This is a genomic window from Stenotrophomonas maltophilia (assembly GCF_001676385.1).
Lineage (GTDB): Bacteria > Pseudomonadota > Gammaproteobacteria > Xanthomonadales > Xanthomonadaceae > Stenotrophomonas > Stenotrophomonas maltophilia_J.
The window spans coordinates 171,572-229,099 of sequence record NZ_LYVJ01000006.1; the positions used below are offsets into that span (position 1 = coordinate 171,572).

The 57,528-nt window shown below is 65.2% G+C and carries 50 protein-coding genes, 1 other RNA gene and 1 pseudogene (2 of these 52 only partly in view); 18 read left to right on the forward strand and 34 right to left on the reverse strand.

Annotated features, from left to right (window positions below):
- Positions 1–42, forward strand: partial view of a hypothetical protein gene (locus A9K58_RS09550; protein WP_065199159.1) — the 3' end only. Its footprint begins 153 nt before the window's first position; 42 of the gene's 195 nt are visible here — the last part of the coding sequence; its start codon lies off the left edge, out of view; it ends in the stop codon at positions 40–42.
- A gap of 222 nt (positions 43–264) precedes the next feature.
- On the opposite strand, the gene A9K58_RS09555 is transcribed toward A9K58_RS09550, so the two are convergent.
- The 3 genes from A9K58_RS09555 to A9K58_RS09565 form a co-directional block, all read right to left on the reverse strand.
- Complete coding sequence (locus A9K58_RS09555; RefSeq protein ID WP_065199160.1) at positions 265–1,389, reverse strand: prephenate dehydrogenase; 1,125 nt, start codon at positions 1,387–1,389, stop codon at positions 265–267.
- On the reverse strand, positions 1,386–2,294 hold the full coding sequence (gene pdxY, locus A9K58_RS09560; RefSeq protein ID WP_065199161.1) for a pyridoxal kinase: 909 nt from the start codon (positions 2,292–2,294) through the stop codon (positions 1,386–1,388). Before pdxY ends, A9K58_RS09555 begins: the two co-directional genes overlap by 4 nt.
- A gap of 504 nt (positions 2,295–2,798) precedes the next feature.
- Positions 2,799–3,998 (reverse strand): MFS transporter, encoded by a 1,200-nt coding sequence (locus A9K58_RS09565; RefSeq protein WP_065199162.1) that lies wholly within the window; start codon positions 3,996–3,998, stop codon positions 2,799–2,801.
- Between the two features lie 72 nt (positions 3,999–4,070).
- Here A9K58_RS09565 and A9K58_RS09570 point away from each other — a divergent pair, with 72 nt between their 5' ends.
- Entirely contained in the window at positions 4,071–4,868 is a 798-nt protein-coding gene (locus tag A9K58_RS09570) for an AraC family transcriptional regulator (protein ID WP_065199163.1), read from the forward strand.
- A gap of 151 nt (positions 4,869–5,019) precedes the next feature.
- Here the strand turns inward: A9K58_RS09570 and dnaJ are convergent, their stop codons facing one another.
- The 4 genes from dnaJ to hrcA all read right to left on the reverse strand — a co-directional run bounded on the left by dnaJ (position 5,020) and on the right by hrcA (position 10,045).
- A complete protein-coding gene (gene dnaJ / locus A9K58_RS09575) occupies positions 5,020–6,144 on the reverse strand; it encodes a molecular chaperone DnaJ (protein WP_065199164.1) in 1,125 nt (374 codons plus the stop codon).
- 154 nt (positions 6,145–6,298) lie between these two features.
- Entirely contained in the window at positions 6,299–8,221 is a 1,923-nt protein-coding gene (gene dnaK / locus A9K58_RS09580) for a molecular chaperone DnaK (protein ID WP_065199165.1), read from the reverse strand.
- Between the two features lie 180 nt (positions 8,222–8,401).
- On the reverse strand, positions 8,402–8,917 hold the full coding sequence (grpE, locus tag A9K58_RS09585; RefSeq protein WP_065199166.1) for a nucleotide exchange factor GrpE: 516 nt from the start codon (positions 8,915–8,917) through the stop codon (positions 8,402–8,404).
- 63 nt (positions 8,918–8,980) lie between these two features.
- A complete protein-coding gene (gene hrcA, locus A9K58_RS09590; RefSeq protein ID WP_065199167.1) occupies positions 8,981–10,045 on the reverse strand; it encodes a heat-inducible transcriptional repressor HrcA in 1,065 nt (354 codons plus the stop codon).
- A 115-nt stretch (positions 10,046–10,160) separates the two neighbouring features.
- On the opposite strand from hrcA, the gene recN reads away from it, so the two are divergent.
- Positions 10,161–11,822: a DNA repair protein RecN gene (gene recN, locus A9K58_RS09595; RefSeq protein ID WP_065199168.1), complete on the forward strand. Its 1,662-nt coding sequence runs from the start codon at positions 10,161–10,163 to the stop codon at positions 11,820–11,822.
- 105 nt (positions 11,823–11,927) lie between these two features.
- On the opposite strand, the gene A9K58_RS09600 is transcribed toward recN, so the two are convergent.
- Positions 11,928–12,845, reverse strand: a complete 918-nt coding sequence (locus A9K58_RS09600; protein ID WP_065199169.1) for a LysR family transcriptional regulator — start codon at positions 12,843–12,845, stop codon at positions 11,928–11,930.
- A gap of 97 nt (positions 12,846–12,942) precedes the next feature.
- Here A9K58_RS09600 and A9K58_RS09605 point away from each other — a divergent pair, with 97 nt between their 5' ends.
- Positions 12,943–14,250 (forward strand): SGNH/GDSL hydrolase family protein, encoded by a 1,308-nt coding sequence (locus A9K58_RS09605; protein WP_065199170.1) that lies wholly within the window; start codon positions 12,943–12,945, stop codon positions 14,248–14,250.
- Between the two features lie 65 nt (positions 14,251–14,315).
- Here A9K58_RS09605 and fur read toward each other — a convergent pair whose 3' ends face one another.
- Entirely contained in the window at positions 14,316–14,723 is a 408-nt protein-coding gene (gene fur, locus A9K58_RS09610) for a ferric iron uptake transcriptional regulator (protein ID WP_065199171.1), read from the reverse strand.
- A 103-nt stretch (positions 14,724–14,826) separates the two neighbouring features.
- Between fur and A9K58_RS09615 the strand changes: the two genes are divergently transcribed.
- The gene (locus tag A9K58_RS09615; RefSeq protein WP_065199172.1) at positions 14,827–15,219 is read left to right on the forward strand and encodes an outer membrane protein assembly factor BamE; all 393 of its coding nucleotides are present in this window, start codon (positions 14,827–14,829) and stop codon (positions 15,217–15,219) included.
- Positions 15,220–15,253: 34 nt separating this feature from the next.
- Here the strand turns inward: A9K58_RS09615 and A9K58_RS09620 are convergent, their stop codons facing one another.
- Positions 15,254–15,511 carry an RnfH family protein gene (locus A9K58_RS09620; protein WP_065199173.1) on the reverse strand — a complete coding sequence of 86 codons (258 nt, stop codon included), beginning with the start codon at positions 15,509–15,511 and terminating at the stop codon, positions 15,254–15,256.
- 3 nt (positions 15,512–15,514) lie between these two features.
- Positions 15,515–15,940 (reverse strand): type II toxin-antitoxin system RatA family toxin, encoded by a 426-nt coding sequence (locus A9K58_RS09625; protein WP_065199174.1) that lies wholly within the window; start codon positions 15,938–15,940, stop codon positions 15,515–15,517.
- Positions 15,941–15,997: 57 nt separating this feature from the next.
- On the opposite strand from A9K58_RS09625, the gene smpB reads away from it, so the two are divergent.
- A complete protein-coding gene (gene smpB / locus A9K58_RS09630; protein ID WP_019661238.1) occupies positions 15,998–16,501 on the forward strand; it encodes an SsrA-binding protein SmpB in 504 nt (167 codons plus the stop codon).
- 121 nt (positions 16,502–16,622) lie between these two features.
- Here the strand turns inward: smpB and A9K58_RS09635 are convergent, their stop codons facing one another.
- The gene (locus A9K58_RS09635; protein ID WP_065199175.1) at positions 16,623–17,195 is read right to left on the reverse strand and encodes a hypothetical protein; all 573 of its coding nucleotides are present in this window, start codon (positions 17,193–17,195) and stop codon (positions 16,623–16,625) included.
- 81 nt (positions 17,196–17,276) lie between these two features.
- Positions 17,277–17,750 carry a GNAT family N-acetyltransferase gene (locus tag A9K58_RS09640; protein WP_065199176.1) on the reverse strand — a complete coding sequence of 158 codons (474 nt, stop codon included), beginning with the start codon at positions 17,748–17,750 and terminating at the stop codon, positions 17,277–17,279.
- Between the two features lie 1,070 nt (positions 17,751–18,820).
- On the opposite strand from A9K58_RS09640, the gene A9K58_RS19480 reads away from it, so the two are divergent.
- Positions 18,821–19,708, forward strand: a complete 888-nt coding sequence (locus A9K58_RS19480) for a hypothetical protein (RefSeq protein WP_155760467.1) — start codon at positions 18,821–18,823, stop codon at positions 19,706–19,708.
- A 426-nt stretch (positions 19,709–20,134) separates the two neighbouring features.
- Here the strand turns inward: A9K58_RS19480 and A9K58_RS09645 are convergent.
- The 5 genes and pseudogenes from A9K58_RS09645 to A9K58_RS09660 all read right to left on the reverse strand — a co-directional run.
- Positions 20,135–20,527 (reverse strand): annotated as a pseudogene (locus tag A9K58_RS09645) (SOS response-associated peptidase family protein); the annotation flags it as partial.
- A 45-nt stretch (positions 20,528–20,572) separates the two neighbouring features.
- Positions 20,573–21,070, reverse strand: a complete 498-nt coding sequence (locus A9K58_RS09650) for a hypothetical protein (RefSeq protein ID WP_196769184.1) — start codon at positions 21,068–21,070, stop codon at positions 20,573–20,575.
- A gap of 129 nt (positions 21,071–21,199) precedes the next feature.
- On the reverse strand, positions 21,200–21,553 hold the full coding sequence (locus A9K58_RS19485; RefSeq protein ID WP_155760469.1) for a hypothetical protein: 354 nt from the start codon (positions 21,551–21,553) through the stop codon (positions 21,200–21,202).
- A 105-nt stretch (positions 21,554–21,658) separates the two neighbouring features.
- Positions 21,659–21,934, reverse strand: coding sequence for a hypothetical protein (locus A9K58_RS19860; RefSeq protein ID WP_231109280.1), 276 nt, complete (start codon positions 21,932–21,934; stop codon positions 21,659–21,661).
- Complete coding sequence (locus A9K58_RS09660) at positions 21,935–22,162, reverse strand: hypothetical protein (protein ID WP_231109281.1); 228 nt, start codon at positions 22,160–22,162, stop codon at positions 21,935–21,937.
- A 755-nt stretch (positions 22,163–22,917) separates the two neighbouring features.
- Here A9K58_RS09660 and ssrA point away from each other — a divergent pair.
- The 5 genes from ssrA to A9K58_RS09685 all read left to right on the forward strand — a co-directional run bounded on the left by ssrA (position 22,918) and on the right by A9K58_RS09685 (position 27,858).
- Positions 22,918–23,271: a transfer-messenger RNA gene (ssrA, locus tag A9K58_RS09670) on the forward strand.
- A gap of 162 nt (positions 23,272–23,433) precedes the next feature.
- Entirely contained in the window at positions 23,434–24,675 is a 1,242-nt protein-coding gene (locus A9K58_RS09675; RefSeq protein ID WP_065199180.1) for a tyrosine-type recombinase/integrase, read from the forward strand.
- A 574-nt stretch (positions 24,676–25,249) separates the two neighbouring features.
- Entirely contained in the window at positions 25,250–25,384 is a 135-nt protein-coding gene (locus A9K58_RS20060) for a hypothetical protein (RefSeq protein WP_269194768.1), read from the forward strand.
- Positions 25,385–25,838: 454 nt separating this feature from the next.
- Positions 25,839–26,747, forward strand: a complete 909-nt coding sequence (locus A9K58_RS19490) for a TIR domain-containing protein (protein WP_005409129.1) — start codon at positions 25,839–25,841, stop codon at positions 26,745–26,747.
- Between the two features lie 691 nt (positions 26,748–27,438).
- Entirely contained in the window at positions 27,439–27,858 is a 420-nt protein-coding gene (locus A9K58_RS09685) for a hypothetical protein (protein ID WP_065199181.1), read from the forward strand.
- 144 nt (positions 27,859–28,002) lie between these two features.
- On the opposite strand, the gene A9K58_RS09690 is transcribed toward A9K58_RS09685, so the two are convergent.
- On the reverse strand, positions 28,003–28,368 hold the full coding sequence (locus tag A9K58_RS09690; RefSeq protein ID WP_155760470.1) for a response regulator: 366 nt from the start codon (positions 28,366–28,368) through the stop codon (positions 28,003–28,005).
- Positions 28,369–28,910: 542 nt separating this feature from the next.
- On the opposite strand from A9K58_RS09690, the gene A9K58_RS09695 reads away from it, so the two are divergent.
- Positions 28,911–32,087 (forward strand): hypothetical protein, encoded by a 3,177-nt coding sequence (locus tag A9K58_RS09695; protein ID WP_065199183.1) that lies wholly within the window; start codon positions 28,911–28,913, stop codon positions 32,085–32,087.
- A gap of 272 nt (positions 32,088–32,359) precedes the next feature.
- Entirely contained in the window at positions 32,360–32,572 is a 213-nt protein-coding gene (locus tag A9K58_RS09700; protein WP_065199184.1) for a helix-turn-helix transcriptional regulator, read from the forward strand.
- Between the two features lie 352 nt (positions 32,573–32,924).
- On the opposite strand, the gene A9K58_RS09705 is transcribed toward A9K58_RS09700, so the two are convergent.
- Together A9K58_RS09705 and A9K58_RS19495 are read right to left on the reverse strand one after the other, a co-directional pair.
- Positions 32,925–33,242, reverse strand: coding sequence for a hypothetical protein (locus A9K58_RS09705; protein WP_065199185.1), 318 nt, complete (start codon positions 33,240–33,242; stop codon positions 32,925–32,927).
- Positions 33,243–34,311: 1,069 nt separating this feature from the next.
- On the reverse strand, positions 34,312–35,619 hold the full coding sequence (locus A9K58_RS19495; protein WP_155760471.1) for a S1 family peptidase: 1,308 nt from the start codon (positions 35,617–35,619) through the stop codon (positions 34,312–34,314).
- A 361-nt stretch (positions 35,620–35,980) separates the two neighbouring features.
- Here A9K58_RS19495 and A9K58_RS09715 point away from each other — a divergent pair, with 361 nt between their 5' ends.
- From A9K58_RS09715 to A9K58_RS09725, 3 genes are all read left to right on the forward strand, one after another.
- Positions 35,981–38,011, forward strand: coding sequence for an esterase/lipase family protein (locus A9K58_RS09715; RefSeq protein WP_065199187.1), 2,031 nt, complete (start codon positions 35,981–35,983; stop codon positions 38,009–38,011).
- A gap of 66 nt (positions 38,012–38,077) precedes the next feature.
- Entirely contained in the window at positions 38,078–38,950 is an 873-nt protein-coding gene (gene hchA, locus A9K58_RS09720) for a glyoxalase III HchA (RefSeq protein WP_065199188.1), read from the forward strand.
- A 172-nt stretch (positions 38,951–39,122) separates the two neighbouring features.
- Positions 39,123–39,977 carry an endonuclease/exonuclease/phosphatase family protein gene (locus A9K58_RS09725; RefSeq protein ID WP_065199189.1) on the forward strand — a complete coding sequence of 285 codons (855 nt, stop codon included), beginning with the start codon at positions 39,123–39,125 and terminating at the stop codon, positions 39,975–39,977.
- A gap of 19 nt (positions 39,978–39,996) precedes the next feature.
- On the opposite strand, the gene A9K58_RS09730 is transcribed toward A9K58_RS09725, so the two are convergent.
- The 7 genes from A9K58_RS09730 to A9K58_RS19095 form a co-directional block, all read right to left on the reverse strand.
- Entirely contained in the window at positions 39,997–40,260 is a 264-nt protein-coding gene (locus tag A9K58_RS09730; protein ID WP_065199190.1) for a hypothetical protein, read from the reverse strand.
- A gap of 248 nt (positions 40,261–40,508) precedes the next feature.
- The gene (locus tag A9K58_RS09735; protein WP_065199191.1) at positions 40,509–41,930 is read right to left on the reverse strand and encodes an efflux transporter outer membrane subunit; all 1,422 of its coding nucleotides are present in this window, start codon (positions 41,928–41,930) and stop codon (positions 40,509–40,511) included.
- Entirely contained in the window at positions 41,924–42,661 is a 738-nt protein-coding gene (locus A9K58_RS09740) for an SDR family oxidoreductase (protein WP_065199192.1), read from the reverse strand. Before A9K58_RS09740 ends, A9K58_RS09735 begins: the two co-directional genes overlap by 7 nt.
- Before the next feature lie 63 nt (positions 42,662–42,724).
- On the reverse strand, positions 42,725–45,895 hold the full coding sequence (locus A9K58_RS09745) for an efflux RND transporter permease subunit (protein WP_065199193.1): 3,171 nt from the start codon (positions 45,893–45,895) through the stop codon (positions 42,725–42,727).
- A gap of 112 nt (positions 45,896–46,007) precedes the next feature.
- Positions 46,008–47,231: an efflux RND transporter periplasmic adaptor subunit gene (locus A9K58_RS09750; protein WP_065199194.1), complete on the reverse strand. Its 1,224-nt coding sequence runs from the start codon at positions 47,229–47,231 to the stop codon at positions 46,008–46,010.
- A gap of 91 nt (positions 47,232–47,322) precedes the next feature.
- Positions 47,323–48,093: an SDR family NAD(P)-dependent oxidoreductase gene (locus A9K58_RS09755; protein WP_065199195.1), complete on the reverse strand. Its 771-nt coding sequence runs from the start codon at positions 48,091–48,093 to the stop codon at positions 47,323–47,325.
- The gene (locus A9K58_RS19095; RefSeq protein ID WP_081284017.1) at positions 48,090–48,317 is read right to left on the reverse strand and encodes a hypothetical protein; all 228 of its coding nucleotides are present in this window, start codon (positions 48,315–48,317) and stop codon (positions 48,090–48,092) included. The genes A9K58_RS09755 and A9K58_RS19095 overlap by 4 nt, the downstream gene beginning before the upstream one ends.
- A gap of 146 nt (positions 48,318–48,463) precedes the next feature.
- On the opposite strand from A9K58_RS19095, the gene A9K58_RS09760 reads away from it, so the two are divergent.
- Entirely contained in the window at positions 48,464–49,495 is a 1,032-nt protein-coding gene (locus tag A9K58_RS09760) for a LysR family transcriptional regulator (protein WP_065199196.1), read from the forward strand.
- Between the two features lie 202 nt (positions 49,496–49,697).
- Here the strand turns inward: A9K58_RS09760 and A9K58_RS09765 are convergent, their stop codons facing one another.
- The 6 genes from A9K58_RS09765 to A9K58_RS09790 form a co-directional block, all read right to left on the reverse strand.
- On the reverse strand, positions 49,698–50,393 hold the full coding sequence (locus A9K58_RS09765) for a YiaD family glycine zipper/OmpA-like lipoprotein (protein ID WP_065199197.1): 696 nt from the start codon (positions 50,391–50,393) through the stop codon (positions 49,698–49,700).
- 139 nt (positions 50,394–50,532) lie between these two features.
- Complete coding sequence (locus tag A9K58_RS09770) at positions 50,533–51,948, reverse strand: cryptochrome/photolyase family protein (protein WP_065199246.1); 1,416 nt, start codon at positions 51,946–51,948, stop codon at positions 50,533–50,535.
- An 87-nt stretch (positions 51,949–52,035) separates the two neighbouring features.
- Positions 52,036–52,650, reverse strand: a complete 615-nt coding sequence (locus A9K58_RS09775; RefSeq protein WP_065199198.1) for an inorganic diphosphatase — start codon at positions 52,648–52,650, stop codon at positions 52,036–52,038.
- Between the two features lie 10 nt (positions 52,651–52,660).
- Positions 52,661–54,010 carry a purple acid phosphatase family protein gene (locus A9K58_RS09780; protein WP_231109286.1) on the reverse strand — a complete coding sequence of 450 codons (1,350 nt, stop codon included), beginning with the start codon at positions 54,008–54,010 and terminating at the stop codon, positions 52,661–52,663.
- A 14-nt stretch (positions 54,011–54,024) separates the two neighbouring features.
- On the reverse strand, positions 54,025–55,140 hold the full coding sequence (locus A9K58_RS09785; protein WP_065199200.1) for an NHL repeat-containing protein: 1,116 nt from the start codon (positions 55,138–55,140) through the stop codon (positions 54,025–54,027).
- A protein-coding gene (locus tag A9K58_RS09790) for a TonB-dependent receptor (RefSeq protein ID WP_407070826.1) crosses the window boundary here: on the reverse strand, positions 55,140–57,528 show its 3' portion. 125 nt of this gene lie beyond the right edge of the window; 2,389 of the gene's 2,514 nt are visible here — the last part of the coding sequence; its start codon lies off the right edge, out of view; the stop codon is at positions 55,140–55,142. The genes A9K58_RS09785 and A9K58_RS09790 overlap by 1 nt, the downstream gene beginning before the upstream one ends.

The window sequence follows — 57,528 nt, forward strand, 5'->3', positions numbered from 1 at the left end:
GAGTTCACCACCAGCGGCGGCGAACTGCGGCTGACGATCTAGCGCTCCCGCGCTGCCTGGTGGGCGCCCACCTTGGTGGGCACTGGCTTTCTCGCTGCGCCTGACGGGCGCGCCTGCGAAGAGCAGTCGAGCGTGGCTCGACTCGACAGAAAGGCGTGATCAAATTTTGATCAATCATCTTGACAGCCTTGCCTGCCAAGGGCCCCGCACGGTTATCCACACGTTTGCCCAGAAGCCATCCACATCGCCTGTGGATGACTGCACCTAGCCCAGGATCCGCCCGATGCCACTGGCGTCAACCTCGGCGGCGGCCAGGGCGATCGCCGCCGGATCACTGCCCGCCACGAACCCGATGCGGAAATGCACTTCGCCGCCCGGGGTGCGCGAGGAATGGATCGAGGCCAGGCTGATGCGGTGCTGCTCGAACACGTTCAGCAGTTCTCGCAGCGAGCCGGGCCGATCCTCCGGCAGATGCACCGAGAGTGCATTGCGCTCGGTCAGATCAGCCAACAGGTAACCCACTCTTTCGAAGGTGTAATTGCCATCGGTCAGCGCCTGCTCGCCGAAAGCGCTGCGGTTGGCTGCCAACAGCTGGGCACGGAATGCCGCACGCGCGGCATCGTCGCCCTGCCCGACCTGCGCCTGCAACGCCTGCAGCTGCTCCACCAACCGCGCAAGCATCGGTGCCACGTAGGGGTTGCCGAACTGGATGTCCTCGTAGATCGCCGGGTTCAGCGAGAGGATCCGCGAGATGATCGCAGTATCCAGTTCAAACGAGGCCGAACGATACGGCATCATCGCCGCGAGGCTGCCCAACTGCGGCTGGTACTGGCGCAGCACGCCGGCCTGGGCCAGGTGGGTGGCATGTACCATGGCCTGCACCAGCGCCATCATCTGGTCGTGGTGCTGCGGGGTGGCGCGCACGCACTCGGCCTGCAGGGCGGCACACAGCGAATCGATCCACGGTTGCCAGTGCTGCAGCCTCGCCTCGCAGACCACCATCACCCGCCCTTTCAGCGTGGGTGCCTTCGGCGGTGCTGTCATCGGGTGCAGGCCGGCCACTTCAGCCTGCGAGGCCAGCATGGCCCGCACCGGCGCGTCCTTCACCGAGGTCACGTCCAGCCACAGGCGGCCCTGCTCGCGGCCGGCCGACTGCTGTACGTAGCTGTCGATCAATGCCGGCGTGCTCCGGATCGGTGCCGAGAACACCAGCACGTCCGCCAGCTCCAGCAGCTGCTCCGGCGCATGCGATCCGGGATCGGCCGGATCATGGCCGATCACCTGCAGCTGCATGTGCTGCTGGAAGAAGCGGCTCAACCAACGCCCGTAGGCGCCGGCACTGCCAACGATGCCGACCGTGCGCGGCGTACGCGGGGCCAGGCCGCTCATGCCACGCGTTCGGCGCGGAAGCGCGCCTGCCCGGCCAGCGCAGCGGGTGCGGCAGCAATCACGTCGAACTCCTCGAAGCCGTTGGCCAAGGTAGCTTCCAACGCAGCGTGAGTACCGGCAATCGCGCGCGAGATCGCCTGCTGCATTGATTCACCGCGCAGCAGGAACGACACCACCAGCGACATCAGCACATCGCCGGTGCCTGCGACATCCACCGGCAGCAGCGGCGACGTCCAGCGCCAGGTTTCCTCGCGACCGACCGCCAGGGTCACCAGTTCATCCGGCTTGCCACCGACGCTGTGCGCGATCACCCAGTGCGGGCCGCGATCCAGCAGCACGCGCGCCGCAGCGCTGGCATCGGCCTCGGCCAGCGCCGGCATGCCGGTCAGGCGGTTGAGCTCGAAGGCGTTCGGCGTCACCAGCCAGGCGTGTGGTAGCAGGCGTTCGGCAAAGATCGCCTCCAGGCCGGGTTCCACGTAGGGCCCGGTGTGGGTGTCTCCGATCACCGGGTCCAGGCAGTAGCGCAACTGCGGGCAGGCCGGCAGGATGCCATCCAGCCAGTCGGCGAACGCGGCGCCGTTGGCGGTACTGCCGAAGTAGCCCGAGACCAGCATCTTCGCCCTCTGCGGCAAGCCACGCTCATGGGTGCCGAGGAGCAGGTCGGCGAACCAGTCGGCGGGCAGCACGCGACCACGGGTGGTTTCATAGAACGGCGCATTGCTCAGCAGCACCGTCGGAATGTTGGCCACGCGAACGCCCAGCGCACGCATCGGCGGGATCGCCGCGCTGTTGCCGGCATGGCCATAGACGAGTTGCGACTGGACCGAGATGACATCGATCGGCGACGGCCCATCCGGCCGCTGGCGGCGGCCGTGGACCAAGTGGTTATCAAGGGATTCGCTCATGGCCGCATTCTACGCCCAAGGGGGTTTTCGGCAGGGCTGCGCCCTGCACCTGCTCACAAGCCAGATCAACGTCAAAGGCAACAGCCGGCTCTGGGTTGTCTCTGTGCTTGGCGGGGCGGTATGGGATGGCAGGACACGCCGTAAACCCATCCGTGGGGGCTCGATGGCGCCATCCATGGCGCCAACGGTCCTGCCATCCCACACCACCCCACCCCTGACAGACTTCCGATGACGGTTGGTAGATCCACGCCATGCGTGGATGAAATCTGTCAGGTATCGAAATAAATCGGGGTCAGATCCGTTTTCCTTCGGAAAACGGATCTGACCCCACGAGCTGTTCCGACAGATCGCGGAAAACTGTCGAAGGCAGGGTGGGTCCGGTTGCGGGGGCGTGTGATCTGGCCCCCCGTAACCGTACCCACCCCGCCAACCCACGGATAGCCAGCTTCTGCTGTTGACGTTGCTTCGGCAGGTGCAGGGCTGCAAGCCCTGCAACCCGCCCCCTCAGTGAGCAGCAGGCCGCGACGGCGGCAGCCACGCCGCCACGATGCCGAGCAATGGCAGGAACGCGGTCAGCTGGTAGACGTATTCGATGCTGGTCCTGTCCGCCAACAGGCCCAGCACGGCTGCGCCCAGTCCGCCCATGCCGAACGCGAACCCGAAGAACAGGCCGGACACCATGCCGATGCGGTGCGGCATCATCTCCTGCGCATAGACCACGATCGCCGAGAACGCCGAAGACAGCACGAAGCCGATCAGCACCGCCAGCACCGTGGTCCACAGCAGATCGGCATGCGGCAGCATCAAGGCGAACGGGGCCACGCCCAAGATCGATGCCCAGATGATCGGCTTGCGGCCAATACGGTCACCCAGCGGGCCACCGAGGAAGCCGCCAGCGGCGGACGCCACCAGGAACGCAAACAGATGCAACTGCGCCTGCGCCACCGGAATGCCGAAATGGTGGATCAGGTAGAAGGTGAAATAGCTGCCGATGCTGGCCATGTAGAAGTACTTGCTGAAGATCAGCACCAGCAGGATCGCCAGCACCCTCGCCACGGTACGCGGCGGGTGCCGCGGTGCCAGCGCAGCCGTGCTGGCCGGGCGTGGCGTGCCCAGGTGCAATGCGTACCAGCGACCGACGTAGGTCAGCAGGCCGATGCCGATCAGGGCGGCACCGGCAAACCACGATGCGGCGTGCTGGCCATACGGCACGATCACTGCGGCGGCGATCAGCGGGCCCAGCGCCGTGCCGAAATTGCCACCGACCTGGAACACCGACTGTGCGAAACCATGACGGCCGCCGGATGCCAGCCGCGCGATGCGCGAAGCCTCCGGGTGGAAGATCGCCGAGCCGATGCCGACCATTGCCGCAGCCATCAGCACCATCGCGTAGTTCGGCGCGAAACCGAGCAGCAGCATGCCGCACAGGGTCGAGGCCATGCCGATCGGCAGCGAGTACGGTGCCGGGCGGCGATCGGTGGCCATGCCGATCAACGGCTGGAAGATCGAGGCGGTGAGCTGATAGGTCAGCGTGATCAGGCCGATCTGGGTGAAGCTGAGGTTGAAGCCCCCCTTGATCACCGGATAGATGGCCAGGATCAGGGACTGCATCATGTCGTTGACGACATGCGAGGTGGAGATGGCGGCCAGCACGCCCGGGGCTACCGGGCGCGAGGTCGTTGCGGGAGAAGCCAGGGTCGACATGGACGCAGTCAGGTTGGGGGCGAGCCACGCATGCTACGGTGGCCCTCTGCTCCCTTCTACCGCGTTCTGGTCATGACCTATCGCAAAAAGGACATCTCCTGCCCGATCCGCGAAACGGCGCCGTGGAAGGAGGTGCCCATGCAGCGCCCGGTGACGGGCCGCGCTCGCCACTATCGCGCCGGCACCCACATCGCGCCGCATCGGCATCGGCGTCATCAGCTGGTCTATGCCCTGTCCGGCTCGATGGTGGTGCGCTCGGAAGCTGGCCGGTGGGTGGTGCCATCCACCCGTGCGATCTGGGTGCCTGCCGGCATGGCGCATGCGGTGGACTGCATCGCCGAGGTGCACATGCGCAGCCTGTACGTGGAGCCGGACTTCGCACCGCACCTGCCTGCCGAGGCGTTCGCGGTGCAGGTGGCACCACTGCTGCGTGAACTGCTGCAGGCGGCCAGCCTGATCGAGGGCACGCACGAGGACGACAGCCGCGATGGCCGCGTGGTGCGCCTGCTGCTGGACGAACTGCACCGCATGGACGTGCTGCCGCTGCATCTGCCCTCGCCCACCGACCCACGCCTGCAGCGGATCTGCCACCACATCCAGAAACACCCCGGCGACGACGCCACGCTGCAGGACTGGGCGCAGGCGCTGCAGGTGGACGTGAAAACCATCCAGCGCCATTTTGCCAGCGAGCTGGGCATGACCTTCGGCCAGTGGCGGCAGCAGGCGCGGCTGCTGGCGGCGATGGAGCGGCTGGCGATCGGCGACAAAGTCATCGATGTTGCGCTGGCGATGGGTTACGACAGCCCCAGCGCGTTCACCAGCATGTTCAAGCGACAACTGGGGCAGACGCCTGCGGCGTTTTTCCGTTGATTCGTTGAACGGCATCCACGCACGGCGCGGGGTCCACCCGCGCGGCATCACGGGTAACGCCGGGCAACGTCCGGCGGATTCGATGGAACACCCACAAACGAAAACGCCGGGCAATGCCCGGCGCTGTCGTTGAGCGGCTTCCGCTGCGGGATCAGGACGTCATCCGGTCCCAGAAGCCCTTCACGCCATCCATGAAGGTGGCCGACTTCGGCGAATGCTTGCGCGCTTCCTCGCCGACGAAGGTTGCCTCGAACTGCTCAAGCAATTTGCGCTGTTCGGTAGTGAGGTTGACCGGGGTCTCCACCACCACGCGGCAGTACAGGTCGCCTTCGCTGCGGCTGCGCACCGAACGCACGCCCTTGCCGCGCAGGCGGAACAGCTTGCCGGTCTGGGTCTCGGCCGGAATACGGATCTCCGCTTCACCACCCAGGGTGGCAACGCGCACGGTGTCGCCCAGTGCCGCCTGCGAGATGCGGATCGGCACTTCGCAGTGCAGGTCGTCGCCATCACGCTGGAAGATCGCATGCTCGCGCACGCGCACTTCCACGTACAGGTCGCCCGGCGGCGTACCGACCGGACCGGCCTCGCCTTCACCCGCCAGGCGGATGCGGTCGCCGGTATCGACGCCTGCCGGCACCTTCACTGACAGCACCTTGTCTTCCTCGACGCGGCCGTTGCCGTGACAGGTCTTGCAGGGCTTGGCAATGATCTGGCCACGGCCGCCGCAGTTGTGGCAGGCCTGCTGCATGGCGAAGATGCCACGCTGGATGCGCACCTGGCCGCGGCCATGGCACACGTTGCAGGTTTCGACCTTGCCGTCCTCGGAGCCGCTGCCGTCACAATCGCCGCATTCGGCCAGGGTCGGAATCTCGATCCGGCGTTCGACGCCGCGCACGGCTTCTTCCAGGTCCAGCTCCATCACATAGCCGATGTCGGCACCGCGACGGGCCTGGCGCGGACCACCGCCGCCACCGCCAAAGATGTTGCCGAAGATATCGCCGAAGATATCGTTCATGTCCGGGCCACCCGGACCGCCGCCGCCCATGCCGTGCTCGAACGCGGCGTGGCCGTGGCTGTCGTACATGCGGCGCTTGTTGCCGTCGGACAGCACCTCGTAGGCTTCCTTGCACTCCTTGAAGGAGGCTTCGGCCGCCGCATCGCCCGGGTTGCGGTCCGGGTGGAACTTCATCGCACAACGACGGTAGGCCTTCTTCAGCTCGTCGTCGGTAGCGGTGCGGGCAACGCCCAGCACTTCGTAGTAATCGCGCTTGCTCATATCGTGGATCGCATTCCGGAAAGTCGGGATTCGTCAAAGCGGAAGAGCGGAACCAGGTCCGCTCTTGCGTCGGGCGCCCCGACACGCCGGTGGGCGGTCAGGACCCTGATGCGACAACGGGACGCCGGTGGCCAGCGTCCCGCGTCGGTCCGGATCAGGACTTCTTGTCGTCCTTGACTTCGGTGAACTCGGCGTCCACCACGTCGTCGTTGCCCTTGCCGGCGTTGCCGGCGTCGGCTCCCGGAGCACCGCCCTGGTCGGCCGAAGCGGCGGCGAACAGCGACTGGCCGGCTTCTTCCAGCGCCTTCGACTTGGCTTCGATCTGCGCCTTGTCGTCACCCTTCATCGCAGTCTCCAGGTCGGCCAGGGCCGCCTCGACCTTGCCGATGACATCGCCGCCGACCTTGCTGCCGTGCTCGGTGATGGCGCTGCGGGTGCCGTGGATCAGGGCGTCGGCCTGGTTGCGGGCCTGTACCAGCTCCTGGAACTTCTTGTCTTCCTCGCGGTTGGCTTCCGCGTCGGCGACCATGCGCGCGATCTCTTCCTCGGACAGGCCCGAACCGGCCTTGATCTCGACCTTCTGCTCCTTGTTGGTCTTCTTGTCCTTGGCCGACACGTGCAGGATGCCGTTGGCGTCGATGTCGAAGGACACTTCCACCTGCGGCAGGCCACGCGGGGCCGGCTCGATACCGGACAGGTCGAACTTGGCCAGCGACTTGTTGAAGCGGGCCTGTTCGCGCTCACCCTGCAGCACGTGCACGGTCACCGCCGACTGGTTGTCCTCGGCGGTGGAGAACACCTGCGAGGCCTTGGTCGGGATGGTGGTGTTCTTCTCGATGATCTTGGTGAACACACCGCCCATGGTCTCGATGCCCAGCGACAGCGGGGTCACGTCCAGCAGCAGCACGTCCTTGACGTCGCCGCCGAGCACGCCGCCCTGGATCGCCGCACCCAGTGCCACGGCTTCGTCCGGATTGACGTCCTTGCGCGGTTCCTTGCCGAAGAACTCGGTCACCGCCTGCTGCACCTTCGGCATGCGGGTCTGGCCGCCGACCAGGATCACTTCGCTGATGTCGCTCGAACGCAGGCCGGCATCGTTCAGGGCGACGCGGCACGGCTCGATCGACTTCCTGATCAGGTCGTCCACCAGCGCTTCCAGCTTGGCGCGGGTCAGCTTGATGTTCAGGTGCTTCGGACCCGACGCGTCAGCGGTGACGTACGGCAGGTTCACTTCGGTCTGCTGGGCGCTGGACAGCTCGATCTTGGCGCGCTCGGCAGCATCCTTCAGGCGCTGCAGGGCCAGCGGATCCTTGCGCAGGTCGATGCCCTGGTCCTTGTTGAACTCTTCAACCAGGTACTCGATGACACGGTTGTCGAAGTCTTCGCCGCCCAGGAAGGTGTCGCCGTTGGTGGCCAGCACTTCGAACTGCTTCTCGCCGTCGACGTTGGCGATCTCGATCACCGAGACGTCGAAGGTGCCGCCGCCCAGGTCGTACACCACGATCTTGCGATCCTTGTTGTCGCCCTTGTCCAGGCCATAGGCCAGCGCGGCTGCGGTCGGCTCGTTGATGATGCGCTTGACGTCCAGGCCGGCGATGCGGCCGGCGTCCTTGGTCGCCTGGCGCTGGCTGTCGTTGAAGTAGGCCGGCACGGTGATGACCGCTTCGGTGACCTTCTCACCGAGGAAGTCCTCGGCGGTCTTCTTCATCTTTTCCAGCACCTTGGCCGAGATTTCCTGCGGCGCCATCTTCTTGCCGTCGCTGGTGGCCACCCAGGCGTCGCCATTGTCATGGGCCAGGATGCTGTACGGGACGTGGGCGATGTCCTTCTGCACCTCGCCATCGGTGAACTTGCGGCCGATCAGGCGCTTCACCGCGTAGAAGGTGTTCTTCGGGTTGGTCACGGCCTGGCGCTTGGCCGAGGCACCGACCAGGACTTCGCCGTCCTTGGTGTAGGCGACGATCGACGGGGTGGTGCGATCGCCTTCCGAATTCTCGATGACGCGGGCCTTGCCGCCGTCCATGATCGCCACGCACGAGTTGGTGGTGCCGAGGTCGATACCAATGATCTTGCCCATGGGGGAGACTCCTGAGGATGCTAGTTGGGGTCAGTCCGGCCATTCGGCCGGTGGATGAATACGATGTGGGGGAGGCTCGTGGAACATTCAAGCCATCCTCCGAACGCTGTGTTTCCGGTCCTCCGGCACGTTCAGCGTCGGGTCGGGTGGCGGATCCTGCCCGCCTCCCGCGCCTCGGGATCAGTCCGCGGCCACCACCACCAGCGCCGGCCGCAGCAGGCGCTCGTTGAGCAGGTAGCCCTTCTGGAACACGGTCACCACGCTGCCAGGGGCGGCGCCCGGGGTCGGGGCCTGGCTGATGGCCTGGTGGTGTTCCGGATTGAACGGCTGGCCGATCGGATCCAGCAGGACCAGGCCGTTGTCGGCAGCAACCTTCAGCAGCTGCTTGTAGGTCAGCTCCAGGCCCTCGCGCAGCGGGTGCGGGTCGTCGCCAGCAGCCTTCAGGCCGGCATCCAGGCTGTCGAACACCGGCAGCAGTTCGCCCAGCAGCTTCTCGTTGGCGAACTTGCGCGCCTGCTCGATGTCACGGGCGACCCGCTTGCGCTGGTTCTCCAGGTCGGCGCGCTCACGCAGCGCATCGGCCTTCACCTGCTCGACCTCGGCGCGCAGGCGCTCCACTTCGTCGTTGACGCCGTCGACGGCGGCCGCGTCGGCGGCACTCTGCTGGGTTTCGATATCTGGATGCTCGTGGTTCATGTCTGGGTCCCTGGCGGTCACTCCCCGCCTCCACCCACCCTAGTGTGGGCGGGATGCTGCGTTTCAAGCGTCGGATGACCCCGGGGCGCGTCCGGCCGGCGCAAACGCCGCGCCGAGCACGTCGGCCGTCGCCTGGACCAGGGGGATCATGCGGTCGTAGGCCATCCGCTTGGGGCCGATTACGCCCAGCACCCCCAGCACCTGGCCGTTGGCGGTGTACGGGGCGGTGACCAGCGAGACCCCCTGCAACGGCATCATCCCGGTCTCCTCGCCGATGAAGATGCGCACGCCCGGGGCCTGGATGGTCCGCTCGAGCAGCTGCAGGATCTCGCGCTTGCTGGAGAACAGCTCGAAAAGTTCGCGCAGGCGCTCCAGGTCGGACAGGTCCTGCACTCCCATCAGCCGGGTCTGCCCGGCCACCAGCATGTCGTCGGCCGGGGGCTGCAGGGCCTGCTCGGCCAGCTCGATGCTGCGCGCCAGCAGCTGCTCCAGCTCGGAACGGGCGTCGCGCAGCTCCAGCAGCAGGCGGGTGCGGATCTCGGCCAGCGGCAGGCCGGCAAAATGCGTGTTGAGGTAGTTGGCCACCTGCTCCAGCTGGCCGGGCGCGAAGTCCTGGCGGGTCTCGATGACCCGGTTCTGTACCTCGTTGTCGGCGAAGACCAGGATCGCCAGCACGCGCCGCCCATCCAGCGCCACGAAATCGATCTGGCGGAAGGCGAACTGCTCGCGGCGCGGCGCGCTCACCACGCCGACGAAATGGCTCATCGCCGACAGCAGTTCCGAGGCGCTGCCGAGCAGGGCCTGGGTGCTGCCGCCACCGGCCAGCTCCTGGCGCAGCCGGGCCAGCTCGCCCTCGCCCGGTGGCTGCATCTGCAGCAGGCTGTCGACGAACACCCGGTAACCATGCGCAGTCGGCACGCGGCCGGCGGAGGTATGCGGCGAGGCCAGCAACCCCAGGTCTTCCAGGTCGCCCAGGATATTGCGGATGGTGGCCGGGCTGACCTCCAGGCCAGCCACGCGCGCCAGCGTCTGCGAGCCGACCGGCTCGCCGTCCTGGATGTAGCGCGCGATCAGCGTGCGCAGCAGATGACGCGCACGCGGGGCAAGCTGGTCGGGAGAACCGTGCATGGGATCCACCTGTGAGACACGGACACTAGATAATGGCGGCGCACCACCTTGGCAAGTCATTGGACCTCCCTCGCCCGCGTGCTAGCGTTGCGCGGCTGCTGATACCCCTTTACCCATGCTCAGACATCTTTCGATCAAGGATTTCGCCGTCGTCCGCGCCACCGAACTGGAGTTCGGGCCAGGCATGACCGTGGTTTCAGGCGAGACCGGCGCCGGCAAGTCGCTGATGGTCGACGCGCTGGGCTTCCTGTCCGGCCTGCGCGCGGACAGTGGCGTGGTCCGCCACGGCGCGGCGCGGGCCGAACTGTCGGCCGAGTTCGCGCTGGGCCAGCTGCAGGCCGCGCGTCAGTGGCTGGCCGACAACGAACTGGACGATGAGGACCAGTGCCAGCTGCGCCGGGTGATCCGCGCCGATGGCGGTTCGCGGGCCTGGATCAATGGCCGCCCGGTCACCCTGGCGCAGCTGGCCGAGCTGGCCGCGCTGCTGGTGGAGATCCACGGCCAGCACGAACAGCAGGCGCTGCTGGCGCGCCCGTCGCAGCTGGCCCTGCTCGATGCCTACGCCGGCAACGAACACGAGCGCCACCAGGTGCGCCGCGCCGCCGCAGCCTGGCAGGCGCTGGTCGATGAATCGCTGGCGCTGTCGCAACAGGGTGACGTCAGCGACCGGATCGGCTTCCTCGAGCACCAGCTGCGCGAGCTCGACCGTGAAGACCTGGAACCTGAATCGATCGCCGCCCTCGGGGCCAGCCATCGCCGCCAGGCCCATGCCAGCGCCCTGCTCAGCGCCTGCCAGGCCGCCAGCAACCAGCTCAACGGCGATGACGGCAGTTCCGCGCTGGACCTGCTGCAGCAGGTGCGCCATGAGCTGTCGCGCCTGGTCGAACATGATCCACGCCTGGGCGAAGTGGATGCCCTGATCGAGAACGCCTCGATCCAGCTGCACGAGGCCTTGTCGCTGCTGGACCGGGTGCACGATGACCTCGACGCAGATCCGGAACAGTTCGAGGAGAACGAGCGCCGCCTCGGCCGCCTGCATGATCTGGCCCGTAAGCACCGCGTGCCGATGGACGAGCTGGGCGCGCAGCGCGAGCGCATGCACGCCGAAGTGGAACAACTGCGCGGCGCCGATGAGCGCCTGCAGCGCCTGGCCGGGGAAATCGACAAGGCCGCTGCTGCCTGGCGCGCCCAGGCCGAGGCGCTGACCGCCAGCCGTCGCAAGGCCGCTGCCGAGCTGTCGGCCACCACCACCAGCATCATCGCCGAGCTGGGCATGGGCGGCGGCCAGTTCCTGATCGAGTTGGAACCACAGGACACCGGCAAGCCCGACCCGCAGGGTGCCGAGCGCGTGGAATTCCTGGTTGCAGCCAATGCCGGCCAGCCGCCACGCGCCCTGCGCAAGGTCGCCTCCGGCGGCGAGCTGTCGCGCATCTCGCTGGCCATCGAGGTGGCCGCGCTGGACCTGGACGCGGTGCCGACCATGGTGTTCGACGAGGTCGACTCCGGCATCGGCGGCGCGGTCGCCGATATCGTGGGCCAGAAACTGCGCGCCCTCGGCGAGAAGCGCCAGGTGCTGTGCGTGACCCACCTGCCGCAGGTCGCCTCCAAGGGCCACGCCCATTACCGGGTCAGCAAGGCCCCGGTGGAAGGCATGACCCAGAGCGCGGTGGAAAAGCTGGACAGCAAGGCCCGCGAGGAAGAACTGGCGCGCATGCTGGGCGGTGTGGAAGTAAGCAGGGAAGCGCGCGCCGCCGCGCGCAAGCTGCTGCAGGCGTGAGGCCGGCGGAGCCGAGCGTGGGCTGGGCTCTACAGGTGTTCCCGAACGAAACCGACGTATAGAGCCGAGCCCATGCTCGGCTTCCGCGCACCAGCGCGGCACAGCTCACTCCAGCGGCCGCGCCAGATCCACCTTCTCCACCAGGAAATCGAGGAACGCACGCACCCGCAGCGGCAGGTAGCCCCCCTGCCCCAGGAACAACGCGTGCACTTCTTCCAGGTCGCCGGGGTTGGCCTCTTCCAGCACTGGCAGCAGGCGCCCGGCGGCCATGTCAGCCTGCACCTGGAACGCCGCCAGCCTGGCCATGCCCAGCCCGCCCAGCACCAGCCTGCGCAGCGCATCTCCATTGCTGGCACGGGCGTTGCCACTGGGCGGCACCACCGATTCCCGGCCATCCTGCAGCAGCGGCCAGCCCTGCATCGCGCGCGCATGGCCGATGTCCAGCCGGTTGTGCGACTGCAGTTCCTCGACGGTGCGCGGCAGGCCATGCCGCTGCGCATAGGCCGGTGCAGCCACGATCACCATCCGCGTCGCACCCAGCCGCCGCGCCACCAGGCTGGAGCTTTTCAGCGGACCGGCGCGTACCGCCACATCGGTGCGCTGCTCGAGCAGGTCGATGACCTCGTCGTTGAGTGTCAGGTCCACGCCCACCTGCGGATGACGCTCAAGGAATTCCGGCAACAGCGGCAACAGGAAGTGCTGGCCGAACGGTACGTTCGAGTTGACCCGAAGCCGCCCTCGCGGCTCGGCATGGGCGCTGGCACAGCGCTCGGCCTCGTCGAGGTCGGCCAGTATGCGCAGGCCGCGCTCGTAGAATGCGCAGCCTTCCGGGGTCAATTGCAATTGGCGGGTGGACCGCTGCAGCAGGCGCGTGCCCAATCGCTGCTCCAATCGCGCCACCAGCTTGCTGACCGCCGAGGGCGTCATGTCCAGCGTACGGGCGGCCGCGGAGAAACCGCCGGTCTCGATCACGCGTGCGAACACTTCCAGCTCACCGGAACGGTTGATGTCGGGTCGTGCCATGCCAATGAATCCAGTTCACAGATGATTGTCCACGCGCAGTCTAGTTCACAGATCGGCAGGGAATCACCATGGCCGTCCCTCCTGCCGGGATCGATCGATGAATCGCCTCAGCCAGCTCTCCGCCGCCGCCCTGATCGCCCTGTCCGGCGCCGCCAGCGCCGCACCCGCCCCGCACTGGGTGGCCAGCTGGCAGGCCAGCCCGCAACCGGTGTGGGACGCCGGGTTTCTCTTCCCGACGCTGGTTCCGCTCACACTGCGGGATCAGACCTTCCGCCAGACGGCTCGCATCAGCCTGGGCGGACCGCAGCTGCGGGTACGCTTGAGCAATGCCCATGGCACGCAGCCGTTGCAGATCGGCGCCGCCAGCGTCGCACCACACACGGGTGCCATGCCGCAACCGCTCAGCTTCGATGGCCGGCCCGGCGTGCTCATCGGCCCCGGCCACGAGCGCCTGAGCGACCCGCTGGCACTGGCCACCGTTGACCGGCAGGCGCTGCAGGTCAGCGTCTTTGTGCCAGGGCCTGCAGAGCTGCGGACCTTCCATTGGGAAGGTCGCCAGACCAGTTGGATCGCCGATGGCGACCAGACCCGGGACAGCGACCTGCATGGCGCCAGCGCCACCACCGCCCGCCTGTTCCTGGCCGGCATCGAGGTCGAGGCCGACGCCAGCGCGCGCAGCGTGGTGGTGATCGGCGATTCGATCACCGATGGCGCCACGGCCAGCCTTGACCAGGACCAGCGCTGGACCGACCACCTGGCCGCGCGCCTCGCCCCGCGTGGAGTGGCGGTGGTCAACGCTGGTATTTCCGGCAATCGGCTGCTGAGCGATGGCATGGGTGAGTCCGCCCTGGCCCGTTTCCAGCGCGACGCGCTGGATCAGCCCGGCGTGGCCAGCGTGATCGTACTGATCGGCATCAACGACATCAGCTGGCCCGGTACGGCTTTCGCCCGCGACCAGCCCCGGCCCCGCCTGGCCGAGCTGCAGGCCGGCTACCGCGCGCTGGCCGGACAGGCGCACCGCCGCGGCCTGCGCATCCTCGGCGCCACCCTGCCGCCGTTCGCCGGGGCATTGCCCGGCACTCCGCTGGACGACTATTACCACCCGGACAAGGACGCCCTGCGCCGGCGGCTCAATGCCTGGCTGCGCACGGACGGTCCGTTCGACGCGGTGATCGATCTGGACGCCGCCCTGCGCGACCCGGCCGATCCCTCACGGATGGCCCCCGCCTACGACTCCGGCGATCACCTGCATCCCGGCGATGCGGGCAACCGGGCGATGGCCGAGGCGGTGGATCTGGAGGTTCTGCTGGGTAGCAAGGGGTCAGAGCCCTTTGCTGGCGCAAAGGGATCCGCCCCCACGGGGCGCACGGGGGCGGATCCCTCTCCCGCAGGGAAAGGGCTCTGACCCCATCAACGAAAAACCCCGGGGCGGGACCCGGGGTCTTGTCGCATGCGGCTGGGTGGAATCGCCTACTTGCGCTTCTTGCGCACGTACAGCACCAGCGAGTGCTCTTCCAGCTCGTAGCCGTGATCGGCGGCGATCCTGCGCTGCAGCTCTTCGATCTCGGTGCTTTCAAATTCGATGATCTTGCCGCTGTCCACGTCGACCATGTGGTCGTGATGGCCGCCGCGGTCCAGCTCATAGACGGCCTGGCCGCCTTCGAAATTGTGCTTGAGCACGAGGCCGGCAGCTTCGAACTGGGTCAACACGCGGTAGACGGTCGCCAGGCCGATCTCGTCGCCATGCTCCAGCAGCTGGCGGTAGATGTCTTCGGCGGTCATGTGATGCTGGGGCGTGCGCTGTTCAAGCAGCGCCAGGATCCGCATCCGTGGATGGGTCACCTTCAGGCCGACTTTTCGCAGGTCGTGGGTTTCCATAGGTCTCCGTTCATTGGCGATTTAGCGCCAGCTGCCTCGGATTGGGTCGCGGTGGCACGCCGGGAGTGTATCATCGGTTCGATTTCCCCAACCGCCATTCCCGATGCGCAATCTCCTGCTGGTCGCCGCCGTCGCCCTGTCCACCACCGGGTGCGGCATCATCTACAAGCAACCCATCTATCAGGGCAACCTGATCCGGGAAGATGCCGTGGCCAAGCTGCAGGTCGGGCAGAGCAAGCAGCAGGTCACCGCGCTGCTGGGTACCCCGTCCGTTCCGGACCCGTTCCATGCCCAGCGCTGGGACTACACCGCCAGCCAGCGCGTGGACCGACTGGGCCGTACCGAGGTGAAGAACTTCACTGTGTTCTTCGAGAACGACACCGTGACCCGCTGGGAGGGCGACTACTTCCCGGGCAACGACAAGGCCCTGGCCCAGCAGACCGTACGCCAGTTCGGCCGCAACCTGCCCAAGGACAAGAAGAAGAAGGGGCGCTGAGCCCCCTGCCCGTCCTGCGGACGGGTCGCAGGACTCAACCGCCGAGCGCCCGGCGCCGGCGGTTGTCCTTGGGATCGGCGCGCAACGGGCGCAGCAGCTCGACGCGGTCGCCATCCAGCAACGCCTGCTGCGGGCGGGCCAGCACGCCATGCACGGCCACGGCCGGGCAGCCGGCACTGCCTTCCAATGCCGCCGCAGCAACCGCCTCGGCCACCGTCGCCCCCTCCTGCAACTGCAACCGGCGCGATACCACCCGCTGCGGCCAGGCCAGCACCACCTCGACCTCGATCATGGCTCAGGCCTCGTCGGCGACGCGGACGAAATCGTTGACCATGCGATCCGCCAGCCCCTGGAAGCCGATCGCCAGCGCTGGACCCAGCAACCGCGAGCTGGGTTCGAACTCCAGGGTCAGCGTGACCTTGCAGGCGTCCTCGGCCAGCGCATGGAACTCCCAGCGGCCGTGCAACTGCTTGAACGGACCGTCCTTCAGCTGCATGTCGATGCTGTGCGGTCGTTGCAGGGTGTTTTCGGTCTGGAACCAGGTACTGAACGAGCCCAGTCCCAGATCCAGGCGCGCCACCAGGCGGTCCTCGCCCTCTTCCAGCACGCGGGCGTTGGAACACCAGCGGAAGCGGCGAGGATAGGCGCGGACATCGTTGACCAGGTCGAACATGCGCGCGGCCGAATGTTCGACCAGGGCGCTGCGGCGGATAGTAGGCATGAATACAGGGCGCTTCGGCAATCGACCGGGCGGGCCCGAATCGGAGACAATACGGAAATGAGCAAGAACAGCGGCAAGGATAAAGCAAAGAGCGCGACGGCCAACAAGACCATCGCGCTGAACAAGCGTGCCCGTCACGAGTACCACATCGAAGAGCGGTTCGAGGCCGGGCTGGCCCTGCAGGGCTGGGAGGTGAAGTCGATCCGCGCAGGCCGCGGCAACATCATCGACGCCTACGCCTACGTGAAGCGCGGCGAGATCTACCTGATCGGCGCACAGATCACCCCGTTGATCCAGGCCTCCACCCACGTGGTGGCCGAGGACCGCCGCGAGCGCAAGCTGCTGCTGCATCGGAACGAGATCGACAAGCTGATCGGCAAGGTCGAGCGCGATGGCTACACCATCGTGCCCACGGCGATGTACTGGAGCAAGAACAAGATCAAGCTCGAGATCGCACTGGCCAAGGGCAAGCAGAACCACGACAAGCGCGATGCCGCCAAGGACCGCGACTGGGCGATCGAGAAGCAGCGCGTGATGCGTCGCGGCAACCGCGACGCGTAAAGGCCTGTCCGGGATGTAGAGCCGAGCCCGTGCTCGGCTGCCTGGCCTTCGGTAGAGCCGAGCCCATGCTCGGCTTCGGCAAAGCAGCAGTCGAGCATGGCTCGACTCTACAAAAGGCGGGTCAACCTGCCAGCACGCCCTGCCCGCGCATGCGCGGTGCCAGCGCCGCGTGCATCACCGCCAGGTGCATCACTACCGCCAGTTCCGGCGCATGGCGGTCGTCACCCGCCTGCCACTGCCGGGCCAGCCGGGCGGCGTCGGCGGGCAGCAACGCCAGCAGCTGGGTATCGTCCAGGGCCTCGGCTGCACCCTGCAGCTGGCGGGCCAACTGCCGCGACTGCCATACATGCGCCCCCATGCTGAGGCTGGCCAATGACATCAGGGCCAAGGCCAGGCCATGCTCGAACCACTGCGCAAGCACATCCGGCCCCCACAGCAGAGCCGCCAGTACCGCCAGCGCCGGCAGGCGCCATCCCAGCCAGTGGAGACGTCCGCGCCGTGGCCAGTGCACCACGACCGCACTGGCCACCAGCGCCACAGCGGCGGTGGCCGGCAGTTCGGTCAGTCCGGTCGCCGCCAGCAGCAGCACCAGTACGGCGCAGACCCAGCGCGGCGGCAATGCTCGCCGCCGGTAGTCGGCGCCGACCGGCCCGACCAGCTGCCGCAGGCTGCGTTGTTGCCCAGCGTCGGTCACTCACAGTCTCCGTGTCTCGGCTTGCCTCGGATGGTCTTCGACAGTGTGTCGCAAATTCGTGCCAATGACGTTAGCAATCCGCTATGACGCGCGATCGCTCTGCGGACGAACCAACGCATCCGGGGCGAGCGCGCAGAGGTCCTTGCTCAGGAATATCCGGGACGTGCCGGGCGGATGACAGGGCACTTCACCGAACACGGTCCAGCCCTGCTTCAGGTAGAAGTCCGGCGCCTGGAAGCTGATCGTGTACAGCACGCCGGATCGGCAACCGCGCTTGCGCGCTTCATCCTCGGCGGCGGCAAGAATCCGGGCGCCCAGGCCACTGCCCCGTTGGGCCGGTGGCAGATAGAACAGGTCAACGAACAGCAGGCCCAGGGACGTCCGGCCACAGAGCCCGCCCACCACCCTGCCGGTGACCGGATCGGTGACCAGTACCGCCAGGGTGCGCCGGTCGCCGCACCCGGTGGCCTGCTGGTTGAAGTCATCAAGGCCGTCGGCAATCAGGTCCAGCGACTCCTGGCTGGGGGAATCGGTCACAGTGATCTGGAGCTGCATGCGTACATCCTGTTCTACGCCTGTAAACGACCGATGCTACAGGCAAGGAGCGGTTTCGCGTGACGGGCAGTTGCACAGCCGGCCGTGGCCGAACTGCTCGGCTTACGCACGAGCAGTCCTGCGGATGAAAGCGCGACGGTGTCCCTTTGCAGAAGAGCCCAGCTGAGATACGCCTTCGTCGTCGGCGAAGGACTTGCTCCCCACCAGGGTCCCCGATGCCGGTGCCCGGGCGGCGACCGGCCGCAACCCGCTGGCCGCTGCTGCCCGGAGCCTTGTGCGGGGCGGAAGCGGCGACTGAACGGTTTCGGGGCTTGCCCGCACTGCACGTGACTGTTCAGGAAGGCAGCCCCGCCTCGCGCCTGCCCCACAGCTCAGCGCTGGCCCGATCCTGCTCATGGCTCGTGCATTGTCGGACTGGCCCACCTGGTCCAGCCTCTACCGGCCCAGCGCAGAAATCCAGATCCCGTATAGGCATACGAAAGTGCCCCCCCCACCCCACTGCAAACGATCACTGTCGGGACGTTCGGGTGGCAGGACAACCGGATCACCCAATGGAAATCGGCGGGAAGAGGCATTGTCGAGAGAATACGTCCAGACGTCGCAGATGCTGTGAGTGCCGCGGCGTCCCAACTGAACAGCTCGGAATTGGTGCGGGCGCGGCAGTGGTTGCGGCGCACTCGCTTGGAATAGGCAAGATGCACTGGGGCGAAATATTCGGCCCATGCTCGAGCAGCACTATCATGTCCACATCGTCAATCAGAGGAACAGTACATGGGTGGTTTCAGCATATGGCATTGGATCATTCTCCTGGCGATCATCCTCATACCGCTTGGTATCGCAGTTGCAATCGTGACGACCGTACTACGCCGAAGGAAGTGAAACGACATCGGGCAATTAACGTTGGATTCGCGAACTGCTGAGGACTGCCTGACACTCCACACGCACACCATGGCGCGGAGATCATGACGCATCGAGCAGTTTTTCTGAGCCGTTTTCTGACCAAGCACTCGGACACCAAAGCACCGCAAATCCAGTGAATGCTATGATCAAGGAGCTCAAGGAGGATCTAAATGCGAAACATGATTGCCTTGGCTTCCGTTCTTCTGGGAGCTACTTTGTCCACTGATGCGTATGCATATGAATATTCCATACAGTGCGAAACATGTGTTACCGATGCACAGTTCGCCGCACGAGCTCGCGACCTGCAAGCTCTGAATGGGAACGGAAGTGGCTTCTTCTACGTTTACAACCTCGGCGCGAACGTCGTCCAGAAATGGTGGGTCAATGGCGCTGCCAGCGGAGGCGACGGAGGTAGTGGTGGCGGGAGACCCAGAATGGCTTCATCAGCCTCGAGCACATCCTCACAATCGCCAGTTGAGAGTCATGTGAGAGTCGAAGTAGACAAGGCTCACAAACTCTACGTAATTGGCGGCAATAGCCTACGACCCATTTACAACGTTCCCATTGAGCACCTCTCCATCCCCGCCACCAACGGAAAGTCGACCTATGATGTACTGCTCGACAACAATCTAAAAGCCCAGATTGAATCATCTCTTGGTGATACCAATACGCTCAACTCCATTGTCAATGCCGACATTCTGTCGTCAATGATTGACATTGCCCAGAACGCAACAAACGTACTTGGACTCAAGGAAAAGAGCTTCCTCCTGTTCCGTGTAGTCATGTCTGACGGCACGTACATGGACTACGCCCTGCAAATTGAGGATACGACTGCTGACGCTAAAGAAGAGTCTGCACGTACGTCAACGGGCCAATTGATTCCAGCAAGCCAATCGAACATCCAGGGAGCATGGAACGGCAGCGTGGAGAATCTGGCACCAATGGTAGATCACCTGATTAAGCTCGGCGTCCCTGTGGAGAATGTTGGAGTTGGCAGTTACGTAACCGAGATTGTCTGCACGTCATCGAAGTGCTCTATACGACGAATCCAAAGGTAGCTGCTTCACGGAAAGCGTGCTTCCACCTGAGATGGCCCAGGTTGGAGGCACAGCTTTTTCTGTCCGGGTCGCTCCACCCAAGCCGCCTCAACTTGACCGATCATTAAGTGGCCTCGTGCTTGGCCACCCATAGCTCGGCACCCGCGCGCCCCTGTTCGTAGCTGCTGCAGCGCCGCGACGGTCCGCCCGGACCATTCCTATGTCGATCAAGGTGTGCCACCCAGATCCCGTCATCGACACGCTGGGTCATGGGGACGACCCAGACCCCCTGGCAGGCGATCACAGTCAGCGGGTCGCCTGGCCAGCCGGCAGAGCGTGTGGTCCAGTAGAAGGAGTCGGGAAGCGGCATGGCCGGCAGGATACGAATGGCGGTCGCAGCAGTTGCGATTGTGAGCACTCTGTTGCCACGCCGCGCTCGCTCCCCTCTTATGCAGCGAGCTGGTGCTCGTAGAGCCGGTTCCGTTTGTCGTCGAAGATCCGATACATCGCGGCCAGGTCAGCCGGGTCCGGATTGAGCTAGGCATCGACGTGCTCGGGCTTGGTATTGATGATCGTCCGATCATGGCCGGCCGCGGCGACTTCGGGCTCGGGGTCGTCGGTAATCGCGGCAAAGAACAGCAGGTCGGGCTCTTTCCCTGCAGGGTCCGTCCAGTGCGACCACAGGCAGGCCACCAGCATCGGTTCGCCCGTGCGCGACGTGAACTGCACCGCCTGGTTGTTGCCGTCCGGACCTTCCACGTTCTCGTAGAACGTCTCCACCACCATCAGCCGGTGGGTGTGGCCGAATGCCGGCGCCCAGAATTTCTCCAGGCTACCCCGACCGCCATCTCGCGCAGGAAATGGGTGGAATCCCAATCACCGCCGTCAACAGCATGAAATCTCGCGGGATACCCGACGTTTCCGCATTACCCATCCCCAGAAACCACCGAACAGGTTCGCGGAGACGATGAAAATAGCCCAAACGGCAATGCCGGAAATTGTCGGCCAACACTGTGCGAGTGGAAGTTGCGACAGCAGCATCAACAGAAGATGCCCTTCTGCCGCGATGATCGGCGTGCCGATGAGCCAGCCGGCGAGCAACCACCGATCACGACGTTGGAACACCATGGCGAAATCGAGGTGGTACACCAATCGTCCGATGTAGTAGGCCAACACAGCAGTCAGGAACACCAGCGAGTAGCCAGCGAGCGTGAAGTCTTGGCTGACCCGCACCTTCTGCCAGCTCTCGCCGATCAGCAGCCACTGGGTCACAGCCGGGTTGTAGTCGACAATCGGAACTATCCCGACTCTTCGCGCCAGCCATGCCAAACAGTGGAAGCAGTACCACGCAAAAACGATGAAGGCCGCCGCAGCAAGCCACATCCGCAAGCGCCTGAGACGTTCGGACTTCGCTACACCCGGCATAAGCTGCTCATTGAATGAGTTCGTTTGCATTATGCCGCCATGAGCGCCGCCTTTCCCTGAAGGGGCCGCCAAAGTAGCCCCCGGACCTTACAAATCCGGCAGACCCAACGCTCGACGCACTGTAGTCAGGAGCACCGTCGTCGAGCGCGCCAGTGCTTGCTGATCGCGCGTCAGTTGGTCGTACATCTGCACCAGCTCCGGAGGCACCTGCCCCACTCGACCAGCCTTGAAGACCTCCATCGAGACCACCTGAGCCTTAAGGCGCTCATCTTCCATGCCCTTCTCCAGCATCTGGCGGCGGGAGTGCCGCCCTCTGGATGCCTTGGGCCCTACCTCCAAGCCTGTTGCAGAGGAAAGAAAACCAGCGCCACTGTTCATGGGCTGGCCGTTCTCCCGCTTTCCTTCTCCAATGGCCACTACCTGCGAGTCCTTCTTGTCCATCGGTTACTGCCCCCTGTATCGGTAACGCCGGCACCAGCGCCGGCGCCGGCGCCGTCACATTGCTTTCATCCCGACTGATCCGATTGGGCCACTACGCTCCAACAATCACTCCGTCACGGCTTTGTTCAGCCGCGCCTCCAGCGTCGGGTTGAGCACGATGCCGGCCTCCGCCCTGGCGCTGTAGCGGGCCCGGTTTTTGATCGACTGCTGCAGACCGCTGGAGGTGATGGCCAACTCGGGGTTGGCCTTGTTGAAGGCGCCGATCTTGCTGAGGACCGAAGCCCGATCGCTGGCGTTGCCGTTGCGCAGGGCCATGCCGGATTCCTCGCAGGCAGCGTCGCGGCTGGTGACCCACAGCACGTCGTTGCCATCCAGGAACACCTAGGCGTTGACCTGGCCGTTCGGCTGGACCGCCACGACCAGGGCGGGCAGCACGTCGCCGGCGGCCGCCCTGTTGCCGACGCGCGCCTGGGCACCCACCGGCCAGGTGTTGTCGAGCAGGCGCTCCTGGATGGCCGGGCCATCGGTGCGGCGCGCATTGATGCGGAGCGCGTCGGTATCACTCAGGATGTAGTGGACGATCCGCCCGATCAAGGCCTTCTGGGTCACTTCGCGGTCCTGCTGGTAGGCCCGAGGGCCTGGTTGATGGCGTCGCCCCGGGCCTGACCCGGGGCGCAGTCGGCTGGCAGCGGCTGCGCGGCAGCTGCTGCTCGATAGACGGTTCGGGTCCGCTCACCTCGCGCGGCGATGGCCTCCAGGCGCTGCAGCAGCAGGTCACTGTCGCACTGGGCCTGGCGCGCAATTCCGGCCGTCACCTCGAGCGTGTCTTCGAGGGTGGCGGCCCGCGCTGCAGCTGCAGCCTCACGGCGATCGCCGTACTGCCTGACCTTGAGCCAGAGCGACAGGCTCAGCAGGCCGGCCAGGATGGCTACCCACTTCCAGGCTGCCCATCAGGCGGACACAGCCGACCTGATGATCACTGCAGGCGGCCCTGGCAGGTACCCGTATAGATGCGCCACACCTTTGCTTCCTAGGCGCTCAGCGCGGGCGAGAACGTCATGTGGGTGGCGCGCCAGATGGGGCATCGTGACTGGACGATCACTGCCAAGAAGTACGGCCGGTGGATCCCATCGATGGTCCCCGATGCCGGCGCCAAGGCTGCAGCGGTCTGGGACCCGCTCACGGCCCCCCCCCTGCCCGCAGCCTCCTGCTAGACGGCAGCGGGGACTGAACGGTTATCGCCTCAGCCCTGGGCGGGCGTGACTGTTCAGGAAGATTGCCGTAACATTCGCATCGTTAGGCGGGTTCTTGGTCAACATTTGGTCAACCAAGGGCCTGAAAGCCTTGCAATACTTGAAGAAGCCGGGGGTGCATTGGTTTCGACGGGGGTTGTGAAGTCGCCTGGCGCATGCCGAGGGGGTAGCTTTCCTCGTAAATCCAGCTGCAAAACTCTAGTTGCCAACGACGACAACTACGCTCTGGCCGCTTAAGGCCTAAGCCTCGAAACCGCTTGTGTCCATGCTCGCGGCGTAGAGTCACTATCATGGAATCGCGCTGGGCGGCTGCCTGTCAGCCTGGCACTAGAACACAACAGGCTGGTTCCCGGATGCGCTTTGCGCACCGTGCTGTTCGGGGACGAGATCCAACGGTGAGCTAAGCATGTAGTGCTGGGGATGGAGTGCCTTCGGACGGCGGTTCAATTCCGCCCACCTCCACCATACGAAGGTCCGAGAAGGGCCATGAAAGGCCGGGAATCCCTTGCAACACAAGGCTCCCGGCCTTTTTTACGTCCCGTGCGGTCCAGGTTGGTCCCTTGAAATGTGGCTGCCGGTGGCGGTAAGAATGGCGGTAACACGCCTGCCGCCAAATCAGTTACCGCCATGCCGCGTACAGTCGCCCCTCTCACCGATACCGCCATCCGCAAGGCCAAGCCCGGCCCCAAGCCGACCAAGCTTCGGGACGGCGGCGGCTTGTACGTACAGCTCAACCCGGATGGTTCGCGTTGGTGGCGGTGGGACTACCGCCGCCCAGTGACCGGGAAGCGCAACACCCTCAGCCTGGGCACCTACCCTGAGGTCTCGCTGGCCGATGCACGCGGCCGCCAAGCCGAGGCCCGCCGGTTGCTGGCGGCAGGCATCGACCCAGGCGAACACCGGAAGGCCGCCAAGGTCGCCGGAGTGGAAAAGGCCGCCAACAGCTTCGAGGTGGTCGCCCGTGAATGGCTGGGCAAGCAGACTTGGAAAGAGACATACCAGGTGAAGGTCGCTGCTTGGATGACAAACGACATCTACCCCTGGCTCGGGGCGCGCCCAATCGCTGACATTTCCGCTCAGGACTTCCTCCGTGTGATCCGGCGCGTGGAGGAGCGCGGCGCGGTCGAGTCTGCCCATCGCATCATGCAGAATTGCGGACAGATCATGCGGTATGCGATTGCGACCGGACGGGCCGAACGGAATCCCGTTGCCGACCTAAGGGGCGCGCTGGCACCTCCTGTGGAACGCCACCATGCGGCCATCACCGACCCCCGAGAACTCGGCGGGCTGCTGCGCGCCATCGACGCTTACACTGGCGACGTAACCACCCGCGCCGCCCTTAGACTCGCGCCTCTGGTGTTCGTGCGCCCCGGCGAACTACGTCATGCCGAGTGGTCGGAGATCGACTTGGATGCAGGCGAGTGGAGCATCCCCGCGCACAAAATGAAGATGCGTCAGCCGCACCTTGTCCCCCTGTCGTCGCAGGCTGTGGCGATCATCCGTGACCTACAACCGCTGACGGGCCATCGCCAATACGTGTTCCCCGGTGGCCGCTCGCCCAAGCGACCGTTGAGCGATAACGCGCTCACCGCCGCGTTGCGTCGCATGGGTTTCGACAAGGAAACCATGACGGCCCACGGCTTCCGTGCCACTGCGCGCACGCTGTTGGACGAAGTGTTGGGGTGGCGGCCGGACTTGATCGAGCATCAGCTGGCCCACGCCGTCCGCGATCCGAATGGGCGCGCCTACAATCGGACAAGCCACCTTCCCGAGCGCCGAAAGATGATGCAGGCGTGGGCGGACTATCTGGACGCCCTGCGCGCTGACATGGGAAATGTAGTCGTCCCGTTCAAGCCGAAGGCCGCTTAGAAGCCCTATCCCCAGGGCCGCGCTGCGTGACCTATCCGCACCAATGACCGGCCAAGCCGGTTGGCGGACGGCGTCGGCAGTCGCGGCGGACCGCCAACGCGCGAAGCTGTAGCAGAGCCAACAGCCCAGGCAGCCAGTGGCGAACCCCGAGCTGTCCGGCCCCGGTGAACCACTACCCGCAGTAGCGCAGAAGCGGCGTCCTGCCGCGACGTTCGATGTAGAGCAGTACACGACCAAGGCCGACCACTGTGCAGCGGTCGGACCGTCGGGCTATCCAGAAGCCACCCTCCCCCGGCCCAGGCGGGAGGAGTGCCAAAGTCCAAGGAGTAAAAGGAAGGCGAAAGTCCACGCTATACAGAATATCCACGATGTCGGCTCCTAATGTTTATGTCTACGGGCGGCTCTATCTGTCTTTTTCGCTGGCCCGCGATGGGAGGATGGCACCACAGGGATGGCTTGTAGCAACCCCCTCCGCTAGACTTAACTTACTGACACGAAACAACTTAATCCCACTTGCGGGATCAACTGCGTAAGCGGGACGAATTGCCAACGAGTGAAGCAGCCAGGGACACCCATGCAGGCCCCGAAGCCTTTTCGTCGCATCCTCCACTTCCACGAGCAACTGATGGTGCGCACCCGCTGGTATCCCATCGCGGTGGCCTTCGCGCTGGTGTGGGCGACGGCTATGGTCACCAAGTCCGCTCTGTAAGGAGACACACGGAAACCATGACTACGAGCAAGGTTGGTACGCTAGGGCGCATCTGTTGGCGGCATGAGCCATGAGGGCGAATCTGCTAATTGCCTTTCTCGTGGCAGGAGTTACCCCCATCAACCCGCTTCTCGGGCTGTGGGCATACGGTCGCGGGCATGCTTGGGCACTGCCGCTGTCGGCCCTATGGGGCTTGGGCGCACTGGCGGCGTTTTTCATCAACGCGGGCAGGAAGCAAGGCAGCATCCGGGAAGCACCAGACGGGCGCGACTAGGGCGTCAGCCAAGAGCATTTATTAGTTGCGCTTAGGCAAACAGCGCAGGGTACACCCACCTTCACCACTTCCCCGGCGCTCTAGCCGGACGCGGTGCGATAGCCAGAGACTGCCAGCAGCGTGACCGGAGTGCACGGAGCCAGCCGTGAGCAGTTAGTATTGCGGGACTGAGGAGAGCACATGAGCCAATTTCCCGCACCGTGCCCGATCTGCGAGACCGAGGGGGCGATCCATACCCCCAATGGGGGTGCCACCAATGTGAATTGCCCGGCATGCCGGTTATTCCGGGTCAGCGGAACTGCCGAAGCCATCATCAAGAACTGGTCCAGCGATAAGAAAGGCTGGCTGTCTGGTCGCGCTCGACGACATTGGGCGAGCACGCACAGGCATTACGTAATTGACAGCACCCTCCTCGACGAGATCGATGGCCCCGAGCTGAACACCGTCCCGAGCAAGCAGAACGCTCTTCTGGTGGACATTGCGGCTGATAGCAAGCACCCCGGTGCCGGTGTTATGAGGGGCCTAAACGATATACATGCCATAGACGCCAGTAACATCACCGAACTACGCTATCACATCCGCTCTCTTACGGAACGGGGTCTATTAAGCGGCGCAAACATGACATACACGATAACTCCCGCTGGCTGGGAGTATCTGGAACGACTGAGGTTTCCCGTAGGAGGAAACCGCTCAGACTTCTTTGTAGCTATGTCGTTTAGCCCCGCACTTCGCGACGCCTACGAGAATGGCATCAAGCCCGGGGCTGAAGCAGCGGGATACAACGCAAGACGGGTAGACAGCGTAGACCACAACGACAAGATTGATGACCGCATCATCGCGGGCATCCGTGGTTCGTACGGAGTGATCGTTGATGTTACGACGCAGAATGCCGGTGCGTATTTTGAGGCCGGATTCGCTCTCGGCTTGGGTCGCCCCGTGGTGTGGACTGTCCGGCAGGACGACCTCCCCAAACTACATTTCGACACGCGCCAGTTTCGCCATATAGTTTGGACTGATGAGGCCGACCTTCGCGAGCAGCTTACAACACACTTGCTTGCCGTGTTCGGACGCGGACCTGTTGCCCCTTGACTATCGGTATGCAACTTCCGTGACGCCCCTTACATTTTGAGTGATCCAGGAAGGGCTCCAACGGCGACTTAGGCGATCAGCTGAGCCTGCGGCGGCTGGTAGGGAGCGCCACGTCGCCCCTCCCCACGGACGCTTGCCAACGCGCTCAAACGACCAGCCGGTGCCACTCCTTGGGCAGCCCCCCAGGATCAGCCCGTGGGCGGGCGCCTGCGCGCTGTGCTCTTTCTGCGGTCGGACTTCCGAGTAGGGCAGCGCGTGCGACACGGGTATAATGGACATCATCGGAGGAATACCGCGACGTCCCGCCTCAGCCCTCCATAGGCGATCCCGGATTAGTAGTCACTTGGGCGAATTGCGGATGCTGCTGGCCTGTCACCTGTTACGTCACCCGCACGCTGTAACGGACTGAATCCGAAGGAAAGAGACTGGATTCCGGCACCGGTAGCAGGTGCGCGCGGAACATAGTAGTCATCTGTGGGGGAAGGGCCGCGACGGTCGTCCGGCACGCTCCCGGACGGTTCCGGATTTACTAGTCGTAGTAGGGGGAATCAGCGCGTCGCTGATCTCCGCCGTTCCCCGTAGGTCCATCCTCAGACCACCTCACCACCACCAAGCCAACCCTGCGAGTGCTGGGCCTTCGGGCCTCGGCGGCTTTGCCGTGCGCTTTCGCCAGGGACCGAAGAAGCAGACTATGAAGAAGCAGACACCACCCCCGTACTACTTCACGGATCATGACGGCCGCCACTTGGTCCAGTTGCATGTCCACGGCAGCGACACCCCAGCAATCACCGAGGCGGTCGTATGGGACAACGCCAAGCGCCGCTACGGCCTTACCGGAAGCGTCTACATGAGCAGCGACGGCCAGGGTCACCGCTACGTCGTGGCGACCATCCCCGGGAGCGGTTCGCACACCCCGCTGGCACGCCTTCTGCTGGGCCGACCGAGCGGCTACCGCGTGTGCTATGTGGATGGAAATTCCCTCAATCTGCTGCCAGAGAACTTCCAACTGGTCGCACCGTGGGCGGATGAACGCACTGCCGCTGAGGCATTAGCACTGCACCTCGCCAATGCCCGACAGGATGCCGAGTGCTCTAGAACGGGGCCTGCATGAGCCTCTATCCAACATCGACGCCGCCATCGATCAAGTTCATCTATCGACGGATCTCTACAGCGGCCCTCCGGTGCAGATCTACGACATCAAGCGGCGCAAGTTCCTTCGACCGCGTAGCAAGTGAGAAAGTGGCGCATGGAAGCACTAGCCCGCCAACGCGCACAGGCTGCGGTGGACCTCCATGATCCGGAATGGCTTAGGTAGAAACGGCCGAGTCTGATGCTCGGGGGGGACGCTACCCCTGGACACCCCCGAGACGAACATGAAGGGAATCCCAGCGCGATGGAGCACGTCGGCTATCGGGTAGGAGTAGTCAGCTCCCAACTGCACGTCCAGGACAGCCACATCCACCCGCTGCTCTGCCAAGACCCCCAAACCGACCTCCACGGAGTCAGCCCATATGACTTCGTATCCCAGGTCGGTAAGCGCGTCCTTGAAAGGACCTGCCACTAAGGGTTCATCCTCAACCAGCAAGACCACCATTCTTCGTACAGCGACTTCGAGTTCCACGGGTTGAGCCTGGGGTGGGATGACGCAACACTATCGACTGGTCAGTGTCTATCCGGCGTGTAGGCCGTCCCTCTGCCTCTTGACAAGAGTGTTATCATAGTAAGACCTAAGTATTACTATAGTGGGACTGTAGAGTTCTATTTATTGGTATTCACCACCAAGTAGAACTACAGTCCTCCTATGCACTCCTGGGGTGTTCCTCTGTCCTCCTTGGGTGCCTCTGCGGCGGTAATTCCCCGAGCCGCCAGAACGCGATAGAAGCTCGACCGCATCCCCGCCGCTAGGGCTGTATCGGGCACCCCCTTGTACGAGGCTTCTGGCGCACCCCAGCGCGCTCCGTGCGGCGTCTACAGCCTACTCGCATGCGCGCCCGCAGTTGCTGGTGCGTGCCCTCTCTCTGAGCGCGTCGCTCACAACTAGACGCTGCTGCCATCAGTGGAGCAGCGATAGTCGGTCGTACCCCACTCTTCACGTCAAATGCGCCGCGACCGGGAGGTCTCGGCGGCTTTGCCGTGGCCGAATCTTTTTTGAAGGAGCTGAACTTGTTTGAGAACCTCCCAGGTGCCGACGAGAACACCGTCAGGCCCGCAACCCAGCAGCCCATCGTGCAAGCTGTGCGCGAGCGCAAGGAGCAGCGAGAGGCCGCGCAGCGCCGGAAGGATCAGACGACCGTATGGGACGGATGGGGCGCTGCCCAGGCAAAGGGCGGCATCGGCTTCATCGACCGCTTCATCACCGAGCTGGGCTACGAGCCGCAGCAGGGCTATCGCATTCCCGCAGACGCGCGCAAGCGCTGGGAGTCGATGGGCCTGCGCCCGGAGCAGTGGGAGCTGTTCGGCCGGGCCACGTCCGACGAGCACCTCTCCTATCTGGAATCCGTGGCCTTTATGAATCAGATGGCGGACGACGACCTGGCGCAGTTTGGCTTGGGCGGACAGATCGCTCTCGGCTTCACCGACCCGGTGGCAACCGGCCTCGATCTCGCCACGGGCGGCCTGGGGTACGCAGCCAAGGCCGGACGCCTCGCCAACGCGGTGCGCTCCGGTCTACAGGCTGCGGGCACCTCCGCGCTGATGTCGGCCGCAACCTCCACCTACGACCCCGAGCAGACGCTCGCGGATGGCGTGCAGAGCGCCGCCCTGTCGTTCGCGTTCGGTGGTGCCCTCGGCGCTCGCCGGGGTGCCCTGTTCGACGGCGAGGTGAAGCCTGACGTGGTGAAGCGGCTGGCCGGTGACGACTCGCTGTCCGCCGCCCGCGTGGCAGGCACCGCCGCCAACGACCCCACGCCAGGCGTCCACCCGCTGCGCAACGAGAGCGCATTCGAGCAGGAGTTCACCGACAAGGCTCTGGTCAACGCGCACATCACGCCCCACTTCGCCACCGTCCGCCGCGACCTTGCCGCCCGCATGGGTAGCGCCAAGTCGCCGCTGGTGCGCGAGGCGGGCCGTCTGCTGTTCCGCGATGGCGTCGGCTACACCGATCGCTCCGTCGCGGTCCAGGAGTCCACCACCGAGTTCGCCAAGCGCCACCTGGCCGTCATGGAGACGGAATGGCGGAGCGGAGTGAACGCCGCATGGGACGCCTACAAGCAACGGACGGGCACCCATTGGTGGAACTTCTCCGAGCGCGCCAAGTTCAACGAGGAGGTTGGCCGTGCCGTGCGCGGTGCGCCTGACGTGTCTGATGAAGCGAGGACCGCCGCAGCGGCCGTTGCCAAGGCTATGCAAGACGCGCTGCGACTGGCGAAGGAGAGTGGTCTTGACGGCTTTGCGGAGCTGGCGCAGAACGGCAACTACCTACCGCGCTATTGGAGCGGCAAGGGCTTCAAGCGCCTTTTCGGCGAAATGCAGCTTCACCAGGACGACGTGATCGAGCAGCTCATCAAGCCCGCCATGCGACGTGCCTGGGAGGCCGCTGCCGACCAAGGCGGCGAGATCGACGACGAGCTGCTCGGGGCGGTTGCACGCTCCTATCTCAAGCGCGCCCAAGCGAACTTCGAGGGCGACGGGATGGACCTGCTGGTCCGCCCGCTGGACAGCGATTCGGTCGAGGAGATCAGCAATATGCTGACCGAGGCGGGCGTCTCGCCCGTGCGGTCGCAAGAGCTGCTGTCCAAGCTGGCGCGCAAGACCTACGAGTCGGGCAAGCTCGACCGTGCGAAGAAGCGCATCGACCTCGACGAGACCTACTCCACCACCATCCGCAACGAGGCTGGGGAGGACGTGCAGGTCTCGATGACCGACCTGTTCGACAACGACGTGGACTCGGTGATGACCCGCTACATGCGTGAGATCACCGGCTGGTCGGCGCTGTCGTCGAAGGCTGGCATCAAGAACCGAGCACAGCTGGACCGCTTCGTGTCGAAGCTCACCATGGATGCCCGCAAGTCCGGGGACGACGTGAAGGGCATCGAGCGAATCATCGACATCGGCATCAAGTCCACCTTCGGCCGCAGCACGGAGCTTGACCCTGCCAGCAGTGGAGCTAGATATGCCAGGTTCCTGCGCAACTACAACTTCGCCCGCGTAATGAACCAGGTGGGATTCTCGCTCTTTGCAGAGCTAGGCCCGGCCGTAGCTCATGGCGGCGTCCGCAACTTTGTCCGGTCTGGGTTTGCCGTGAAGTCCTTCCTAAAGCGCGGCGCTGACGGCAAGCTGTCCTCGCAAGAGGCGCGCGTGATGGAGCGACTGTTCGCACCCGGCACCGACTGGCTGCGCAACCCGCCGTTCCTGCGCCTGGACGAGGACGCGCTCGTGCCGCAGACGTTCAACGTCAAGCACGGCGAGAAGATCGACAACGCGATGAGCATGGCGACGCACGTCACCTCGGTCGCATCCGGCATGGCCCCGATCAACACGATGCTCCAACGCATCGCCGGTCGCGCCACGCTGCTGCGGCTGCTGGACATGGCGAACGCCAAGAAGCTGTCGGACGCCGAACTGGCGCGCCTGCGCACCTGGGGTCTCGACGAGAAGGCCCAGGCCGACGTGTTCGGCTACCTCAAAGGCAAGCGGCAGATCGAGCAGATCGACCCGGACAAGCTGCCGTTCCAGACGCGCGAGCGCATGGCGGCGTTCCTGTTCCGCGTGACGCGACACCAGGTTCTCGAAGGCGACGCCTCGGACAGCATCGAGCTGATGCACTCCACCACCGGCCGCATCGTCACGCAGTTCCGCAGTTTCATGGTCAACAGCTACACCCGCCACTTCCTGAACTCCGTCCACCACTACGACGACTGGCGCACCTACGCGATGGTCACCCTGTCCGCCGCCGCTGCTGGCATGGGATGGGCAGCGCGGACGTACATCAACACCATCGGCAACGAGGAGCAGAGGAAGAAGCAGCTCACCCCTGAGAACTTTGCCCGGAACGCCGTTGCGCAATCCAGTTGGTCGAACATCGTACCGGCCGTGACGGATATGGTATGGGCCGACACGCTGGGCAACGCCCCCGTGTTCAGCGGTAACCGCTCGACCGGCCTGGAGAACGGCGTCATGGGCATCCCGTCCATCGACCTCCTGAACAAGGTCTACGGGAGCGGTCGGATCGCTGGGGCGCTCCTCGACCCTGACCAACACGTCACCGAACGGCAGGCGCGGGACCTCTGGCGCATCTGGTGGTTCAACAACATGACCGGTGTACGCAACATCGCCGATGCGGCACTCCGGGAGCTACCGGACCGACCGGACGGGACCGATGCAGACGAGAGCGGTCCGTAGGGCTAGACCGCCCGTGGGTCGAGTCGAAACGTTCGCCGCAAATTTTCGAGACGGTATCTAACTACTCGGAACCTCGCTATCACCCCCCGGCGGCCCCTCCGCCTATTAGCGGCACGCTGAGGCCAGCAGCCACCCCCACCCCACGGTGCTTGCAAGCCTGCCCCTCCGTACCGCCAAGGCGCGGGAGAAGCGCGCGCCACCTCCACCATCAACCACCACCACAGCCCGCCAGCGGTCGCCCCGCTGCGCGGGCTTTGTCGTTTGGAGAAGCCATGCACGACCAAAACACCAACGCCGCCAATCCCGTTCGCCTCTTGCCCATTGCCGAGGTCTGCCAGATCGTCGGACTAGGCGAGAGCACCATATGGGAACGTACCCGCGCAGGCACGTTCCCAAAGCCGGTCAAGCTGTCGGAGCGGACAACCCGCTGGGTGTCCACCGAGGTTGACCAATGGGTCGCCGAGGTCATCGCCAAGCGCGCCTAGTCGGCATCCGTTGGCGGTAACTTTGGCGGTAACAACGGAAGCCTGCCCTTCAAAGTTCTGCGCAAATCAGCCACTTGCGCTCCATTTTCTGTAGAGCCCACCCACCAATACCGGGCCCGCAAGGGTCCACGAAAAGCCGGAATCCCTCGTCAGATAAGGGGTTCCGGCTTTTTCGTTTTCCACCCTTGTCCATGCCGTTCCGTTGCAGGCCATGAGACGGTGGGGGTATATCTAGGGGTATCGCACCGCCCACGAAAAGCCGATACCCCCATGCCCCTGACCGACCTCGCGATCCGCCAGCGAAGCCAGCCGACAAGCCTCAGAAGCTCTCCGACGCTGGCGGCCTGTACCTCTACGTCACCGTTGCCGGTGCCAAGAGCTGGCGCTGAAAATATCGCTTCGGCGGCAGGCCGAGCGGCTCGGGCGGCAGCGGGATCGGGGTGTTGTCGGTGAGGCGAGCCACCGCCGCGCGCAGCGGCAGCTCCGGGTAGAGCCTGGCCGCGCACCAGCGTTCGGCATACTGCTTGCCCTGGGCGATGCTCGCCGCCCGGACTTCCTTGGTCTGCCACACCTTCCGGGCGTCCAGGTGCAGGTGCGCGCCGCAGTCCCTGGCCGGCGACACCTTGGCGATCTGCCGGCCGCTCCACCAAAGCACCCAGCCGTACTCCATCTTGACCCACCCTGCGGGATCGTGGCGGTGCGGATGCCTTGGTAGCCGTGCGACGGAAGCATGGCCGGAACGATACGGCCGGTGTTCGCAGATCCTGCGAACGAGCTGGCCACCTTCCTTAATCGTTCGGGCAGAGCCGAGCCTGGGCTCAGCTCTTCGGTGTCCCACCAATTGTTAAGCCCTGCATCGGCAGTTTGACGAAATCGTCAATTTGCCCGAATCCGAGGGTCGAGCCTGGCTCGGCTCTGTGCCTGCGCGGCGTTGCTCAGGCGCCCCGGGTTGAGCTGCCTGCGGCCCAGGTCCGGAACTGTCTGGATTACATCTCCGCGCCGGATCGCGCAATCGGGCGTTCCTTCCTTCAAGTCCCCGTAGATGCCCATTTCCTAACTTTGCGCGCGCCATTTTGCGCAGTTCGCCCTCAGGCAGCCTGCTGTAAGAAGTAATTCCGATAACCAGCGCTGAATGAAATCCAGTCACTCAAGTCAATTTGGAGCGCCCGATTCTTCACGCGAAGTCCCGCATTTTCACGGCTGATCATGCGGAAACACTCTCGACCACGCCCTGCAAATTCGGGCTCGAGCGGAGGGGATTGCACATCGGCGCGTCAGTTCTACTCTTACCCCAACTCCAACGGCCCAACAGCCATGTCAAAGAAGAAAGCGCGCCAATTCTAGGCCACCATCGTCATCTTCATGCTGCTGCAACAATCGCACGTCACTAAGGCTCCTGCGGAGCAATCCGCTGCAATTTGTAACCCGGCAGCGTGACGGCCCCTATGCGGCAAGCCTATGCTCGTAGAATGGGTGCCACTTGTCGTCAAAGATCCGATACAGGGTGGCTAGGTTGGTGACTCAGGTATCGGGCAGCTTTGGAAAAAATCTGAAACAGCAAGTGTCCCTCACCCGCGATGAGGCGGCCCGCCGACGATCCATCCGACGATGAAGCATCGTTCACGACGCTGGAATTCTCTGGCGAAATCGAGATAGTAGGCGAGCCACGCCACATAAATAGGACCGTAGTGAATAGTATCCAAGCGCGGCCGCCCAGTGATCCATGGCTATTTGCCACCCTAAAGCAGAATGAGCCCTTTATCGGCAACCCTGTTTATAGGCATAACTATAAGCGCCGGGCATTGGCCGGGCGCCGTTCCCGTCGAAATCGCGGCCTTCGCCAATCCATAGGCAACTGAGTTGGCATAAACCGGGCCACCACTATCCCCGCCTGCACAAGCCAATGAACTACCTTCAACCCTCAGCCAAGTCCCCGTGGGGCAAGTCAGTGGATCTTGGTTCTCGCAGGGATGGGCTACGTCGTTGTAGATGAAATTATTCATGGTCAGTGTGCCGCACGACGCTCCGGTGGTTGCCCCCATGTGGCACATACGGGTTCCGATTGATGGAGCCGACACCTTCAATATAATGACACCACCGCAGCTAGTGAAGCTAGTGCAGTACACATCGTTGACTGTCACCCCCTCAGCGAAGCTGTGCCACTGAAAATCCGTCGTCCCGCCCCAGTGCTCTGCCTCCATCGTGGTAGGAAGTGCCACCGTCGGAAGTGGGTTTGGAGGGACGGCATAATTCATATAAACTGCAGAATTGGGGCAGTGCCCTGCAGTTAACACCCCCCGTTTGCCAGAGACTGGATCGCGAACAGTAAAGCCACCCGTGCAGTACTGAGACCCTGCGTTCAGCATCCAACCGCCAGGCAAGACGCCCGGTATCACTGCTGCAGGGCCGACTGAGGATTTCGCACCACTTCTCAAAACCGCCGGAGGAGCCGGGCGAGGTTCCTCCGGCACAAACGTGAACTTGACCGGCATCCCAAGAAGCCTCTCAACGCTCGCTTTTTCATCAGCATAGGGCCGTGCGTCCCCACTTTCTGATCTGATGTCGATAGCCACGTAACCAAAACGCTCATTCACGCCAGCCCCAATGAGGCCTGGAAGCATCTTCTTCAAAGATGGCCACGATGCCCGAAGTTTCTTATTCTGCTCATCCAGCGTCATCACCGCACCCAGTTCGAACACAACCGGAACCGGCCCAGCACTTGTCTGTATCTTTCGCGGCGCGACCGCAGCTGCTCCGGTTAGGCGCACATGGATTGCTTGGTTGGGATAGTCTTCCCAATAGAGCGCGGCAAGACGACCTTTAAATTCCTCACGCAGATCATCAATACCTTCTTGCGCGAGAATCTGGCGACTCATCTCAATCGCTGCCACATCCGCAGGCGCCCCGGTTGTTCGCGAATAATCGCCTATTTCAAGTTGATGCTTGCTTGGATCAAATTGCGGCAGTTTTTGCTCCAACTCCACTGCGACACCAACGGAGCAGACCCCAAATCCCACCAGAGCAATTAATACTTTCCACCCACTCAAAGAACACCTCCTTGTCTCGTCATATACCTCAAATTCTCATCCAAATCATTCCTAGCACTTAACCACCCAACTACGATCTCGATGAAACTTCAAAACGCACTGACCTAACACTAGAGCCACTAGATGCTAGCAGCAGATTTCCACGAAATTTGTGATCCAGTGAGCGTCAGCACCACGATTGGGGTTCCGGCATTTTTGCGCGTGCCATCCGGCGCCCCCCGCAGGTGGCCCGCATGTTCACCGTCCCGGCACGCATCGACAGCCGCGTGCACCCGCTCAGGCTCTTTCACTTCGGGCAGCCCGAAATCTTCCGCTTTGACAGACCGACCGCTAGAGTGGCGCCACCGCGCAGGAGGATCGCATGGCTACCCCAGGCTTGGGCTTCATCGGCCGCACGACCCTCATCATCACCGCGCTGCTCGCCCTGGGCGGCTGCGCGACACTGCGCCAGTTCGGCCCGTCGGTGCAGGTCGCCTCGGTCACGCCCGGCCAGTACATCGCACTCAAGCGTGGCGATATCCTCACCACCGGCAAGCTCAGTGCGGCCACCACGGAAACCCTGCGCGTGGCCGGCCTCGACGAAGCGGCCTGCGCCAGGCCGGGACTGCCCTGCATCGAGGCGATGGAAGCCAGCATCGTGGTACGCGAGGAGGACAAGCGTTCGGCCCTGGCCGAGCTGTGGTTGCAGCATGCGATGACCCTGCCTGCGCCAACGCGCGAGTACTCTGCGTCTGGCCGGGCCAAGACCGCGGTCACCGAACTGGATGCCGGCTTCGAGCCTCGCCTCGACGCGTGGATGCAGGTGGCGCGCCAGTCCTACGCCTACCTGTTCTTCACCGAGCGCACCGCGAACCAGCGCGGCTTCGAAGACCGCCAGACGCAGGTGCGCGACTACTACAACCTGGCCGTGCAGGAGGCTTCGGTGCAGCTGTACGACGCGTACGCCATCGGGCGCGTGCGCGAGGTCGATGGTCATTTCCGGTTGGGCCGCTGGACCTTCGCGCTGGCGCCCGGCGGCGATGGCTCGCCCTTGGCGGCCGGTACCCCCACCGAACTGGTGCCGGCGGCGTCGTTGTCGTTCACCGGCACGTTGCGCAGCGTGCATCGCCGCGATGGCTTCGGTGCGGAACTGGTGGCGGTGATGGAGGATCCGGCAGGCACGATCACCGCCGCCGCAACTTCAACGAACGCGGGAGAGCAGGCCAACGCACCCACCACGCAGGGTTGGAGCGAAATGCCCTCGCCGTCGATCTCGGTGCTGCTGCACTTTTCCGGAAGCAACCTGTGGGAAGTGCTTCACGACGATGCACCGGAACTGGAGATCCACGATCCCTACCAAGTCACGGAAGTCACCCTGCACGGCCAGCAGGTGCCATTGGCGGCCAACTTCACCGCTGGCTATGCGTTGTGGCTGGCCCGTTCCAATTTCAGCCGCCAGTCGCTGCGCTCGCTGTTCGGGGGCAAGGGCGGCATCGACACGCCGCATCTGTTCATGATGCAGCCTTACGATCCGGACCGCCGCGTGCTGCTGATGATCCACGGCCTGGCCAGCAGCCCGGAAGCCTGGGTCAACGTGGCCAACGAGCTGATGCGCGACGATGAGATCCGCCGGGATTTCCAGATCTGGCAGTTCTACTACCCGACCAACATGCCCATCGCGATGAGCCATGATGCCATGCGCCATACGATGGCCGCGGTGTTCAGGCACTTCGACCCCACCGGCACGGCGCGGGCCTCGCATGACATGGTGCTGGTCGGGCACAGCATGGGCGGGGTGATCGCGCGCCTGATGGTCTCCTCCTCAGGCGACCACCTGGTCGAGACGCTGCTGGCCACCGCGCAGATGACGCCCGCCCAGCGCGAACTGCTGCGCACCAAGGGGGCGCCGGTGCTGACCTTCCTGCCGGAACCGGAGGTGACCCGCGTGGTGTTCATCGCCACGCCGCACCGCGGCACCGATGTGGCCGGCACCCGCCTCGGCCGGTGGCTGGGCCGACTGGTGCGGCTGCCCCTGACCGTGCTGGAGGACGTGACCACCCTCGCCAGCGACGGCCAGATCGATCGCAACGACGGCAAGCACGGCTACCCGATGAACAGCATCCAGAACCTGGACAAGGATGACCCGTTCGTCCGCGCCGTAGCCGACCTGCCGATGTCGCCGAAGGTGCGCTACCACTCGATCATCGCCCGCGCCAGAGCCGATGGCACACTGGAAACAACCGATGACGGGCTGGTGCCATACTGGAGCTCGCACCTGCCACATGCCGTCTCGGAAAAGGTGATCGTGTCCGGCCACAGCGTGCAGGAAGCCACCCCGGCCATCGTCGAACTGCGCCGCATCCTGCACGAGGACATGCAGCAGCACCGGCCGGGGCCACGCCAGGCCCATTGAACGGCCCCTCATCGCACGTGCGCACCCACCCTCCTATGCTGGCCCCACACGCCACAGGAGATCCGCATGAACACGCAGGAACCCAGCCGCCAGCCCAGCCCCGACCCGGCTGAGCGCGACGCCTTCTTCCCGTCGCCCTACTCGCTGTCGCAGTTCACATCGGCGAAGAGCAACCTGTCCGGTGCCGACTATCCCGACGCACGCCGCGATGGCCGTTGGAAGGTACTGATGATCGCCGCCGACGAGCGCTACCTGCCCACTGCCGACGGCCCTCTGTTTTCCACCGGCAACCATCCGGTGGAAACCCTGCTGCCGATGTACCACCTGGACAAGGCCGGCTTCGACATCGACATCGCGACGCTGTCCGGCAATGCGGCCAAGTTCGAGTGGTGGGCGTTTCCGCGCGAGGACAGGGAAATCGGCGGATTGTACGAACGCTACGCGGCGCGCTTCCGCCAGCCTCTGCGCCTGGACGAGGTGGTCGCGACGCTCGGCCCTGATTCGGATTACGCGGCGGTATTCATCCCCGGTGGCCACGGCGCGCTGATCGGCCTGCCACAGAGCCGGGCAGTGAAGGCGGCGCTGCGGTGGGCGATGGCCGAGCAGCGCCACATCATCACGCTCTGCCACGGGCCGGCCGCGCTGCTGGCCGCAGGCGTGGACGAGGCCGACGGCGGGTCGCTCTTCCGCGGCTACCGCATCTGTGCCTTCCCCGACGCGATGGACCGGCAGACACCGGGCATCGGCTACATGCCCGGGCAGTTGCGCTGGTTCTTCGGCGAACGGCTGGCGCAGCAGGGCGTGCAGGTCGTCAACAACGGCATCGATGGCAGCGTGCTGCAGGATCGCCTGCTGCTCACTGGCGACAGCCCGCTGGCCGCCAACGCGCTGGGCCAGCTGGCCGCGCGTACCCTGCTCGACGCCCTGGCCGCGCGCTGATCCGGAGGACGGTTGATGCAGGTGCTACCGGTACACGCCGCCCGCTGTCGTGGCCGGCTCGAAGGCTGTTGGCTGGCTGCCGCACGCGAATCGCCCATCCCGGCATAGCCCCGGCCATGCCCGCCGTGGCATGCTGCATGAAACCGTTTTCATGGAATGGAGGGATTCCACGATGCTGCTGCGTTTCCGCCACCGCGCGCTGACCGCGCTGCTGATGCTCGCCCTGCCTGCCGCCGCATGGGCCACCGCGCCGGCGCCGCTGAAGGTGATGTCTTTCAACGTGCGCACGCCGGCCGATACCGAGCCCGGCAAGCGCTGGCCCGATCGTCGCGATGCGATGGTCAAGGTCATCCTCGAAGCGCACCCCGCGGTGATCGGCACCCAGGAGCTGGTGAAGGAACAGGCCGATTACCTGTCCCGGCACCTGCCCGGTTACCGCTGGTTCGGCGAGGGCCGCCGTGGCGGCAGCGGCGACGAGCACATGGGCGTGTTCTATGACAGCAAGGTGCTGGCGGTGGAGGAATCCGGCAACTTCTGGCTGTCCGATACACCCGACGTGCCCGGCAGCATCACCTGGGGCAACCTGTACCCGCGAATGGTCACCTGGGCCCTGTTCCGGCGCCTCGATGACGGGCGCCGCTTCTACTTCATGGATACCCACCTGCCCTACCGCGACGAGGACGAACCGCGGCGGGTGAAGGGGGCTGAACTGATCGGCAGGCGCGTGGCCGGGCTGCCGGCCGGCCTGCCTGTGGTGTTGACCGGCGACTTCAACAGCGAGCCGGGCGGTGACACCTATGAAGCGTTCACCCGCGTGCTGCAGGACGCCCGCACCCAGGTCAAGGCGCCGCAGGGACCGCGCCTGACCTTCCACGATTTCACCGGCACGGCCACCGCGCAGCTGGACTGGGTACTGGTGCGCGGCTTCCATGCGCGCAGCTTCCTCACCGATGACCGCCGCATTGACGGCGTGCTGCCGTCGGATCATTTCCCGCTGGTGGTCGAGCTGGACTGGCCGACGCCCTGAACGGGCACGGCGGCCGTCGCTACGGCGGCGGCTGCCGCGACAGCATGCGGTACAGCGCCTGATGCTGGTCGCGTGCCTGGCAGATGCGGGCACCGACCGCAAGGAACACCGCGACCCCGATCAGTCCCAGCCCGAGCATCGAATCCGGCAACCGCAGAAAACCGATGGCAGCGGCCATCGTCGCCAGCACCAGCAGCACTACGACCGACACCGACAAGCCGGCGCCGGGCAACCCCGGATCGCCGAACACCATGCGTTGGGTATCCCGCCTGCGGTCGCTCATCACCTGTCCTCCCAAGAGCCTGCCCCACTAGTTACACGGCGGGCACGGGTTGCGGCAGAGGCAGAAACGTCACCACTGTGACGAAGCCCACGGCCTGCGTCGCGCCATTCCATCTTCATCAACCGACGGTGGAAAGGGCATGGCTCGCTGTGCCGGCCAGACGGGGTGATCCTCTACCGCCGCGACACGGCAGCGCAGGACCGGGAGAGAAAAGGGGACGGGCCGCCACCGCGTCCGTCCCCTCGAGGTCATTGCACCTGGGCCACGCTTGGGGGCTGTGGCGACTGCCCCCACCCACCCAGCGCCTTGTACACCCCCACGACGCTGACATTGACTTCAGCTTCGGCCGCAGCCAGTGCATCATCGGCCGCCAACTGGGTGCGCTGCGCATCAAGCAGGGTGAGGAAGTCCTCCGAGCCCTCGCGATATCGGATCTGCGCCAGCGATTCGGCACGCCGTGCCGCCTGCGCCTGCTCGACCACGATCGCCAACCGCGCCTGCTGCTTTGAATAACGGGTCAGCGCGTTCTCGGTGTCCTCCAGGGCCAGCAGTACCGCCTGCTCGTACTGCGCGGCCACGCCTTCGGCTTCAGCCTTGCTGGCACGCAGGCGTGCACGCACGGTGCCGAAGTCGAATGCCGCCCAGCTCAGCGATGGGGTCAGCGACCAGGCCTTGTTGTTGCCGTTGACGAGGCCACTGGCATCGCCGCCGAGGAAACCGACAAAACCGGACAGCGACAACCGCGGGAACAGGTCCGCGGTGGCCACGCCCACGCGCGCGGTGGCAGCAGCCAGGCGCCGCTCGGCCACGCGCACGTCGGCGCGCTGGCGCAGCAGTTCGCGGGTGTCGCCCAGCGGCAACGGCTTGGCGAACGCTGGCACCTCATGCGGCGCGAGCATGTCGGCCAGGACCTCCGGACGTTGGCCCAGCAGCACCGCCAGGCGGTTACGCGACTGCGTCTCGGCGACTTCCAGCAAGGGGATGTCGGCCTCGATCGCCTTCAGGCGGGCACGGCTGCTCTGCACATCCAGCTCGCTGCCGGCACCCAGCTCCCAGCGTGCTTCGGTCAGCTTCTGCGTGTCGCGCAGGTTCACCAGGGTGCGCTGGGCGACGGCGATGCGCTTCTGCGTGCCGCGCAGCTCGAAGTAGTTGCGCGCAACTTCGGCGGCCACCAGTACCTGTGCATCGGCCAGGTTGGCCTGTTCGGCGTCCAGGTCGGCGCGCGCTGCCTCCGCAGCACGGCGCTTGCGACCGAACAGATCCAGTTCCCAGCCGGCGTCGAAACCGAGTTGGTAGCTTTCACTGAACACCCGCTGCCCACCCTGCTGCGGATCGGGTTGCTTGCGACGGTCGTAGCTGCCGCCGGCGGTGATGTGCGGCGCCTGGTCGAAGCGGCTTTCGACGAATACCGCCCGGGCCTGGCTGACCCGGGCAACGGCCACGCGCAGGTCCAGGTTGTCCGACAGTGCGCCGTGCACCAGTTCCTCCAGCACCGGATCATCGAACTGCGCCCACCAGCTGGCTACCGGCGAGGCGGTGCTGAACACCGGCTGCTGCGCGCCCTGCAGCACGACCGGTTCCTGCACCGGTGCCTTGTAGTTCGGGCCGACGCTGACACAGCCAGCCAGCACGAGGCTGGAGACGGCCATCGCCAACGTGCGGATCACCATGGCAGCACCTCGCCCAGGTAGGTGAAGCTGCCGCTGGCGCCGGCGTCACCGATCAGCGCCATTTCGACGCTGGAACGCGCACCCTCGCTGATTTCGATCTCGCCGTTGCCACCGTTCATGTCGGTCTTCACGTAGCCCGGATGCACGGTGTTGACCTTGATCGGGGTATTGCGCAGCTCATGGGCCAGGCTGAGCGTCCAGCTGTTCACCGCTGCCTTGGATGCGTTGTAGGCCGGGATCTTGAAATCGTAGATGCCCGAGCTCGGATCCGCGTGCAGGGTCTGCGAACCGAGCATGCTGGACACATTGACGATGCGGCCCGATTTGGCCTGCTTGACCAGGGGCAGGAAGGCCTGGGTCACTGCCACCAGCGCGTACACGTTGGTGTCGAAGGTGCGCTTCCAGGTCTCCAGCGATTGTTCCGACGGCGCCAGCGCCGGGTTTTCGATCATGATGCCGGCGTTGTTGACCAGGATATCGAGGCGGCCGTGGCGCTGGCGGACCTGCTCGGCGGCCTCGGCAATGCTGGCCGCGTCGGTCACGTCCAGCTGGATGGCCTCCACCGGCAGCCCTTCGGCCTGCAGTTTCAGCGCGAGTTCCACTGCCGTTTCCCGCTTGCGCCCGGCCAACAGCGTATGCACGCCGGCCTGGGCCAGTTGGCGCACGGTTTCCAGGCCGATGCCACGGGTGGCGCCGGTGACCAGGGCGATCTTGTTCTGATGATTGTTCATGGATTCATGCCTTCTGGGGGGAGGCGTTCGCCGGCCGATGGCCGGCGACGCCGCAACTGCAGGTCAGTGATGGAGGGTGGGTTCGCCATGGCGCACGAGCTGGCCACCGCCCTTGCGGGTGACGAGCTTGCGCAGGGCGACGTAGAACACCGGCGTGAGGAACAGGCCGAACAGGGTCACGCCCAGCATGCCGGCGAACACGGTGATACCGGTCACCGAGCGCACCTCGGCGCCTGCACCGTGCGACAGCACCAGCGGCACGGTGCCGGCGATGAACGCGATGGAGGTCATCACGATCGGACGCAAACGCAGGCGGCAGGCCTCCAACGCGGCTTCAACGATGCCCTTGCCGCCCATCTCCAGCTCGCGGGCGAATTCGACGATCAGGATCGCGTTCTTGCACGCCAGGCCCATCAGCACCACCAGGCCGACCTGCACGAACACGTTGTTGTCGCCACCGGTCAGCCACACGCCGAACAGCGCGGACAGCAGGGTCATCGGCACGATCAGGATCACCGCCAGTGGCAGCGACCAGCTCTCGTACAGCGCGGCCAGCACCAGGAAGGCCAGCATGATCGCCACCGGGAACACGATGAAGGCTGCCTTGCCCTGGGTCGCCTGCTGGTAGCTCAGGTCGGTCCATTCAGTGGTCATGCCCACCGGCAGCACTTTGCCGGCGATCTCGGTCAGCTTGTTCATCGCCTCGGCCGAGGACAGCAGGCGCGGGTCGGCCTCGCCGGCGAGGTCGGCCGCCGGGTAGCCATTGAAGCGCAGCACCGGGTCCGGGCCGAAGGTCTGCTTGATGGTGACCATCGAACCGATCGGCACCATCTCGCCGCGATCGTTGCGGGTGCGCAGCTTGCCGATATCCTCGACGCTCTCGCGGAACGGGCCGTCAGCCTGCGCGATCACCTGCCAGGTACGGCCGAACTGGTTGAAGTCGTTGACGTAGGCCGAGCCGAGGTAGGTCTGCAGGGTATCGAACAGCTCGGTGAGCTGCACGCCCTGTGCCTTGGCCTTGACCCGGTCGACCTCGGCATCCAGCTGCGGCACGTTCGCCTGGTAGCTGCTGATCGGGAAGGCCATGCCAGGAGTCTGCGCGACCGTGCCCTGCATTGCCTGCACGGCGTTCTGCAGCGCGCCGTAGCCCAGGTTGCCGCGGTCTTCGATGAACATCTGGTAGCCGTTGCCGTTGCCCAGGCCAAGGATCGGCGGCGGCATCATCGCAAATGCGAAGCCTTCCTGCAGGCCGGCGATCTTCTGGTTGATCTCGGCGTTGATCTGCGCGGCGGTGCGGCCATGGCGCTCGGCGAATGGCTTGAGCGGGATGAACGCCACACCGGTATTCGGCGTGTTGGTGAACTGCAGCGCGTTCAGGCCCGGGAACGAGATGGTGTGGGCCACGCCATCCGTTTCCTGGGCGATCTTGGCGACCTTGCGCAGCATTTCATCGGTCCGCGCGATCGACGAGCCCTCCGGCAGTTTCACGCCGGCGATCAGGTACAGCTTGTCCTGGGTCGGGATGAAGCCCGGCGGCACCAGCTTGAAGATCACGCCGGTACCGACCAGCAGGATCGCATAGACCACGAACACCGCGCCGCGGCGGCCCAGGATGCGGGCAACGCCACGCTCGTATTTCTCCGAGCTGGACTTGAAGAAGCGGTTGAACGGGCGGAACACCCAGCCGAACAGGCGCTCGATCAGGCGGCTCGGGCCATCCTTCGGTGCACCGTGGGCCTTCAGCAGGCGTGCGGCCAGTGCCGGCGACAGGGTCAGCGAGTTGATCGCCGAGATCACCGTGGAGATGGCGATGGTGACTGCGAACTGCTTGTAGAACTGGCCGGTGACGCCGGACAGGAATGCCATCGGCACGAACACGGCGCACAACACCAGCGCGATCGCGATGATCGGGCCGGACACCTCGCGCATCGCCTGGTGGGCGGCCGCCGTGGGCGACAGGCCTTCCTCGATGTTGCGCTCGACGTTCTCGACTACCACGATCGCGTCGTCCACCACGATGCCGATCGCCAGCACCAGGCCGAACAGGCTCAGCGTATTGATCGAGAAGCCCAGCAGGTAGAGCGCCGCGAATGTACCCACTACCGACACCGGCACCGCGATCAGCGGAATGATCGAGGCACGCCAGGTCTGCAGGAACAGGATCACCACCAGCACCACCAGCGCGATGGCTTCCAGCAGCGTCGAGACCACGGCCTTGATCGAATCACGGACGAAGATGGTGGTGTCATACACGGCTTCGTACTTCACATCGGCCGGCATGGTCTTCTGCATCTCGTCCATCGTGGCGATGACCTTGTCGCGGATCTCCAGCGCGTTGGCGCCGGGCGACTGGAAGATGCCGATGCCCACTGCGTTCTTGCCGTCCAGCTGCGAGCGCAGGGTGTAGTCGCCGGCACCCAGCTCCAGGCGGGCCACATCAGCCAGGCGCACGATCTCGCCATCGGTGCCGCTCTTGAGCACGATGTCGCCGAACTCCTTTTCGGTCTTCAAGCGGCCCTGGGCATTGATGAGGGTCAGGAACTGGCTGTTCGGCAGCGGTTCGGCACCGAGCTGGCCGGCCGACACCTGCACGTTCTGCTCGCGCATGGCGCGCACCACGTCGCTGGCGGTCAGGCCGCGCGAGGCCACTTTGTCAGGGTCCAGCCAGGCGCGCATGGCGTAGTCGCCACCGCCGAAGATCTGCGCGTCACCCACGCCCGGGATGCGTGCCAGCGCATCCTTGACGTGCAGGCGCGCGTAGTTGCGCAGGTACAGGGTGTCGTACTTGCCTTGCGGCGACGTCAGGTGCACCACCATCAGGAACGTCGGCGACTGCTTCTGCGTCGTCACGCCCTGCCGGCGCACGTCCTCCGGCAGGCGCGCCTGGGCCTGCGCCACGCGGTTCTGTACCTTCACCGCCGCCGCATCCGGGTCGGTGCCCGGGCGGAAGGTGACGGTCATCTGCAGCACGCCGTCCGAACCGGCCACCGACTTCAGGTACATCATGCCTTCGACGCCGTTGATCGCCTCCTCGAGGGGCGTGGCAACAGTCTCGGCAATGACCTTCGGGTTGGCGCCCGGGTACACGGTACGCACGACCACCGACGGCGGCACCACTTCCGGGTACTCGCTGATCGGCAGGATCGGAATCGTGATCAGGCCTGCGGCGAAGATCACGATCGACAGCACCGCCGCGAAGATCGGCCTGTCGATGAAGAAACGGGAAAAGTCCATTGAGGAATTCCTGGGAAAGGCCTCCGGCGGGCAACAACCGCCCTGCCCCTCGCCGTGATGACGAAGGCAGGGAAGGCTGCTGCTGGCGCCGGCAGCTAAGCGGGGACGCGGATCAGTGGTTCAGTGCAGCGGTGGCGTCACGGCCAGGGCCCGGCGCGGGCTGCGGCTGCATCGCCACGGCCTTGGCCTGCACCGGCATGCCGGGCATGAAGACCTTCTGCACGCCGTCGATGATCACCTTGTCACCGGCTGCCAGGCCCTGTTCGACGATGCGAAGGCCCTCTGCGGTCCGGCCAAGGCGGATGTCACGGCGCTGAGCCTTGCCATCCTTGTCGACCACGTACACGTACTTGCGGTCCTGGTCGGTCAGCACGGCCTTGTCATCGATCAGCAGGGCCTGGAACTGGCCGCTGCCGAGCAGCTGCACGCGGGCGAACAGGCCCGGCGTGAACTGGCGGTCGGCGTTGTCCAGCAGCGCACGCACGCGGATGGTGCCAGTGCTGCGGGTCACCTGGTTGTCGAGGAAGTCGACCTTGCCCGCGTGCGGATATCCGTCTTCACCCGACAAGCCCACCTTCACCGGCAGTTCGCTGTCGCGCTCGCTCGGACGCTCGCCCTTGCGAGCCATCTGCGCATAGCGCAGGAAGGTGCTTTCGTCGGCATCGAAGTAAACGAACACGGTGTCCAGCGAGACCAGCGTGGTCAGCACGCTGGCGCTGTCGCCGGCGGTGACCAGATTGCCGGCAGTGACCATCGCACGGCCGGCACGGCCATCGATCGGGGCGCGCACCTTGGTGAACTCCAGGTTGAGGCGGGCAGCATCCAGTGCCGCCTGCGCCGCCTGCACGGCGGCGCCGGCCTGGTCGGCCGCCGCGCGGCGCTGCTCGGCGGTCTCGGTGGAGATTGCCTGCTGCTCGGAAAGCCGCTTGGCACGCTCGGACTCGCTCCGGGCCAGCGTCGCCTGCGTGCGCGCGCGGGCCAGTTCGGCTGCAGCACGGTCATATTCGGCCTGGTAGCTGCGAGCGTCGATGGTGAACAGGACCTGGCCCTTCTTCACTTCATCGCCTTCCACGTAATTGACCTTGTCGATGTAGCCGGACACGCGCGGACGCAGTTCAACGCTCTGTACCGCTTCGACGCGGCCGCTGAACTCGTCCCATTGGCTGACCTGCTTGACCAGTACCGGTGCGGCGCTGACCTGTGGCGGTGGTGGTGCGCCGGCTTCTTCGGCATGGCCACCGCTGCAGGCCGCCAGCACCGCAGCGGCAAGAATCGACACGCCGATCATCGCGATGCGATGGCCGAAACGATGTGGGGAAGTGTTGGGGGAAGTCATGGCATGCATCCGTACGGAGGGGTGGTACAGCTAGATGAGAACGTATTGCGGAAACAGGCGGCGCATCCTGCAACCTCAACCATGGTCGAGGTCAAGCGACGCCGGCGGTGTCGCGCCACAAAGGGGGAATTTCGAGGTGCAGCAGGCCGCGGGGCAGCTCGGCATCACTGCTGTCGCAGCGGACCACGGCGCGGTTGTCGCGGCAGCCATCCAACAGCGAGACCACGCGGCGGCCGACCAGCAGAGAGCTCGGCCACTCGATGCAGGCATTGGCCGCATTGGCAGGGGTGCATACCGGGCTGCAGACCTCCAGCATCTGCGCACGGACACCGAGCGCCTGTGCTTCCTGGTGCACGACCTGCGCATACATGCGCAGCGCAGCGGTGGTGATCGACGTTTCGCCGTAGCCGGCCCATGGCTTGGCACTGGCCGGGCTGCCGATCATGACGTAACGGCGCGCATGCACGTTGTCCTGCAGCAGGGGCAGCAGGTGGCGCACGGCATGCACGTGTGGCATCAGGTCGGCCTGCAGCGCGCCCAGCAGTTCGTCGCCGTTGCGGTCGATCACGCGGCCGCGGCGGTAGGGGCCGCCCATCGCGGCGATCACCGCCGCAAGCGGGCGCGGCCGCTGCGCGATGCGCTCAGCCAGTGTGCGGGCCGAACCATCGTCACTGAGCGAACCCAGCATCGTCTCCAGGCCAGGCTCGTCGGCGAACTGCTCCTGCAGCGCCGCCAACCGGCCCGGATCGCGCCCGACCACCAGCACCGGGCTTCCGGCTTCCAGCAGTGCACCCACTACACCCTGGCCGACGGCACCGGTGCCGCCAAGGACCAGGACTTCGGGCGTCAGCATCCCATTCACGGGACATTTCCTCCCAAATCCGGGATAGTCCCAATTCGATGCAGCCGGTCGCCCCTGTTCGGAGCAAGACGGATGGTGCCGCCACGCTGCTGTCGCATGGGCGCGGTAAACTCACGAAAGTCCTTGTGTACCAAGGAACTCGGGCGGGCTTCAACGGTCATCGCCAGGTCCAGGGTGTTCTGGCCGGCGTTCCGGAGACGGGCAAGAATGTTGCGCAGGCTCATGGCGGACGGGCTCCAAATAACGAATGGCGCCACGATAGACCCCAAACCTTTACTTGATTAGTCCTGATTAAGGGGAATAATCATCCCGTCCCCGGTCCAATCGTTCTGTCACGATTGCCCCATCCCCGACGTCCAGGATCCCGACCATGTCCCACGATCTCAACGAGACTCTGATCTTCGTCAAAGTGGTTGAGCAAGGCAGCTTCATCGCCGCTGCCAAAGCACTCGGCCTGCCCAAGACCACCGTCAGCCGCAAGGTGCAGGAACTGGAGACGCGCCTGGGTGCGCGCCTGCTGCACCGGACCACGCGCCGCCTCGGCCTGACCGAGGCCGGCTCGATCTACCACGAGCACTGCCAACGCATCGCACGCGAGCTGGAAGAAGCCGAGAGCGCAGTGAGCCAGCTGCAGTCCGGCCCGCGCGGCTGGCTGCGCTTCACCGTGCCCTATTCGATCGGCATTACCTGGATCGCCCCGCTGCTGGGCCAGTTCCATGCGCAGTACCCGGAGATCCGCCTGGACATGCACATGGGCAACGAGAAGCTGGACCTGATCGCCGGTGAGGCCGATCTGGCGCTGCGCGTCGGCGCCCTGCCCGACTCCAATCTGGTCGCGCGCAAGCTCGGCAGCCTGCGCACGCAGGTGTTCGCCAGCCCGGCCTACATCGAGCGCTATGGCGAGCCCCTGCATCCGGAAGAGCTGCAGTTCCACCGCATCCTGGCGATGCGCAAGCCTTACCACACCGGCAATTCGCCCCGCTTCACCTGGCAGTTGGGTGAGAACGGGGGGGAACTGCGCGACTTCCCGGTCACCCCGCTGATGACGGCCAACGACATGTCCGCGCTCAATGGCGCATTGGTGTGCGGCGAAGGCCTGCTGCTGACCGGCGACGTGATGGCCAAGCCATTCGTTGAATCGGGCATGGTGCGCCGCGTACTGGCCGGCTGGACCGGTCCGGAAGTGGACTTCAATGCCGTGTTCGCCGGCGGTCGCCTGGTCTCGCCGAAGGTGCGTGCCTTCGTCGATTTCCTGGTCGAGAAGCTCAACTTCGACGCCAACTACATGCTGGCGCAATGCCCGGGCGCAAAGCTGGCGCAGCAGCAGAAGGCGCAGGAAGATGCGGCGCTGGAAAACAGCGGCAAGCGGATCCTGGAGAAGGTGGCGGCTTCGGCGGCGTAACCTGCAACAAGAGCACCTATCCATCTCCTGGTAGATGCCGACGTTGGTCGGCATGGCTTACAGAGGGAGTCGAGCGCGGCTCGACTCTACATGCGCTGTCGGCGTGCCGAGCAACGCTCGGCACCCACAAAAATGCCGCCTGCAAGGGCGGCATTTTCGTTCCGGCCGATGGCCGGACCGGCTCAAGCAGTAACGCTACGCGTTATTGCTTCAGCGGAATCACCCGGATCTCAACGCGGCGGTTCTTGGCGCGGCCGGCATCGGTGCTGTTGTCGGCAATCGGGTACGACTTGCCTGCGCCCAGCGTTTCGATGCGCACGCTCTGCACGCCCTGGCCGATCAGATACTGTGCGACCGAGTCGGCACGTTCCTTGGACAGGCGGTTGTTGACCGCGTCGCTGCCGATGCTGTCGGTGTGGCCAACCACTTCGATCATGGTCTGGTTGTACTCGCGCAGCGTACCGGCCACGCCATTGAGCGAGCCGTAGAACTGCGGCTTCAGGGTGGCCTTGCCGAAATCGAAGGTGATACCGTCCGGCAGGTTCAGCGAGATGTTGTCGCCTTGGCGCTGCACGTCGATACCGGTGTTGGCGGTACGCTCGCGCAATGCGCGCTCCTGGCGGTCCTGGTACTGGCCGACGGCCGCGCCGCTGAGTGCGCCGATACCTGCACCGATCAGGGCATGCTGGCGGCGCTCGGTGGCACTGTCACCGGTCAGCAGACCGGCGGCCACGCCGATGGCGGTGCCGATCAGCGCATTGCGCCCGGTGCGGTTCTGCTGCTGGGTCGGGTTGCCATACTGGTCACTCTGCACGTAGGAGCCGCCGGTGGCGCAGGCCGACAGGACGGCCGCACTCATCAGGGCCAGTGCGACGTTGCGGGTGGTGTTGCGGATCATGGGGTTCTCCTTGGTTGCCGGTCGGGCCGGCGGCTTGCGGGCGCAGAGAGAATAAACAGCCCGATGCGATGTCGGGATGATGATCCGGCGAGCCGACAGGGCCGCGTTCAGCTAACTGACTGAATCCTGCGGGCCTGCTTTACCCGATCCCGGACTGGCGGTAGGCGGCCAGTGCGGCTTCGCGCCCCGCAGCAAGATCCACCAGCGGGGTGCGTGGATAGCCGGGCGCATGCGCCGCCAGCAGCTGCGGATACTGCCAGGGCGCGAAGCGTGCCTTCACCGGCAGCGCAGCGAGCTCGGGCACCCAGCGGCTGATGTAGCGGGCCTGCGGGTCGAATTTCTCGGCCTGGGTGACCGGGTTGAACACGCGGAAATACGGCGCGGCATCGGCGCCGGTGCCGGCTACCCACTGCCAGCCCATCGTGTTGTTGGCCAGGTCGGCATCAACCAGCGTGTCCCAGAACCAGCGCGCGCCATGCAGCCAGTGCGCGCGCAGGTGCTTGCACAGGTAACTGGCCACGATCATCCGCACCCGGTTGTGCATGTAGCCGGTGTACCACAGCTCGCGCAGGCCGGCGTCGACGATCGGCACACCGGTGTTGCCGCGCTGCCAGTCATGCAATTGCGCCGCGCTGGGCGTGGCCCACGGGAAGCGATCAAAGCGCGGATTGAGGTTGCCGGTGGGCGTGCCCGGGAAGTGGTGCAGCAGGTGGTAGGCGAAATCACGCCAGCCCAGCTGGCGCAGGTAGCCGTCGATGTTGGCATCGGTGCCAGCACTGCGCAGCCTCTCCAGCACATGGGCAATGCGCCACGGCGCGATCTCGCCGAAGTGCAGGTGCGGCGACAGGCGCGAGGTCCCCACCCGGTCCGGCAGGTCGCGCTGCTCGCAATAGCCACGCAACGCGCCGTCCTCGAACACGGACAATGCCTCCAGCGCGCCCGCCTCACCCGGCTGCCAGTGCTCCCAGAACCCGGCATCCCAATCCAGCGGGGGCGCCAACTCCAGCTCGCCCAGCGGCAGGCTGTCGACCGTGTGCGGCGGCAGCTTCTCTGGTGCGGCCTGCAATGGAGGCAGGCGCCAGTGGCTGAGCACGTTGCGCCAGTAGGGGGTGAATACCCTGTACGGCTGTCCCTGCTGGGTGGCGATGTCCCACGGCTCGAACAGCAGGCTGCCGTTGCCGCTCTGCACGTCGATGCCCTGCTCGCGCAGACTGCGCTTGATGGTGGCGTCACGTGGCTGGGTGGCAGGCTCGTACTTGCGGTTCCAGTACACGGCCCCGGCACCGGCCTGCGCCACCAATGACTGCAGCATCGGCAGGCTGTCGCCACGGCGAAGGACCAGTGAAGAGCCGCGCGCGCGCAGCTCGGCATCCAGTGCAGCGAGCGAGCGATGCAGCCAGGTATCCGAAGCCGCGCCAGGCACCCATTCGCCTTCCTCGTGCGGCGCGTGGATATAGACCGGCACAACGTCGTGACCTGCGTCCAGCGCGGCCTGCAGGGCCGGATTGTCCTGCAGCCGCAGATCACGGCGGAACCATACCAACGCTACCGACACCTGCACCGCCTTCGTTGTGGAAGGCGGACATGATAGCCAGCGGCGGTGAAGGTGATGCACGCGCCGTCCTATCCGCAGGCCGCGGGTCTACTTTTCGAAGCGCTGCATCGCTTCACTGATCAGCGCGCGCGCTTCGGCCGCATTGCCCCAGCCATTGAGTTGCACCGGGTTGCGGCCCGTTGGCAGGTCCTTGTAGATGCGAAAGAAGGCCTCGATCCGTTGCCGCTCGATCTCTGGCAGATCGGCCAGGTCACGGATGCCGGCGTAGGTCGGATCGACCTTGTCCGCCGGCACGCCGATGATCTTCTCGTCGTGCTGGCCGCCATCGACCATCTTCAGGTAACCGATCGGCCGGAAGCGCACGATCACGCCCGGGTGCAGTGGCTCGCGGGTCAGCACCAGGGCATCCAGCGGGTCATTGTCACCGGCCAGCGTGCGCGGCATCGAACCGTAGTTGGCCGGATAGGCGACCGGCATCGACTGGAAGCGATCCACGTGCAGCAGGCCGTCCTCCTTGATCTCGTATTTGGTGAAGCTGCCGGCCGGGATCTCCACCGCCAGGTTCGCCTCCTGCGGGGCCTGCTTCGGCTGGGTGACCAGGAATGGATGCAGCACGGCATCGGCGGCGGTCACCGCACTTGCCAGCAACAGCAGGGACGCGCCGATGGCAGCCAGCGGAACGATGCGACGAGGTGTGGTCATCGGTGCATCCTCATTCCCAGCAGCGGTCGGCGCGACCCTTGGCGGTCTGCGCGCGCGGGCAGTCGCGCGGTGCGATGCGGCCCTCGGTCAGTTCCGTGCGTTGCTTGCCGCCCATGGCGTCGCGGCGCAGTTCGAACGCATCGTAGAGCCGTCCGGTCACCGTGCGCGCTTCATAGCGCAGGTGCTGCGGGTCGATGCTCAACACCTGGAAAAGCTGGGTGTCCTCGGCCATCGGGTCCATCGTCCTGCGGGCCTCGCCGGAAAGACGGTACTGCTTCGGACCGGCCACGGTCACCACGTACTGCGGCGTCGCGGCCAGTCCTTCGCCACGACGGCCATAGGTGTGATCATGCCCCTGCAGCACCAGATCAACATTGTGGCGGCGTACCACCGGCAGCAGCACGTCACGCAGCGCAGCGTTCTCGCGGCCTTCGCGCGGCGAGTAGAACGGCTGGTGCAGCAGCACGATGGTCCACGGCTGCGGATTGCCGGTCAGTACCTTGTCCAGCCACTGTGCCTGTGCTTTCGCGGTGCCGAGGTCGAGTGCGGAAGTGCCATCGACCACGGCCACGCGCACGCTCTGCGCATCGAACCAGTAGGTGGTCTGCTGTGCAGCGGTGGCACCGTTGCCCGGCAGCGCGAACGTCACCGGCCAGTGGCGGCCCAGCACGCGCCGCTCCTGCGGGGTGTCCTCGAACTCTTCGAAGTACTCGTGGTTGCCGATCGCCGGAGCCACCAGCGTTTCCTGCGCCAGCCAGCCGGTGGCGGCAAACCATTCGCCCCACTCGCTGTCGTCCATGTTGTCGCCACCGCTGACCAGGTCACCCGCGAACAGGCTCAGGCGCGCCTGTGGTGCGGCCTTCTGTGCGGCACGTACCACGCGGCTGACATGGCTGACGTTCTTGTTCTGCGTGTCACCGAAATACAGCAGGGTCAGCGGCTGCTCCGGCGCTGCCAGCGTGCGCAGCTGGTTCCACGCACTCCAGCTGCCATTGCCCTGCACGCGGTAGACGTACTGGGTATCCGGTCGCAGGCCGTCGATGTCGGCACGGTGATGGTGCGACAGTCCGTTCTCGGTCCGCAGTGCCCGGGTTGCCGCACGCACCTGGCGGATGCCCTCGATGGCCGGCGAGTCGCCGGCCACGGCGATCTCCAGCAGCGGTGCCTGCACACTGCCATCGGTGCGCCACGCCACCGCAAAGCCATGGCTGGGATCGGCTGCCGGCGAGGCGACGATGCGGTCCGGCACCGTCGACGCCGCGTAGTGGTGGCTGCCTGCCGGCACCTGGGTGTTCGGCTCGACGGCAGCGAACGACAGCTGTGGCAGCCCCAGCCACAGGCCCAGCGCCAGCGCGCGCATCACGCTGCGCCGGCTCATGCACCACACTCCAGTGGCAGTGCCAGCTGCCTGGCGATGCTCTCCCAATCGAATGCCACCACGCCCTGGTCGTCGTGCACGGCATACAGCGCACCGTGCGGGAAGCGCGCACTGGGTTGCTGCATCATCCAGATGCCATCGGTATTGGCCACGGTATTGCCCTGGAACGCGCCGACCGGCTTCAGCGTATGCCGGTCGAACAGGTGGAAAACGCTGCGCTGCTTGCCCTGTTCGGTGGTGATCCACCAGCCATCCTTGCCGCAGGTGCGCAGGGCCACGCCCTCGGCCTGTGCCTTGAACACATCGCGGCCGAACGTGGTGCCGGTGAAGCGGCCGGCCAGGGTGTAGACCTTGAACTCGCTGGCGTAACTCTCGTCCTCTTCGGCGATGAGCAGGCGATCGTTGTCCGGGTCGCCCCAGATCGACTCGACCACGCGCAGCGCACCGGCCTCGGTGGTGTCACCGATACTGGCGACAAGCGTCGCGTCGACCTTCGCGCCATCACGGGTCACGTGATACTGGCGCACGCGCTTGTCCAGCTCGGCCAGCGGCGGCAGGATGTCACGCCCCTGCGCATCCTCGCCGTTGTCCCACGAGTCGGTGACATAGACGCTGTAGCCATCGGCACGGCGGTCGACCCACAGCCCGTACGGCTTGCGCAGGTCATCCGCAGCGAACGTTGCCAGCGGCGTGAAATCCGGCAGGCCCAGCACCTGCACGCGATGGTTGTCGCGCTCCACGATCCACAGCAGGTCGTCGGTCACCGCGATGCCGTTCGGGCGGTCGAACTGCCCCGGCGCAGTGCCACTGCTGCCCACGTCACGCAGGTGCTGGCCGCTGTTGCCGTCGTAGACCACCAGCTTGTCGGTGGCCTTGGCCGTGGCGATCAGCCACAGCCCGCCGCCGGGCGTGCGCCAGGCCGCCGGCGAGTCGATGTTGTCGGCCGGGGTCATTGGCGTGAGGAAGGCTTCGGCGATGGTGGCGACCGCGCGCGCGCCGCTGGCCTTCGCTGCCTCCCCGGCCATGGCAGGGTCCTTGCCGGTGGCCGGCGCGCAGCCGGCACCCAGTGCTACCGCCAGCGCAGTGGCCAGGACGGTGATGCCGCGCGCCATCACAGCGCCACCTTCAGGCCCAGCGCATAGGTCCGGCCATACTCTTCCATCTGCAGGGTGCGCGAGCGATCGCCCTGGTAGAGTTCCAGCGGCTTGTCCAGCAGGTTCTGCGCTTCGAAGTAGACGCTCACGCGCGGGGTGAACTTGTAGTCCAGCGAGAAATCGAGCTGGGTATTGGGTGCTACGTAGATGTCGAACGCGCGGCCCTTGCCGATGCTGTCCAGGTACTCGCTGCGGTATACCGCCGCCAGGCGCGTGCTTATGCCGTACTTCTCATAGCCGATGTGCGCGCTGTAGACATGCTTGGAGGCACGCGGCAGGGTGAAATCCTCGCCCGCACGGTCGTTGATTCCGGCATCGAACGTGGTATCCAGCCAGGTGCCGCTGGCCCCCACCAGCAGGCCATCCAGGCCGTGCGGCAGGAAATCCAGCTGCTGCTGCCAGTTGAATTCCGCGCCACGCACGGTGGCCTTGCGGCCATTGATCGGCTGGGTCACGTCGAATCCGCCGTAGGCCGGATCATTGGTGCGCACGGTCTCCACGATGTAGCCATCGATCGACTTGTGGAACAGGCCCAGCGAGACGATGCCAGTGCTGCCGATGTACTTTTCCACCGACAGGTCGATGTTCCTGGACTCGTACGGGTCCAGTTCCGGGTTGCCCAGGCGCACTTCCTCATCACCCCGGCTGTAACCCACGCGCGGCGAGACATCGCCGAACGACGGGCGCGATACGGTCTTGTTGGCCGAGCCGCGCAGCACCCAATCATTGGCCGCGTCGTAACGCAGGTGCAGGCCCGGCAGCACGTTGGTGTAGCTGCTGGTGGCCACGCGCGGGGTGACGGTGAAGCTGCGGCCGTTGGCGGCCACATCCACCTGGTTGCCGGCGGCCTTGAAGCGGGTGTTCTCCACGCGAACACCGCCGATGATGCGCAGCGCGCCCACGTCCCAGGTGCCCATGGCATAGCTGGCGAAGATGTCCTCGCTGGCCACGTAGTCCTCTTCCAGCGACGTCATCGCGTTGCCGCCGGCGTCCTGCGGCCGGGCGCTGTACTGGCCGCCATTGGCCGCCCAGAAGGCACGCATCGCGTCCGAATCCATGCCATCGCCGACGTTGCCGTGGCGATGTTCCGGCGAGGAAGTGGTCCAGTTCGACAGCGCCACCTTCGGGCCGACCCGCAGTTCGCGCTCGTCCACGTTCACATCGCGGTCGCGCCAGCGCCCCAGCAGGCCGAACTTGAGGCTGCTGCTGTCGCCGTCGAAGCGCACGTTGACCTGCGCGCTGTGCTCCTTGTCGTTCACCTGCTTGGGCGAAATCACGAAACGGTCGAACGCGTAGCTGCTGTTGTCCAGCCACTGCGGATTGTCGAAGCTGTAGCTGGGCAGGCGGCTGCGCTGGTCCAGGGTGCCATTGAATGCCTTGCCATTGAGCTTGAAGCGGGCCTCCATCTCGTCGTTCACCCGCTCTTCGGTACGGGTGTAGCCGATCCGGTAGTCGACCACGGCATTGGTCAATGTGTTCTCGCCACCGAGGCTGGCTGCGAAGGTGTTCTCCTTCTTGGTCCGGTAGCGCATGCGCTTGTCGATGGAGTCCTTCGGCATGCCGTCCAGGCGATACTGGTCGGCGCCGGTCCTGACCATCTTCGCGTCGTCGAAGTTGAAGATCACGCGCTGGCGGGTCTCCGCATCGTCGAACTGGCTGTACAGGGTGCGCAGGTAGTACCTGCTGTCTTCATCGGGGCGCCAGTCAAAGTTGAGATTGGCGCCGATGCGCTTGCGTTCGATCTCGTACTTGCGGTGCTGCAGGTTGATCGCAGTGACATCGCCGGGGGCGGCATCGTCCTCGCCGTCGTACTCCACTTCGGTGTTGTCCGACTCGAACCTGCGCTTCTGGTAGTTCACGCCCAGCGCCACGCCGAAGGTGTCGTTGAACACGTCGCTGTAGTTGAAGGCGGCCTTGGGACTGGTCTCGCCGGACAGCTGCTGGTGGCTGCCCTCGATCTTGCCGCGCAGGCTGCGGCCTTCGCGATCGAAGGCCGAGGCCGATTCCACGAGCACGGCACCGCCGATCGCATCACCGGGCATGTCCGGGGTCGGCGACTTGACCACGCGCAGGCGTTCGGTGGAATCGGACGGGATCACGTCCAGCGGTGCGGCGCGGCTGGAATCTTCCGGAGTACCGACGGCAATGCCATCCACACTCACGCTGTTGAGGTTGGCATCCAGGCCACGGATGACCACGAAGCGCCCCTCGCCCTGGTCGCGGGTCACGCTGACGCCCGGCAGGCGCTGCAGCGACTCGGCCACGTTCTTGTCCGGGTACTGGCCCAGCGCATCGGAGGATACGGCATCTTCGATCGCATCACTGCCACGCTTGAGATCGACCGCA

Coding starts and splice junctions, on each gene's coding strand:
- A9K58_RS09555 (WP_065199160.1), bottom strand. CDS start 1,389: ATGAGCGGCCTGGCCCCGCGTACGCCGCGCACGGTCGGCATCGTTGGC.
- pdxY (WP_065199161.1), bottom strand. CDS start 2,294: ATGAGCGAATCCCTTGATAACCACTTGGTCCACGGCCGCCGCCAGCGG.
- A9K58_RS09565 (WP_065199162.1), bottom strand. CDS start 3,998: ATGTCGACCCTGGCTTCTCCCGCAACGACCTCGCGCCCGGTAGCCCCG.
- A9K58_RS09570 (WP_065199163.1), top strand. CDS start 4,071: ATGACCTATCGCAAAAAGGACATCTCCTGCCCGATCCGCGAAACGGCG.
- dnaJ (WP_065199164.1), bottom strand. CDS start 6,144: ATGAGCAAGCGCGATTACTACGAAGTGCTGGGCGTTGCCCGCACCGCT.
- dnaK (WP_065199165.1), bottom strand. CDS start 8,221: ATGGGCAAGATCATTGGTATCGACCTCGGCACCACCAACTCGTGCGTG.
- grpE (WP_065199166.1), bottom strand. CDS start 8,917: ATGAACCACGAGCATCCAGATATCGAAACCCAGCAGAGTGCCGCCGAC.
- hrcA (WP_065199167.1), bottom strand. CDS start 10,045: ATGCACGGTTCTCCCGACCAGCTTGCCCCGCGTGCGCGTCATCTGCTG.
- recN (WP_065199168.1), top strand. CDS start 10,161: ATGCTCAGACATCTTTCGATCAAGGATTTCGCCGTCGTCCGCGCCACC.
- A9K58_RS09600 (WP_065199169.1), bottom strand. CDS start 12,845: ATGGCACGACCCGACATCAACCGTTCCGGTGAGCTGGAAGTGTTCGCA.
- A9K58_RS09605 (WP_065199170.1), top strand. CDS start 12,943: ATGAATCGCCTCAGCCAGCTCTCCGCCGCCGCCCTGATCGCCCTGTCC.
- fur (WP_065199171.1), bottom strand. CDS start 14,723: ATGGAAACCCACGACCTGCGAAAAGTCGGCCTGAAGGTGACCCATCCA.
- A9K58_RS09615 (WP_065199172.1), top strand. CDS start 14,827: ATGCGCAATCTCCTGCTGGTCGCCGCCGTCGCCCTGTCCACCACCGGG.
- A9K58_RS09620 (WP_065199173.1), bottom strand. CDS start 15,511: ATGATCGAGGTCGAGGTGGTGCTGGCCTGGCCGCAGCGGGTGGTATCG.
- A9K58_RS09625 (WP_065199174.1), bottom strand. CDS start 15,940: ATGCCTACTATCCGCCGCAGCGCCCTGGTCGAACATTCGGCCGCGCGC.
- smpB (WP_019661238.1), top strand. CDS start 15,998: ATGAGCAAGAACAGCGGCAAGGATAAAGCAAAGAGCGCGACGGCCAAC.
- A9K58_RS09640 (WP_065199176.1), bottom strand. CDS start 17,750: ATGCAGCTCCAGATCACTGTGACCGATTCCCCCAGCCAGGAGTCGCTG.
- A9K58_RS19480 (WP_155760467.1), top strand. CDS start 18,821: ATGCGAAACATGATTGCCTTGGCTTCCGTTCTTCTGGGAGCTACTTTG.
- A9K58_RS09650 (WP_196769184.1), bottom strand. CDS start 21,070: ATGTGGCTTGCTGCGGCGGCCTTCATCGTTTTTGCGTGGTACTGCTTC.
- A9K58_RS19485 (WP_155760469.1), bottom strand. CDS start 21,553: ATGGACAAGAAGGACTCGCAGGTAGTGGCCATTGGAGAAGGAAAGCGG.
- A9K58_RS09675 (WP_065199180.1), top strand. CDS start 23,434: ATGCCGCGTACAGTCGCCCCTCTCACCGATACCGCCATCCGCAAGGCC.
- A9K58_RS20060 (WP_269194768.1), top strand. CDS start 25,250: ATGCAGGCCCCGAAGCCTTTTCGTCGCATCCTCCACTTCCACGAGCAA.
- A9K58_RS19490 (WP_005409129.1), top strand. CDS start 25,839: ATGAGCCAATTTCCCGCACCGTGCCCGATCTGCGAGACCGAGGGGGCG.
- A9K58_RS09685 (WP_065199181.1), top strand. CDS start 27,439: ATGAAGAAGCAGACACCACCCCCGTACTACTTCACGGATCATGACGGC.
- A9K58_RS09700 (WP_065199184.1), top strand. CDS start 32,360: ATGCACGACCAAAACACCAACGCCGCCAATCCCGTTCGCCTCTTGCCC.
- A9K58_RS09705 (WP_065199185.1), bottom strand. CDS start 33,242: ATGGAGTACGGCTGGGTGCTTTGGTGGAGCGGCCGGCAGATCGCCAAG.
- A9K58_RS09715 (WP_065199187.1), top strand. CDS start 35,981: ATGGCTACCCCAGGCTTGGGCTTCATCGGCCGCACGACCCTCATCATC.
- hchA (WP_065199188.1), top strand. CDS start 38,078: ATGAACACGCAGGAACCCAGCCGCCAGCCCAGCCCCGACCCGGCTGAG.
- A9K58_RS09725 (WP_065199189.1), top strand. CDS start 39,123: ATGCTGCTGCGTTTCCGCCACCGCGCGCTGACCGCGCTGCTGATGCTC.
- A9K58_RS09730 (WP_065199190.1), bottom strand. CDS start 40,260: ATGAGCGACCGCAGGCGGGATACCCAACGCATGGTGTTCGGCGATCCG.
- A9K58_RS09735 (WP_065199191.1), bottom strand. CDS start 41,930: ATGGTGATCCGCACGTTGGCGATGGCCGTCTCCAGCCTCGTGCTGGCT.
- A9K58_RS09740 (WP_065199192.1), bottom strand. CDS start 42,661: ATGAACAATCATCAGAACAAGATCGCCCTGGTCACCGGCGCCACCCGT.
- A9K58_RS09745 (WP_065199193.1), bottom strand. CDS start 45,895: ATGGACTTTTCCCGTTTCTTCATCGACAGGCCGATCTTCGCGGCGGTG.
- A9K58_RS09750 (WP_065199194.1), bottom strand. CDS start 47,231: ATGACTTCCCCCAACACTTCCCCACATCGTTTCGGCCATCGCATCGCG.
- A9K58_RS19095 (WP_081284017.1), bottom strand. CDS start 48,317: ATGAGCCTGCGCAACATTCTTGCCCGTCTCCGGAACGCCGGCCAGAAC.
- A9K58_RS09760 (WP_065199196.1), top strand. CDS start 48,464: ATGTCCCACGATCTCAACGAGACTCTGATCTTCGTCAAAGTGGTTGAG.
- A9K58_RS09765 (WP_065199197.1), bottom strand. CDS start 50,393: ATGATCCGCAACACCACCCGCAACGTCGCACTGGCCCTGATGAGTGCG.
- A9K58_RS09775 (WP_065199198.1), bottom strand. CDS start 52,650: ATGACCACACCTCGTCGCATCGTTCCGCTGGCTGCCATCGGCGCGTCC.
- A9K58_RS09780 (WP_231109286.1), bottom strand. CDS start 54,010: ATGCGCGCGCTGGCGCTGGGCCTGTGGCTGGGGCTGCCACAGCTGTCG.
- A9K58_RS09785 (WP_065199200.1), bottom strand. CDS start 55,140: ATGGCGCGCGGCATCACCGTCCTGGCCACTGCGCTGGCGGTAGCACTG.